The sequence below is a fragment of the Xanthobacter sp. YC-JY1 genome (assembly GCF_021730305.1).
Classification (GTDB): Bacteria; Pseudomonadota; Alphaproteobacteria; order Rhizobiales; family Xanthobacteraceae; genus Xanthobacter; species Xanthobacter flavus.
In genome coordinates, this window is the sequence record NZ_CP032674.1 from 57672 (window position 1) to 113836 (window position 56165).

The 56165-nt window shown below is 68.3% G+C and carries 54 protein-coding genes (2 of these 54 cut by a window edge); 41 read left to right on the forward strand and 13 right to left on the reverse strand.

Features of this window, described 5'->3' with window-relative positions; all coding sequences use genetic code 11:
• The 3 genes in view from D7006_RS00300 to D7006_RS00310 are tightly spaced (at most 60 nt apart) and all read right to left on the reverse strand, a layout consistent with a single transcriptional unit that may run on beyond the window.
• Nucleotides 1-574: the 5' portion of a tripartite tricarboxylate transporter permease gene (locus tag D7006_RS00300; protein WP_237355107.1), read on the reverse strand. Its footprint begins 917 nt before the window's first position; 574 of the gene's 1491 nt are visible here — the first part of the coding sequence; it begins with the start codon at nt 572-574; its stop codon lies beyond the left edge, outside the window.
• Nucleotides 571-1041, reverse strand: a complete 471-nt coding sequence (locus D7006_RS00305; RefSeq protein ID WP_237355108.1) for a tripartite tricarboxylate transporter TctB family protein — start codon at nt 1039-1041, stop codon at nt 571-573. The genes D7006_RS00300 and D7006_RS00305 overlap by 4 nt, the downstream gene beginning before the upstream one ends.
• 60 nt (nt 1042-1101) lie before the next feature.
• A complete protein-coding gene (locus tag D7006_RS00310; RefSeq protein ID WP_229646119.1) occupies nt 1102-2076 on the reverse strand; it encodes a tripartite tricarboxylate transporter substrate binding protein in 975 nt (324 codons plus the stop codon).
• A gap of 312 nt (nt 2077-2388) precedes the next feature.
• On the opposite strand from D7006_RS00310, the gene D7006_RS00315 reads away from it, so the two are divergent.
• The 3 genes from D7006_RS00315 to D7006_RS00325 are packed head-to-tail and all read left to right on the forward strand — an operon-like array spanning nt 2389 to nt 4994.
• Entirely contained in the window at nt 2389-3105 is a 717-nt protein-coding gene (locus tag D7006_RS00315) for a Tim44/TimA family putative adaptor protein (protein WP_371745012.1), read from the forward strand.
• A gap of 3 nt (nt 3106-3108) precedes the next feature.
• Complete coding sequence (locus tag D7006_RS00320; RefSeq protein WP_237355109.1) at nt 3109-4401, forward strand: murein transglycosylase A; 1293 nt, start codon at nt 3109-3111, stop codon at nt 4399-4401.
• Nucleotides 4398-4994, forward strand: a complete 597-nt coding sequence (locus D7006_RS00325) for a Smr/MutS family protein (RefSeq protein ID WP_237355115.1) — start codon at nt 4398-4400, stop codon at nt 4992-4994. The genes D7006_RS00320 and D7006_RS00325 overlap by 4 nt, the downstream gene beginning before the upstream one ends.
• 6 nt (nt 4995-5000) lie before the next feature.
• Here the strand turns inward: D7006_RS00325 and pdeM are convergent, their stop codons facing one another.
• From pdeM to D7006_RS00340, 3 genes are all read right to left on the reverse strand, one after another.
• Entirely contained in the window at nt 5001-5702 is a 702-nt protein-coding gene (gene pdeM / locus D7006_RS00330; RefSeq protein WP_237355116.1) for a ligase-associated DNA damage response endonuclease PdeM, read from the reverse strand.
• A gap of 67 nt (nt 5703-5769) precedes the next feature.
• Nucleotides 5770-6237: an NUDIX hydrolase gene (locus tag D7006_RS00335; RefSeq protein ID WP_237355117.1), complete on the reverse strand. Its 468-nt coding sequence runs from the start codon at nt 6235-6237 to the stop codon at nt 5770-5772.
• A complete protein-coding gene (locus D7006_RS00340) occupies nt 6234-8414 on the reverse strand; it encodes a primosomal protein N' (RefSeq protein ID WP_237355118.1) in 2181 nt (726 codons plus the stop codon). The genes D7006_RS00335 and D7006_RS00340 overlap by 4 nt, the downstream gene beginning before the upstream one ends.
• Nucleotides 8415-8499: 85 nt before the next feature.
• Here D7006_RS00340 and obgE point away from each other — a divergent pair, with 85 nt between their 5' ends.
• The 9 genes from obgE to D7006_RS00385 all read left to right on the forward strand — a co-directional run bounded on the left by obgE (nt 8500) and on the right by D7006_RS00385 (nt 16172).
• Entirely contained in the window at nt 8500-9537 is a 1038-nt protein-coding gene (obgE, locus tag D7006_RS00345; protein WP_169123281.1) for a GTPase ObgE, read from the forward strand.
• A gap of 178 nt (nt 9538-9715) precedes the next feature.
• Nucleotides 9716-10888, forward strand: coding sequence for a glutamate 5-kinase (proB, locus tag D7006_RS00350; protein WP_237355119.1), 1173 nt, complete (start codon nt 9716-9718; stop codon nt 10886-10888).
• A gap of 144 nt (nt 10889-11032) precedes the next feature.
• Nucleotides 11033-11980, forward strand: coding sequence for a hypothetical protein (locus tag D7006_RS00355; RefSeq protein ID WP_237355120.1), 948 nt, complete (start codon nt 11033-11035; stop codon nt 11978-11980).
• Nucleotides 11981-12161: 181 nt separating this feature from the next.
• Complete coding sequence (locus tag D7006_RS00360) at nt 12162-13403, forward strand: glutamate-5-semialdehyde dehydrogenase (protein ID WP_237357006.1); 1242 nt, start codon at nt 12162-12164, stop codon at nt 13401-13403.
• Nucleotides 13403-14080, forward strand: coding sequence for a nicotinate-nucleotide adenylyltransferase (locus D7006_RS00365; protein WP_237357007.1), 678 nt, complete (start codon nt 13403-13405; stop codon nt 14078-14080). The genes D7006_RS00360 and D7006_RS00365 overlap by 1 nt, the downstream gene beginning before the upstream one ends.
• A 109-nt stretch (nt 14081-14189) precedes the next feature.
• Entirely contained in the window at nt 14190-14555 is a 366-nt protein-coding gene (gene rsfS / locus D7006_RS00370) for a ribosome silencing factor (protein WP_309298257.1), read from the forward strand.
• Between the two features lie 34 nt (nt 14556-14589).
• A complete protein-coding gene (gene rlmH / locus D7006_RS00375) occupies nt 14590-15072 on the forward strand; it encodes a 23S rRNA (pseudouridine(1915)-N(3))-methyltransferase RlmH (protein WP_237355122.1) in 483 nt (160 codons plus the stop codon).
• A gap of 146 nt (nt 15073-15218) precedes the next feature.
• Nucleotides 15219-15344 (forward strand): type B 50S ribosomal protein L36, encoded by a 126-nt coding sequence (ykgO, locus tag D7006_RS00380; protein ID WP_024276737.1) that lies wholly within the window; start codon nt 15219-15221, stop codon nt 15342-15344.
• A gap of 138 nt (nt 15345-15482) precedes the next feature.
• Complete coding sequence (locus D7006_RS00385; RefSeq protein WP_237355124.1) at nt 15483-16172, forward strand: tetratricopeptide repeat protein; 690 nt, start codon at nt 15483-15485, stop codon at nt 16170-16172.
• 6 nt (nt 16173-16178) lie between these two features.
• On the opposite strand, the gene D7006_RS00390 is transcribed toward D7006_RS00385, so the two are convergent.
• Nucleotides 16179-16712 (reverse strand): DUF1036 domain-containing protein, encoded by a 534-nt coding sequence (locus D7006_RS00390; RefSeq protein WP_237357008.1) that lies wholly within the window; start codon nt 16710-16712, stop codon nt 16179-16181.
• A gap of 71 nt (nt 16713-16783) precedes the next feature.
• Nucleotides 16784-17716 carry a DMT family transporter gene (locus D7006_RS00395; protein WP_237355125.1) on the reverse strand — a complete coding sequence of 311 codons (933 nt, stop codon included), beginning with the start codon at nt 17714-17716 and terminating at the stop codon, nt 16784-16786.
• Between the two features lie 201 nt (nt 17717-17917).
• Between D7006_RS00395 and D7006_RS00400 the strand changes: the two genes are divergently transcribed.
• Nucleotides 17918-18181, forward strand: coding sequence for a DUF2312 domain-containing protein (locus tag D7006_RS00400; RefSeq protein WP_029876550.1), 264 nt, complete (start codon nt 17918-17920; stop codon nt 18179-18181).
• A 32-nt stretch (nt 18182-18213) separates the two neighbouring features.
• Here the strand turns inward: D7006_RS00400 and D7006_RS00405 are convergent, their stop codons facing one another.
• From D7006_RS00405 to D7006_RS00415, 3 genes are all read right to left on the reverse strand, one after another.
• On the reverse strand, nt 18214-19650 hold the full coding sequence (locus D7006_RS00405) for a DUF882 domain-containing protein (RefSeq protein ID WP_237355127.1): 1437 nt from the start codon (nt 19648-19650) through the stop codon (nt 18214-18216).
• Between the two features lie 454 nt (nt 19651-20104).
• Nucleotides 20105-22105: a murein L,D-transpeptidase gene (locus D7006_RS00410; protein WP_237355129.1), complete on the reverse strand. Its 2001-nt coding sequence runs from the start codon at nt 22103-22105 to the stop codon at nt 20105-20107.
• Nucleotides 22106-22201: 96 nt separating this feature from the next.
• Complete coding sequence (locus D7006_RS00415; RefSeq protein WP_237355130.1) at nt 22202-22927, reverse strand: response regulator; 726 nt, start codon at nt 22925-22927, stop codon at nt 22202-22204.
• Nucleotides 22928-23186: 259 nt separating this feature from the next.
• Between D7006_RS00415 and D7006_RS00420 the strand changes: the two genes are divergently transcribed.
• From D7006_RS00420 to D7006_RS00530, 23 genes are all read left to right on the forward strand, one after another.
• Entirely contained in the window at nt 23187-25049 is a 1863-nt protein-coding gene (locus D7006_RS00420; RefSeq protein ID WP_237357009.1) for a M3 family oligoendopeptidase, read from the forward strand.
• 93 nt (nt 25050-25142) lie between these two features.
• Nucleotides 25143-26531: a murein hydrolase activator EnvC gene (locus D7006_RS00425; RefSeq protein WP_237355131.1), complete on the forward strand. Its 1389-nt coding sequence runs from the start codon at nt 25143-25145 to the stop codon at nt 26529-26531.
• Nucleotides 26528-27877 (forward strand): S41 family peptidase, encoded by a 1350-nt coding sequence (locus D7006_RS00430; RefSeq protein WP_169123534.1) that lies wholly within the window; start codon nt 26528-26530, stop codon nt 27875-27877. Before D7006_RS00425 ends, D7006_RS00430 begins: the two co-directional genes overlap by 4 nt.
• A gap of 239 nt (nt 27878-28116) precedes the next feature.
• Nucleotides 28117-28926 (forward strand): transporter substrate-binding domain-containing protein, encoded by an 810-nt coding sequence (locus tag D7006_RS00435; protein WP_237355132.1) that lies wholly within the window; start codon nt 28117-28119, stop codon nt 28924-28926.
• A gap of 74 nt (nt 28927-29000) precedes the next feature.
• On the forward strand, nt 29001-29675 hold the full coding sequence (locus D7006_RS00440) for an amino acid ABC transporter permease (protein ID WP_169123269.1): 675 nt from the start codon (nt 29001-29003) through the stop codon (nt 29673-29675).
• Nucleotides 29672-30331 (forward strand): amino acid ABC transporter permease, encoded by a 660-nt coding sequence (locus D7006_RS00445; RefSeq protein WP_169123268.1) that lies wholly within the window; start codon nt 29672-29674, stop codon nt 30329-30331. The genes D7006_RS00440 and D7006_RS00445 overlap by 4 nt, the downstream gene beginning before the upstream one ends.
• Nucleotides 30309-31034: an amino acid ABC transporter ATP-binding protein gene (locus D7006_RS00450; protein WP_237355133.1), complete on the forward strand. Its 726-nt coding sequence runs from the start codon at nt 30309-30311 to the stop codon at nt 31032-31034. The genes D7006_RS00445 and D7006_RS00450 overlap by 23 nt, the downstream gene beginning before the upstream one ends.
• A gap of 260 nt (nt 31035-31294) precedes the next feature.
• Complete coding sequence (locus D7006_RS00455; protein ID WP_229646860.1) at nt 31295-31825, forward strand: F0F1 ATP synthase subunit delta; 531 nt, start codon at nt 31295-31297, stop codon at nt 31823-31825.
• A complete protein-coding gene (atpA, locus tag D7006_RS00460) occupies nt 31825-33357 on the forward strand; it encodes a F0F1 ATP synthase subunit alpha (protein WP_169123266.1) in 1533 nt (510 codons plus the stop codon). The genes D7006_RS00455 and atpA overlap by 1 nt, the downstream gene beginning before the upstream one ends.
• 36 nt (nt 33358-33393) lie before the next feature.
• The gene (locus D7006_RS00465; protein ID WP_169123265.1) at nt 33394-34269 is read left to right on the forward strand and encodes a F0F1 ATP synthase subunit gamma; all 876 of its coding nucleotides are present in this window, start codon (nt 33394-33396) and stop codon (nt 34267-34269) included.
• A 33-nt stretch (nt 34270-34302) separates the two neighbouring features.
• Nucleotides 34303-35739 (forward strand): F0F1 ATP synthase subunit beta, encoded by a 1437-nt coding sequence (gene atpD / locus D7006_RS00470; RefSeq protein ID WP_169123264.1) that lies wholly within the window; start codon nt 34303-34305, stop codon nt 35737-35739.
• A 27-nt stretch (nt 35740-35766) separates the two neighbouring features.
• Nucleotides 35767-36000 carry a hypothetical protein gene (locus D7006_RS00475; protein ID WP_168457145.1) on the forward strand — a complete coding sequence of 78 codons (234 nt, stop codon included), beginning with the start codon at nt 35767-35769 and terminating at the stop codon, nt 35998-36000.
• Nucleotides 36001-36132: 132 nt separating this feature from the next.
• Complete coding sequence (locus D7006_RS00480) at nt 36133-36555, forward strand: F0F1 ATP synthase subunit epsilon (protein ID WP_229646137.1); 423 nt, start codon at nt 36133-36135, stop codon at nt 36553-36555.
• Between the two features lie 147 nt (nt 36556-36702).
• Complete coding sequence (locus D7006_RS00485; RefSeq protein WP_237355134.1) at nt 36703-37314, forward strand: nucleoside deaminase; 612 nt, start codon at nt 36703-36705, stop codon at nt 37312-37314.
• Nucleotides 37315-37393: 79 nt separating this feature from the next.
• Nucleotides 37394-38170 carry a Crp/Fnr family transcriptional regulator gene (locus tag D7006_RS00490; protein ID WP_237355135.1) on the forward strand — a complete coding sequence of 259 codons (777 nt, stop codon included), beginning with the start codon at nt 37394-37396 and terminating at the stop codon, nt 38168-38170.
• Between the two features lie 169 nt (nt 38171-38339).
• Entirely contained in the window at nt 38340-39773 is a 1434-nt protein-coding gene (locus D7006_RS00495; protein ID WP_229646140.1) for an ABC transporter substrate-binding protein, read from the forward strand.
• Nucleotides 39774-39778: 5 nt separating this feature from the next.
• Complete coding sequence (locus tag D7006_RS00500) at nt 39779-40744, forward strand: ABC transporter permease (RefSeq protein ID WP_237355136.1); 966 nt, start codon at nt 39779-39781, stop codon at nt 40742-40744.
• 7 nt (nt 40745-40751) lie between these two features.
• Nucleotides 40752-41627: an ABC transporter ATP-binding protein gene (locus D7006_RS00505; protein WP_237355137.1), complete on the forward strand. Its 876-nt coding sequence runs from the start codon at nt 40752-40754 to the stop codon at nt 41625-41627.
• A 215-nt stretch (nt 41628-41842) separates the two neighbouring features.
• Nucleotides 41843-42178, forward strand: a complete 336-nt coding sequence (fdxA, locus tag D7006_RS00510; RefSeq protein WP_024276762.1) for a ferredoxin FdxA — start codon at nt 41843-41845, stop codon at nt 42176-42178.
• 10 nt (nt 42179-42188) lie between these two features.
• Complete coding sequence (locus D7006_RS00515; protein WP_024276763.1) at nt 42189-42962, forward strand: ferredoxin--NADP reductase; 774 nt, start codon at nt 42189-42191, stop codon at nt 42960-42962.
• An 85-nt stretch (nt 42963-43047) separates the two neighbouring features.
• Nucleotides 43048-43605 carry an SH3 domain-containing protein gene (locus tag D7006_RS00520; protein ID WP_237355138.1) on the forward strand — a complete coding sequence of 186 codons (558 nt, stop codon included), beginning with the start codon at nt 43048-43050 and terminating at the stop codon, nt 43603-43605.
• 87 nt (nt 43606-43692) lie between these two features.
• Entirely contained in the window at nt 43693-44760 is a 1068-nt protein-coding gene (locus D7006_RS00525; RefSeq protein ID WP_229646143.1) for a YeiH family protein, read from the forward strand.
• Nucleotides 44761-44842: 82 nt separating this feature from the next.
• Nucleotides 44843-45787: a LysR substrate-binding domain-containing protein gene (locus D7006_RS00530; protein WP_169123256.1), complete on the forward strand. Its 945-nt coding sequence runs from the start codon at nt 44843-44845 to the stop codon at nt 45785-45787.
• On the opposite strand, the gene D7006_RS00535 is transcribed toward D7006_RS00530, so the two are convergent.
• Both D7006_RS00535 and D7006_RS00540 read right to left on the reverse strand, forming a co-directional pair.
• Nucleotides 45756-47633, reverse strand: a complete 1878-nt coding sequence (locus D7006_RS00535) for an ABC-F family ATP-binding cassette domain-containing protein (RefSeq protein ID WP_237355140.1) — start codon at nt 47631-47633, stop codon at nt 45756-45758. The two genes, D7006_RS00530 and D7006_RS00535, sit on opposite strands and share 32 nt — an antisense overlap.
• Before the next feature lie 54 nt (nt 47634-47687).
• Entirely contained in the window at nt 47688-49007 is a 1320-nt protein-coding gene (locus D7006_RS00540) for a ubiquinone biosynthesis hydroxylase (protein WP_237355142.1), read from the reverse strand.
• 206 nt (nt 49008-49213) lie between these two features.
• Here D7006_RS00540 and tesB point away from each other — a divergent pair, with 206 nt between their 5' ends.
• The 5 genes from tesB to lspA form a co-directional block, all read left to right on the forward strand.
• Nucleotides 49214-50089, forward strand: a complete 876-nt coding sequence (tesB, locus tag D7006_RS00545; protein WP_237355143.1) for an acyl-CoA thioesterase II — start codon at nt 49214-49216, stop codon at nt 50087-50089.
• A 328-nt stretch (nt 50090-50417) separates the two neighbouring features.
• Nucleotides 50418-50756 carry a P-II family nitrogen regulator gene (locus D7006_RS00550; protein ID WP_024276769.1) on the forward strand — a complete coding sequence of 113 codons (339 nt, stop codon included), beginning with the start codon at nt 50418-50420 and terminating at the stop codon, nt 50754-50756.
• A gap of 29 nt (nt 50757-50785) precedes the next feature.
• The gene (locus D7006_RS00555; RefSeq protein ID WP_237355144.1) at nt 50786-52282 is read left to right on the forward strand and encodes an ammonium transporter; all 1497 of its coding nucleotides are present in this window, start codon (nt 50786-50788) and stop codon (nt 52280-52282) included.
• 330 nt (nt 52283-52612) lie between these two features.
• Nucleotides 52613-55642: an isoleucine--tRNA ligase gene (gene ileS / locus D7006_RS00560; RefSeq protein ID WP_237355145.1), complete on the forward strand. Its 3030-nt coding sequence runs from the start codon at nt 52613-52615 to the stop codon at nt 55640-55642.
• Between the two features lie 105 nt (nt 55643-55747).
• Nucleotides 55748-56165, forward strand: the 5' portion of a protein-coding gene (gene lspA / locus D7006_RS00565) for a signal peptidase II (RefSeq protein ID WP_169123250.1). The gene runs 113 nt beyond the window's last position; only the first 418 of its 531 coding nucleotides appear in the window; it begins with the start codon at nt 55748-55750; the stop codon falls past the right edge of the window.

The following is a 56165-nucleotide window of genomic DNA, read 5'->3' on the forward strand; positions in this document are numbered from 1 at the left end:
AGGTGAAGCGCGGCACGCCGGCCGGGTTGTCGATGCCGATCTGCGCCACGAACAGCCCGAGAAACAGCGACACCAGCCCCTTCACCGGCGAGCCCGAGCCGATGAAGATGGCGCAGGCGAGCCCCATCAGCGCCAGCCAGAAATACTCGAACGAGGAGAAGCCGAGCGCGATCTCCGCGAGCAGGGGCGCGGAGACGATGAGGACGGCTGTTCCAAACAGCCCGCCCAGCGCCGAGAACAGAACGTTGGCCCCGAGCGCCACCTCTGCCTCGCCCTTGCGGGTCATGGCGTAGCACTCGTCCGAATAGGCGGCGGAGGCCGGTGTGCCGGGCATGCGCATCAGCGTTGCCGGAATGTCGCCGGCGAAGATCGCCATGGCCGAGCACGAGATCATGGCCCCCACGGCGGGGATGGGGTCCATGAAGAAGGTGATCGGGACCAGGAGGGCGATGGCCATCGTCGCCGTCAGGCCCGGTATGGCGCCGACCACGAGGCCGAAGGCCGATGCGACGAGGATGGTGAGGATCACGTCCCAGCGCAGGACAAGCTCAAGGCCGGCGAGCACGGCGTTCATGGCAGGAAGCCTTCCACGAGGCCGCGCGGCAGCGGCACGCGCAGGAGCATGTTGAACGAGAGATAGGTGAAGAGCGCCGTCGCCAGCGCGATCCCGATCGCCTGCACCACCGGCACCCGCACGAGCAGGAAAAGACCGGTCAGGACCACCGTCGCCGTGGCAACGAAGCCGATGAGCGGTGTCAGCGCGATATAGGCGAGGACGAGAGCAATGGTGGCCGCCGCCCTGAAGCCCGCGCCGGGCGTGCGCACCCAGGTCGCCTGTGCGAGCGGAAAGGGCCCCGCGCGCACCGAGCCCACCGCCAGGATGAAGCCGCAGGCGGCGAGGCCTGCGGCCGTCAGAACGGGAAAGACATCCGCGCCGTAGGCTTGCCCCGGAATGGGTGGCAGGCCGGAAGCGGCCGAGAACAAGACGGCAGCCCCCGCGAGCAGCAGCAGGCCGAGGATCAGGTCACTGAAGCGCATCATGCGGCTCCGGCGTCGCGGGGAGGAAGCGGCGGCGAGGGCCGCCGCGTTCAGGCGCCGTCGCTATTTGGCGAGGCCGACTTCCTTCATGACGGCGCCGAGCGAGGCATCCGCCTTGGCCATGAACTCGGCGAAGCCGGGGCCGTCCGCATAGCGCCCGCCGAACCCGCGGTTGGTGAGGAAGTCCTGATATTCCTTGCTGTCGTAGACCTTCTTGAGGGCCGCCTGCAGCTTGTCCGAGGCCGCCTTGTCGAGGCCCTTGGGGGCGGCGAAGCCGCGCCACGCGCCGATGGTCCAGCTGCTGCCTGTGGCTTCCTTCAGGGTGGGAATATCGGGCATCAGCTTGGAGCGCTCGCTCGCCATGATGGCGAGGCTCTTCACGCGCTTGGCGTCGATGAGCGAGCGCGCCTCGGGGATGGAGCAGGTGACGACCTGCACGCCGCCCGCCACGAGGTCTTGCAGGCCGGGCGCCGCACCGTTGGACGGCACCCACGGCACGCTCTTCGGATCGAGCTTCAGGGAGGACAGCATGCCGGCGAGGGCAAGATGCCAGATGCCGCCCTGGCCGGTTCCGGAAGCCTTGAACTTGCCGGGGTTGGCCTTGATGTCGGCGATGAGGTCGTCGAGCGTCTTGTAGGCGGCGTCGGCGCGGACCTGCACGCCGGCAGGATCCTCGTTCATAAGGGCGAGGGGGGTGTAGGAGGCGCCGGTGAGCTGGGTCAGGCCCTGCCAGTGCATCATCCCGATCTCCACGGTGATGATGCCGATGGTGTAGCCGTCCGGCGTCGCGTCGGCGATGGCCTGATGGCCCACCACGCCCTGCCCGCCGGTGCGGTTCACCACCGCGATGGGCTGGCCGAGGTCCTTCTCGAGAAGCGAGGCGACGATGCGCGCGACCGCATCGGTTCCGCCGCCGGCGTTCCACGGCACGATGAGCGTGATGGGGCGGTCGGGATAGGCCGCCGTCGCGGCGTTCGGTGAAAGGGCGGCAAAAGAGGATACGGCGAGGGCGAGCCCCGCCATCAGAAACCGGCGCATGGTGTCTCTCTCCCTGACATTCGGCTTCTTTGGCCGAAATCTAATCGTTTTGAATGACCGTAGGTCAGTGCCTCCTATAGGTCAAGGCGATGACAGCCGCCGCGATCTTCCGGCGGGAGGTGGCGCCGGCGCCCCCGGTGGCTTAAGCTTCCTTGGAAAATGTGAGCTTCTGAGGCGCAGGGGCTGGCGATACGGCAGCTTCGACGTACATAAGCTGATGGGCAGGAAGCGCGCGCAGCGGGGTGCGCGCAACCGGTCGAGGCAACCCGGCGGGCCGAAGATCGGCGCGCCCGAGAGGCATGGCGAAGCGCAGTGCTGGACATCTACACGATCATCTTCCTGGCCCTTGCGGTCTTCATCTTCGTGCGGCTGCGCAGCGTGCTGGGGCAGAGGACGGGGCGCGAGCGGCCGCCTTATGACCCCTATTCCCGCGATACCGCCCGGCCGCCGCAGCCAGCCCCCGAGGGTAAGGTGGTGCCCCTGCCGGAGCGCAACGGCCCGCCGCCCGTGGCCGCAGGACCTGTCGAGGTTGAAGTGCCCGCTTTCCGCTGGGAGGGCGTTGCGGCCGAAGGGTCCGCGACCGCCGCCGCACTCGACGAGATCGCCCGCATCGAGCCGGACTTCGATGCCAAGCACTTCCTGACCGGCGCTCGCGCGGCCTATGAGATGATCGTCACCGCCTTCGCGGCCGGCGACCGCCGCCAGCTCAAGGACCTCCTCGCCAAGGACGTCTTTGACGGCTTCGTCTCCGCCATCGCCGACCGCGAGAGCCGCAAGGAGACGATGGAATCGCGCTTCGTCTCCATCGAATCGGCGGACCTGCAGGACGTCACCGTGCGCGGGACCAATGCGCAGCTGACCGTCCGTTTCGTGTCGAAGCTCATTTCCGTCACCCGCGGCCCCGACGGGGCGGTGGTGGATGGCAGCCCGGACACGGTAGCCGACGTGACCGACGTGTGGACCTTCGCCCGCGATCTCGGCACGCGCGACCCCAACTGGAAGCTGGTGGCGACGGAAGCCGCCCAGTAGCCCATGGCACAGGCGCGCGCCGTCACAACCGGCGTGCGGCGCGCCGCTCCCGGCGCTGCCGCACGAGGCGCGATCCTCGCGGGGGCTGTGGTGGCGCTGCTTTCGGCGATGTCCGCCGACGCTGCCGACCGCGTTCCGCCCGCATCTTCATCGGCCATGTCGCTCCAGCCCATCGTTCCCGCTGTGCCCGGCGCCCGGCTTGAGCCCGTCGCCTTCACCGACCTGGCCGGCTGGACCTCTGACGACCTTGCCGCCGCCCTCGCGACGTTCCGGGTCAGCTGCGCGGCTTTGAAGACGCCGCCGGCGGAGGTCGGGCCGGCCTCCGCGCCAACGCTCCGGCAGGGCCTGCGTCACGCCTGCTCCGCCGCCGCGCGGCTCGGTCCGGACGCACCCTCTCCTCGTCTCGCCCGCCTGTTCTTCGAGGCGAATTTCCGCGCGTGGCGCGTGATTCCGGAGGGCAGCGCGGGCGGCTACTACACCGGCTATTACGAGCCGGAGGTGGAAGGCGCGCTCCAGCCCGGCAACGGCTTCGACGTTCCCGTCTATGGGCGCCCTGACGATCTCGTCATGACCGGCCCCGGTGCCACGCCCAATTCCGGCTCCGCCTTCCGGCGGGAGGGCGGAGCCCTCGTGCCGTATCACGATCGCGCCGCCATCGAGGATGGCGCCTTGGCAGGGCGCGGGCTGGAGATCGTGTGGCTCAGAGACCCCGTTGACCTGTTCTTCATGCAGATCCAGGGCTCCGCACGCGTGCGCCTTCCGGATGGACGCATTCTTCGGCTCGGCTATGACGGCTTCAACGGCCAGTCTTATCTGCCGGTGGGGCGGCTCCTGATCCAGCGGGGGCTGGTGCCGCGGGAAGAGATGTCCATGGCGCGCATCCGCGCCTTCATGGAGGCGGATCCTGCGGCGGGCCGCGCATTGCGCCGGGAGAACCCTTCCTTCGTCTTCTTCAAGGCCCTGCCGCTGGGCGTCGACGCCGGGGCCATGGGCGCGCAGGGCGTGCCGCTCACGGCGGGGCGCTCGCTCGCGGTCGACCGCAAGCTCCACACCTACGGCACGCCCATCTTCGTGGAGGCGGACCTGCCGCTCTCCGCCCCCGGCACCGCCGAGCCTTTCCGCCGGCTGATGATCGCGCAGGACACCGGCTCGGCCATCGTCGGTCCGGCGCGGGCGGACCTGTTCTTCGGTGCCGGCGATGCGGCGGGCGCCGTGGCGGGCCGTATCCGGCATCCCGGCACGTTCACCATGCTGGTGCCGCGCTTCGCCAGGGTGGGCTCCGGAGGCGCACCATGAGTCGCCGAGGCCGCCGGCGGATCCTCGATGCGGAGGAGCGCGCGCTGTGGGACCATGTGGTGCGCTCGGTGAAGCGGCTGCGGCCTGAAAAGCCCGTTGGCGCCCCGGCCATTGTGGCCGCCCCCGAACCGCCAGCCGTCGTCGAGCCACCGCCCGAGCCGAAGGCGAAGGCGAAAGCCAAGGCCGGCACCCCGCCCAAGGCGGCCGTCGCCCCCGCTTCCCCGCCGCCCCCGCCCCTTGCCGCGCTGGAGCCCAAGACCCGCCGCCGCCTCACCCGCGGGGCCGAGGTGGATGCCCGGCTGGACCTGCACGGCCTCACCCAGGCGGCCGCCCATCGCCGGCTGCGCCTGTTCCTGATGGAGGCACAGGCCAGCGGGCACGCGCTGGTGCTGGTCATCACCGGCAAGGGCGATCCCGAACGCCTGATGAGTTCCGGGCCGGCCTTCGGCGAGGGCCGGGGCGTGCTCAAGCGCGCGGTGCCGCTGTGGCTCGCCGAGCCTGATCTGCGGGCGGTGGTTGTGGGATTCGAATCCGCCGGGCGCCGCCATGGCGGGGAGGGTGCGCTCTATGTCCGTATCCGCCGCCGGCGCTGAGCCCCTTCAGAGGCAAGCGGACGCGGGCATTCCGTAGGTGCGGCCGGCCCCGAGCAGGTGGGCGGTGAAGCGTCGCGTCGGGAACAGGCGGCCAATGGCGGGATCGGCGACACTCAGCCCGCCGGCATAGGCGCCGAAGGCCGGAAGGATCATGCGGCTGCCATCGGTGACGAAACACCGCCGCCGCACGCCACGCCCACGCATCACCACCCGCGCAGCGGGGTGGAGATGACCGCACACCTCGCCCGGCGCCGGCCCCTCTTCCGGCTCATGGCGGAAGAGAAGCGGGCCGAGGGCGAGCATGGCGGTGCCCTCGCCGCCGAGATCGTGGGGCAGGGGATCGTGGTTGCCGGCGATCCAGACGAAGGTGCGCCCCGACTGGATGCGACGGATCTCGTCGCGGAGCGGGTCGGCCATGCGCTCGCCGGCCCAGCGATCGTGCAGGCTGTCGCCGAGCGCGATCACCATGCGCGGCTGGTGCAAGGCGACGACGGCGGAGAGGCGCTTCAGCGTATCGAGCGTGTCGTAAGGCGGCAGCATCTGGCCGCGGCGGGCGAAGGCGGAGCCTTTTTCGAGGTGAAGGTCCGCCACCACCATCAGCCGCTCGTCCGGCCAGAGCAGGGCACCGGACGGGTCAAGCTCCAGCTCTGCGCCGCGGAGATTGATCCGCGCGAGGGAGAGGTCCGCTGATTCGGCGAGGGCGAGCATGGCGGCGGATTTTGCCCAATGGCGTGACGCGAGCAAGCGCGACGTTGGCGCCGGCATTGAGGCACCATCAGCGCCAGATGCCGGCCTCAGCCAGCATGGCCGCGACATCCTCCGGCCAGACCTGCTCGGCGAGGGAGGCCAGCGCGTCTCTTTTCCACCAGGCGTGGTGCACCAGCGCCTTGCGCTCATCCTCCGACCAGCCAGTGGACGAGACGACGAGGCCTGGCGCACGCACGAGGAAATAGACCTCCCGCGAGCGGACCCTCTGCCCGTCCGGCATCGTGAACGAGACCTCGCGGCGGGCGACGGCAGGGCCGGGATGGGCAATCCGAAGGCCGGTTTCCTCCAGAAGCTCGCGGCAGGCGGCCGCCTCATAGGTCTCGCCCGGCTCAAGTCCGCCGCCGGGCGGCGCCCAGAAGACGTTCCCGGCAAGCACGCCTTCGGCATAGGCGAAGCGGAACAGCAGCAGCCGGTCCTGCGCGTCGAGCACGAGGAGCCGGGCGGCGGGGCGGTCGATGGCATCGCCTGTCGTCACAGGAAGCTCTGCGGGTCCACGTCGATGGCCACCTTGATGTTGCCCGTCACCTTTGGCGCGACGGCCCGCCATTCCCTGAGATAGGCGGGCAGGTCGAAGTTGCGCGGCGAGCGCACCAGCAGGCGCCAGCGGTGCCGCCCGCGCAGGATGGCGAGCGGGGCTTCCGCCGGGCCGAGGATGCGCACGTCCGGCACGATGGGCGCGGAGGTGGCGAGGCGCCGGGCATGGCCTTCTGCCACGTGAGCCTCGCTGGCGGACACGATGAGCGCCGCCATGCGGCCGAAGGGGGGCAGGTGCGCTTCCTCGCGGGAGGCGATCTCTACGTCGTAGAAGGCGTCACGATCCCCCGTCACCAGCGCGCGCATCACCGGATGCTCGGGCATGTGGGTCTGGATGAAGCCGCGCCCCTCCGCCTTGCCGCGCCCGGCGCGCCCGGCCACCTGATGCACCAGTTGGAAGGTTCGCTCGGCGGCGCGCGGGTCGCCATGGCCGAGACCCACGTCCGCATCCACCACGCCCACTAGAGCGAGGCCGGGGAAATTGTGGCCCTTGGCGACGAGTTGGGTGCCCACCACCACATCCACGTCGCCTTTCGCCACCGCATCGAGCTCGGCGCGCATCCGCTCCACCCCGCCGAGCAGGTCCGAGGAGAGGACGAGGGCGCGGGCATTGGGGAAGAGGGTCTGCACCTCTTCCTGAAGCCGCTCCACGCCCGGCCCGACCGGAACGAGGCTGTCCGGCGCGTCGCAGGCGGGGCATTTCTCCGGCACCGGCGCCTGATAGCCGCAATGGTGGCAGGTGAGACGGCGGCGGAAGCGGTGCTCCACCAGCCAGGCGGTACAGGAGGGGCAGCGCATCCGGTGGCCGCAGGAACGGCACAGGGTGAGCGGCGCATAGCCCCGGCGGTTGAGGAAGAGCAGGGCCTGCTCGCCCGCCTCCAGCGTGGTGTTGATCTCCGCTTCCAGCCGCGGCGCGATCCAGCGGCCGCGCGGCGGGCCTTCCTTGCGCAGATCGATGGGGGAGAGGCCGGGCACCTTGGCGCCGCCGAACCGCACGGGGAGGGCCAGCCGCCGATAGCGCCCGCGCCGTGCATTCACCTCGGTCTCGATGGAGGGCGTCGCCGAGGCCAGCACGATGGGCGCGGAGGCGAGGCGCGCCCGCACCACCGCCATGTCCCGCGCGTGGTAGCAGACGCCGTCCTCCTGCTTGTAGGCGGGGTCGTGCTCTTCATCGACGATGATGAGGCCGAGGTCGCGGAACGGCAGGAACAGGGCGGAGCGCGCCCCCGCCACTACCTTCACCGCACCGGACGCCACCTCGTTCAGCACCTTCGCGCGGCGCCGGGTGGAGACGCCGGAGTGCCATTCCGCCGGCTTCACGCCGAAGCGCTCGGTGAAGCGGTCGAGGAAAGCCTGGGTGAGGGCGATTTCCGGCAGCAGGATCAGCGCCTGCTTGCCGGCGCGGATCGCCTCCGCCACCGCCTCGAAATAGGTTTCCGTCTTGCCGGAGCCGGTGACGCCATCGAGCAGGTGGACTGCGAACGCCTTCGCCTTCACCGCCGCGACCATGGCCGCCGCCGCCTCCGACTGCGGCTGCGAGAGCTCGGGCACCGCATGGTCGGGATCGGGCGGGTAGGCGGCGGGCTCGGGCGGCAGCACGACGGCTTCCAGCGTGCCGTCATCCACCAGCCCGTCCACCACGGAGGGGGAGACGCCGGCTTCCCGCGCCGCCTCGGTCTTGCCGCGCACGAAGCCGTCCGCGAGCGTGTCCAGAAGCCGCGCGCGGGCCGCCGTCATGCGCGCCGGCGCCGTGCCGGTGAGCCGCACGCCCACCCGCTCGCGCGCCGCGCCCGGGCTCTCGCCATGCCGCAAGGCCATGCGCAGCACCATGCCGCGCGGCGCCAACGTGTAGTCGGCCATCCAGTCGATGAGCCTGATGAGGTCGGGCGGCAGCGGAACATAATCCAGCTTGGCTTTCACCGCCTTGAGCTTGCCGGCCTCCACCGCCTTGCCGCCGGCCGCCTGCGCGCGCGGCCAGACAACGCCGATGACGCTCTTGGTGCCGAGCGGCACATGCACGAGGTCGCCGGGCGACACCTCCATCCCCTCTGGCAGGAGGTAGGAATAGGCGGCGTCGAGGCCGAGGGGGAGCAGGACGTCGACGGTGCGCGGGCTCATGTTCGTCTTTTGGTCCGGCGCGCGAGAAAGGTCAAAGGGGGTTTCTCCCCTTGCGTTCCATGTTGCGCGCGTCTACCTCGAACCCATGAAATTCCTCGATCAGGCCAAGGTCTATGTGCGCTCCGGAGACGGCGGGGCAGGGTGCGTCTCGTTCCGGCGCGAGAAGTTCATCGAGTTCGGCGGTCCCGACGGCGGCGACGGCGGGCGCGGTGGTGACGTGTGGATCGAGTGCGTCGACGGCCTCAACACGCTGATCGACTATCGCTACCAGCAGCACTTCAAGGCCAAGAAGGGCGACCACGGCCGGGGCGCCAACCGTACCGGCGCCAAGGGCGCGGACGCTGTACTGAAGGTGCCGGCCGGTACCCAGATCCTCGACGAGGACGAGGAGACCATCCTCGCCGACCTCACCGAAGTGGGCCAGCGCATCAGGCTGCTCGAAGGCGGCAATGGCGGCTTCGGCAACGCCCAGTTCAAGACCTCCACCAACCAGGCGCCCCGTCGCGCCAATCCCGGCCTCGAGGGTCAGGAGCGGTGGATCTGGCTGCGGCTGAAGCTGATCGCCGACGCTGGCCTCGTCGGCCTGCCCAATGCCGGCAAGTCCACTTTCCTTGCGGCCACCACGGCGGCGAAGCCCAAGATCGCCGATTATCCCTTTACCACGTTGCACCCCGGTCTCGGTGTGGTGCGGGTGGACGGGCGCGAGTTCGTCCTCGCCGACATTCCCGGCCTGATCGAGGGCGCCCATGAGGGTGTCGGCATCGGCGACCGCTTCCTCGGCCATGTGGAGCGCTGCCGCGCGCTGCTGCATCTGGTGGACGGCACCTCCGAGCATGCCGGCAAGGCCTACAAGACCGTGCGCGCCGAGCTTGCCGCCTATGGCAACGGGCTCGACGAGAAGCCCGAGATCGTCGCCCTCTCCAAGGTGGATGCCCTCTCGCCCGAACTGCTCAAGCAGCAGAAGGAGCGCCTGCAGCGCGCGGCCAAGAAGAAGCCGCTGCTCCTCTCCGCCTCGTCCGGCCAGGGCGTGCAGGAGGCGCTGAGGGCGCTTCTTTCGGTCGTGGAAGAGGCCCGCGGCGTCGAGAAGGAAGAGGCCGCGCCGCGCGACGGATGGCGGCCGTAGGGCGCTGCGCCGGTTCGCCATTCGGGTCGCTCATAGGCCGCTGGGCTTGAACTTCGGGCGGCCTATGGCCTATGCCGTGGCCAAGGCGCATGACGTGCCGCTCCTCTTCAAGGGGGATGACTCCCGCACCGACGTGCGCCGCCCGTACGCCTGAAGTGCCCTGCCGGTTCACAACTCCATGGCCTCCCCCGAGACTGCTTCCTTCGAGTCGTCCTCCGATGCGCAGGCGAAGACGCCCGCCTTCGCCGATTTCCGCCGCATCGTCATCAAGGTGGGCTCGGCCCTTCTGGTGGATCGGGCGCAGGGCCGGGTGCGCCTCGCCTGGCTGACCTCGCTGGTGGAGGACATCGCGGCCCTGCACGCCAAGGGCTGCGAGGTGATGGTGGTCTCCTCCGGCGCCATCGCGCTGGGGCGCACCGTGCTCGGCCTGCCGGCCGGGCCGCTGAAGCTGGAGGACAGCCAGGCCGCTGCCGCCGTGGGGCAGATCGCGCTCTCCAAGACCTGGGCGGACATCCTCGGCCACTACAACATCACCGCCGGGCAGGTGCTGCTGACGCTGGGGGATACCGAGGAGCGCCGCCGCTATCTCAACGCGCGCTCCACCCTCGGCCGGCTGATGGAGCTACGCTCCGTGCCGATCATCAACGAGAACGACACCGTCGCCACCACCGAGATCCGCTACGGCGACAATGATCGCCTCGCCGCCCGCGTCGCCACCATGGCGAGCGCCGACCTGCTGGTGCTGCTCTCCGACATTGACGGGCTCTATACCGCCCCGCCGGCGCAGGATCCCAACGCGACGCTTATCCCCGTGGTGCCGCGCATCGGCGCCGAGATCGAGGCCATTGCGGGCGATGCCGGCTCCGAGCTGTCCCGCGGCGGCATGCGTACCAAGATCGAGGCCGGCAAGATCGCCACCTCCGCCGGCACCCACATGGTGATCGCCTCCGGCCATGTGAAGAATCCGCTGAAGCGCATCATGGAGGGCGGCCGCTGCACGTGGTTCCTCACCTCCGCCAATCCCGTGCGCGCCCGCAAGAGCTGGATCGCCGGGGCGCTGGAGCCGCGCGGGACGCTGCATCTCGATGACGGTGCGGTGGCGGCGCTGCGCCGTGGGGCGAGCCTGCTGCCGGCCGGTGTGAAGCGCATCGACGGCCAGTTCGACCGCGGCGACGCCGTGGTGCTGCGCGGTCCCGACGGCGCCGAAGTGGGGCGCGGCCTCGTCGCATATGATTCCAACCACGCTGCCCGGATCATGGGACACTCCACCTCGGAGATCGAGGCGCTGCTGGGGGTGAAGGGCCGCTCCGAGATGGTGCATCGGGACGATCTGGCGCTCGGGGTGGAGTGAACGTCCCCAGCACAACGCGGTACCGCCGGGTAAGGCGCTGAAACCGCTCGACAGGTTGTGTGCGGCGGGATAGCGGTTGTGATCGCGGGGGCGAGGGGCGCGCCGTCGCCCGTCGTCCGCGTCGCCTCCCATAGGCGCCTCGTGATGGCCCAGCGCGTGAAGTTTCCCGTCTTCGAGGCGCTCAAATTCACCTATCGGTGGACGCTGACGGTTCTGCGCAAGCATTGGATCGTGGCGCTGATCTATGCGGTTGGAACGCTGGCCTGGAATTACGTTGGCGTCATCATGCTGGGGGATGTTGTCGAGTCCGGACAACCGCCCACTGCGATGGCGTTCGTGAAGATCTACGGGCTGAACGCAATAGAGGGCTTCGCCTTCATTTATCTGGCGTTGCTGACCCATAACGAAGTGCTGCGGGGATCAGGCGGCTTCAATGCCGCGACCATGGGCCCGCTCGGCATTCGCGGCCTCACCTACCTGTTCGATTCCCTTATCCTGTTTCTGGCAGCTGTCATTCTGGTGGTGCTCTCCGGCGCCGTCATCGCTTCCATCGTCGCCCTGTTGCGAAATGGCAGCGCGTCGACATTGGTTGGTGTCGTTGGCGTGGTTGCCATCTGGCTCGTCGGGATCGGTGTCGTCACCCGGCTGAGCCTCAGGCTGCCGTCCCGGTCGATCGGGCAGCCGATGCCATGGAACGACGTCTGGCGTCTGGGGCGCGGAAATACTCTGCGGCTCGTTGGCGGCACATTGCTCCTCTCGCTCGCCATGCTGGCGGCCGTCATTGTCGTGGTGCTGCCCGTGCAGTTGCTCTTCGGCTCGTTCTCGGCGACGGACATGCACGTCGTATCGCAGACGAAATCCACGCCCCTTGGGCCGTTTCACCTGGAAATGCGGTCGTTCGAGACGCCCGGCATGCCGTTCATCCCGGCCCTCATCAACGGCCTCCTCTCCGGGATCATGTCTGTCATTGGCGCGATCGCTCTCGCCGCCTACGTTTCGCTCGCCTTCGCCTATCTCCGCCAGGTTTCCGAGGACGCGCCGTCAGCTCCGCTCCTTGATCGGGACCCCAACGAGCCGCCCGAGGACTTCTGATCCCCGCGCCCACCTGTCGCACCCGGCGGGCAATGTGCTAGGGAGGAACCGCGCCCCCATATGAGGGCCAACGTCCTGTCCTGCTTTCGAGAGTCATCCCATGTCCACCGCCTCCGCCCTTCGCACCGATGCCGCCGCCACCGCGGGCCGGCCTGTGCCGCCGGCGGAGTTGGAGGGGGTGATGTTGGCCATGGGCAAGCGCGCCCGCGCCGCCGCCCGCAGCCTCGCCCTCGCCGCGCCCGAGGCGAAGACGCAGGCGCTCAAGGCCGCAGCCGCAGCGATCCGCGCGGCATCTGGTGAAATCCTCGCGGCCAATGCCATCGATGTGGCCAAGGCCAAGGCGGAGGGCATGACCGGCTCCTTCCTCGACCGGCTGACCCTCACCCCGGCGCGGGTGGAGGCCATGGCCGAGGGGGTGGAGCAGGTGGCGGAGCTGGCCGATCCCATCGGCCTCGTCACCGAGCGCTGGACCCGCCCCAACGGCCTCATCATCGAGCGCGTGCGCACGCCGCTCGGCGTGATCGGCGTCATCTACGAGAGCCGGCCGAATGTGACGGCCGATGCCGCCGCTTTGTGCCTGCGCGCCGGCAATGCCGTGATCCTGCGCGGCGGTTCGGACAGCCTGAATTCCTCCGGCGCCATCCATCGTGCCTTCGTCGCCGGGCTCGCCGCCGCCGGTCTGCCCGAGGATGCGGTCCAGTTCGTCAACGTGCCCGACCGCGCGGCGGTGGGCTACATGCTGGCGGGCCTCGGCAACACCGTGGACGTGATCGTGCCCCGTGGCGGCAAGAGCCTCGTGGCACGGGTGCAGAGCGACGCGCGGGTGCCGGTGTTCGCCCATCTCGACGGCATCAACCACGTCTATGTGGACAAGGCCGCCGACCTCGACATGGCGAAGACCGTGGTGCTGAACGCCAAGATGCGCCGCACCGGCGTCTGCGGCGCCGCCGAGACGGTGCTGATCGACCGGGCGGTGGCCGGAACCCACCTCAAGCCGCTGGTGGAGATGCTGATCGACGCCGGCTGCGAGATCCGCGGCGATGCCGAGGTGCAGGCGGTCGATGCGCGCGTGAAGCCGGCCCTTCCCGAGGATTGGGACACCGAATATCTCGACGCCATCATCGCCGCGAAGGTGGTGGACGGGGTGGGCGACGCCATCGCCCATATCGAGGCGCACGGCTCGCACCACACCGATTCCATCGTCACCGAGGATGCGGCGGCGGCCGACCGCTTCCTCGCCGAGGTGGACAGCGCCATCGTGCTGCACAATGCCTCCACCCAGTTCGCCGATGGTGGCGAGTTCGGCTTCGGCGCCGAGATCGGCATCGCCACCGGGCGGATGCATGCGCGCGGTCCGGTGGGGGCCGAGCAGCTCACCTCCTTCAAGTACCGCATCCACGGGTCGGGACAGACCCGTCCGTGATGTCGTCCGGCCCCCTTGTGGAGCCCGTGACGCCGCGTGCCGCGCGGCGCCTGCCCTTCGTCACGGAGGGCCTGCGCGTCGGGCTGTTCGGGGGCAGCTTCAACCCCGCCCATGCCGCCCACCGCGCGGCGAGCCTCCTCGCCCTGCGGCGGCTCGGCCTAGACCGGGTGTGGTGGCTGGTGACGCCGGGCAACCCCCTGAAGGACAATCGCGCTTTGCCCTCGCTGGAGGAGCGCATCGCCATCGCCCGCGCGGTGGCGCGCCATCCGCGCATCGATGTCACCGGTTTCGAGGCCGGCATCGGCACCCGCTACACTTACGAGACGCTGGCCTATCTCGTGCGGCGGCTGCCGGGCGTGCGCTTCGTCTGGATCATGGGGGCGGACAACCTCGCCCATTTCGACCGCTGGCAGCATTGGCGCGGCATCGCCGACCTCGTGCCCATCGCGGTGGTGGACCGCATGGGCCAGAGTCTGGCCGCGACCGCCTCTCCGGCCGCGCAGGCGCTGGCGCGATATCGTCTGGGCGAGCATGAGGCGCGGCTCCTGGCGAACTGCGCGCCGCCCGCCTGGGTGTTCCTCCACGGGCTGAAATCGCCCCTGTCTTCAACGGGAATCCGGGCGGCTCGTGCACTGCCGGAAGGGCACCGGATGGAGGCTGCCTGCCACACGTCTTGAAAATTCATTGATTTGCAGGCATTCTGACGGGGTGCGACGGTTTGGACCGTCGCCTTGAGCGAGAGGATTTGGACCCCTGTCCACGACGGCACTTATGGCGGCCGCTGAGATGACACCGCCCGCCACGGTTTCCGAGGCGCTTCCAGACGCTGCGGAAATTCTCGCCCTCGTCCAAGCCCGGTTGGAAGACGACAAGTCTGAGGACATCGTCTCCATCGACCTGCGCGGCAAGACCTCCATCGCCGACTACATGGTGATCGCCTCCGGCCGTTCGCAGCGGCATGTGGGCGCCATCGCCGAGCACCTCATCGAGGCGCTCAAGGCGGCGGGGATCAAGCACGTGCGCGTGGAAGGCCAGCCGGCCTGTGACTGGGTGCTCATCGACGCGAACGACGTGATCGTGCACGTCTTCCAGCCCGAGGTCCGCAACTTCTACAATATCGAGAAGATGTGGGCCGGGACGCCCCGTTCCTGATGGCGTTTCCGGTTCTGGCGGGTCTTTAGACGACGTGCGCCTCGTCCTCGCCTGTGTCGGCCGGCTGAAAGCGGGCGCCGAGCGTGAGCTCGTGACCCGCTACGTCGACCGCATCCGTCCCGCCGGCCGGCCCTTGGGCCTCGGCCCGTGCGACATGATCGAGATCGCCGAATCCGCCGCCCGCCGCGCCGAGGACCGCATGGCCGAGGAAGCGACGGCCCTCCTCTCGGCGCTTCCGGCGGGGGCAGGGCTGGTGGTGCTCGATCCGCGCGGGCGCAACCTTTCCAGCGAGGACTTCGCCCGCCGCATTGCTGCCGATCGGGATGGCGGGCTCTCCGCCCTCGCCTTCGTCATCGGCGGCGCGGACGGCCTCGGGGAAGAGGTGCGGACGCGGGCGACCCTGCTGATCGCCTACGGCACGGCCACGTTTCCGCATCAGCTGGTGCGCGTCATGCTGGCGGAGCAGATCTATCGGGCGGTCACTATCCTTGCCGGGCATCCCTACCATCGCGCGTGAGGGCGCGGCGCGGGAATTGGCTGCTTGCATTGACATCCGGGTCCCGGCCCCTTATCACGCCGGCTCCGATCCAATTCCCGGTGTCGATAGGCCGCGCGGCAAGCGCGCCGCGGTCGGCTCCGAAATTCGACACGAGCGAGTTTGTCATGAAGATCCGCAATTCCCTCAAGTCGCTGCTCGGCCGTCACCGCGAGAACCGTCTCGTGCGCCGCAAGGGCCGCGTCTACATCATCAACAAGACCCAGAAGCGCTACAAGGCGCGCCAGGGCTGAAGCCCGGCCTGAGCGCCGCCGGACCCGATCGGTCAGGGCGGCGGTCTTGAGCAGATGTGATCTCTTGCGCCGGCCCAGGGCCTCCCCGCGGCCGGCGCAACTGTTGACGGCGCGTGCAACGCGGCGGACACTTCGCCGATGATCTTCCGCGCGATGCCTCCCGCCCCCGCCAGCCGCACGCTCCGTGCCGCCCGTCTCGGCTTCGCCGCCGCTCTCTCCATCGCGATCTTCGGTGGCCTCGCGCAGGCGCAGCCATTGCGCGGCGACAAGGCCATGCCGCAGCCCGGCCCTCCGTCCGCCAGCCCGACCGATTCCGCCCCGGCGCGCCCGCGCCTGCCGAAGGACAAACGCACCCAGGTGGAAGGCCTGTTCGCCGCCCTGAAGGTCGCGCCCGACGATCGCAGCGCCAAGATGATCGCCGACCGGCTCGACCAGATTTTCGGCGATTCCGGCAGTCCCAGCGCTGACCTCCTCATGGCCCGGGCGGCGGCCGCCGCGGAGGCGAAGGAGACGGACCTCTCCCTGCAACTGCTGGACGAGGTGATCGAGATCGAGCCCGATTATATCGGCGCGCTCAGCCGACGGGCGACCATCCTCTACATGCGCGACGACTATGGGGCCGCCTTGGCGGACATCCGGGAAGTGCTGGCGCGCGAGCCGCGCCATTTCGCCATGCTCTACGGCCTCGCCCTCATCATGCGGGACCTTGGCGACGACAAGCGCGCTTTGCAGGCGGTGCGCCAGGCGCTCGCCGTCAATCCGCACCTCGATGGGGCGAGTGAGCTTGAGAGCCAGCTCACCATCAAGGTCGAGGGCCGGCCGATCTGATCCGCCTCAGGGCTTCGCCCGAGGCGGCGGCAGGGGGACGGGGGCCTGACCCTGCTTGGTCTGGCTCGATTCCGTGAGCTGAACCGTCCAGGATTTCTGCTCCTGCGTGTCCACCTCGAAGAAGCCGGTGCGGTCGAAGCCGCGGGCGAGGCAGTCCTCGGCGCCCTTGATGGTGAATTCCTTTTCCCGAGTGCACATGTAAGCCTTGCCGGCCCACTCGCCGCCTTGGTCGTAATCCACGGCATAGAGGTAGTAGAAGCGCGCCGAGAGGTCGCCGCGCAGCAGCGTCTCGCAGCTGTTGGCCGCGACGTTCCACCAGCCTTCGGTGGCCCAGGCGTCGCCATCCTTGTAGCCGAGGGCGATGCCCACCCGGCTCTGGGTGCGGTTGCACAGCCGGAACTCGGCGGCAGCGGGGGTGGGAATGAGGGTGGCGCCGATGCCGAGCGCGAGGGTGGCGCCGAGCAGGAGCGCGAGGCTCCTTGGCGAATGGCGCGCCCCCCGGTCCGGCGCGGTGAGGCCGGCCGCGCAGGGTTCGGGCATGCCGTCGAAGCGGAGGGGCGTGGCGGCGAAGGGCATGATGAGACGTTGTGTGCCTCGCGGGGGCCGGGGCGTCAATGCCTGCCCTCCCGGTAGCCGGTGCCGGACGTCTCCATCCCGACCTCTCCCGTGAGGGCCGGACGCGCGCGCGGACGGGCCGCCATGATCCCGGCAAGGATCAGCGCGCCACCCGCCGCCTGAAGCACGGTAATGGGCTCATCCAGAAGCAGGGCGCCCAGCGCTGCGGCGGAGGCCACCTCCAGAAAAAAGACCAGCGCGCCGAACGTCGGCGGCACGGAGGCAAGGCCCACCGCCATCAGCCCCTGTCCGCCCACCTGCGAGACGAGGGCCAGCGCCACCAGCGCCGCAAGACCGCCGGCGCTGGCGGGCCACAAGGTCGGCTCTGCGATGAGGGCCACCGCCAGCAGGATCAGCGCCGTGGTGGCGGTGGAGACGAGGGTGATCGCTGCCGCCCCGCGCGAGGCACGGGCCCGGCTGACGGTGAGGAAATAGCCCGCGAAGAACACCGCGGTCGCGAGCCCCGCGGCGTCCCCCGGCAGATGCTGCGGATCGAACTGCCAGGAGCGCCCCACCAGCGCCAGAGCCCCCGCGATGCAAAGCGCGAGGCCGATCAGCCCGTCACGGGACACCTTCTGGCGCAGCACCAGCACCGCGAAGGCCGTGATCCACAGGGGTGACGTGGTGGCGAGCACGGTGGCGTTGGCGACGGTCGTGCCGAGGATGGCGAGATGCCAGAAGAACAGGTCTCCGGCGAAGAAGGCACCGGCCAGCAGCGACAGCCGGTCGGGCCGGAAGGCGCGCTTGCCCTCGGCGAGAGCGGCCCACAGGGCCAGTGGCGGCACGGCCAGCGCTACCCGCCAGAAGGCGCTGGCGAAGGGCCCCACATCCGCGAGGCGGACGAACAGCACCGAAGCGCCCATGGCCAGCGCCCCGAGCGTCAGCATCAAGGTACCGAACGCCAGCGTGAGGGAGGGGTTTTTGCTCACGAAAACCTGTCCCGCCGCTTGTCTCGGGCCGGTTGTGGATCACCGGCAGGGTGGAAAGCGGGGACGCATCCTTGACGCGCGGCTTTCGGCCCGCCTCTATCAGCGTTCCCTCCGGAGCCATCGCGGCTCCACCCTTTGACCCGCGCGCCGGCCCGGCATGGCCTCGACGGACGTGCGGCGGAACCCAAGGAGACCGTCCAGGTGGCGGAAGACGTTTCAGATTCCCCCGCGGGCTTTGCCAAGGAACAGCTCAAGTCCTTCATCGAGCGCATCGAGCGCCTCGAGGAGGAGAAGAAGGCCATTGCCGACGACATCAAGGACGTGTTCGCCGAAGCCAAGGCCAACGGCTTCGACGTGAAGGCGCTGCGCACCATCCTGAAAATCCGCAAGGAAGACGTCGACGAGCGCAAGGAGCACGAGGCCATCGTCGATCTCTATATGCAGGCGCTGGGCATCTTCGTCTGAGACGGCAGCGGGCGGAGGCCGCCCCGCGCGGATCACATGCGCTGGCTGTTGTAGGCCACTTGGGGCGCACGGAACACGTAAGTCGGCAGGTCCGCCACGGCGGTGCCGGCGAAGCGGGCCTTGAGGCCGAATGAGCCGTCCCGCGAGAAGGCCGTCGCCACCACTTCACGCGGCGGCGCCATGAAGGTCGCCAGCTGCCGCATCTCCGGCACGCGCAGATAAAGCTCGTTGGAGAGGCTCGGCGACAGGAACAGCCGCCCGAAGGCGATCTCGGACAGCTTGGTGCGCTGACGTGCGCTCGCCGGAGCGCTTGTCGCGGCCACTGGCGCCGTTGCCACGGTAGCCGCATGTCCGTGCGCGCCGGCCATGAAGCCGCCCGTCAGCGGCATGCGCTGATCCATCATGGAGCCGGCGGAGGCGTAGCCGAGGACCGGTCCGGTCTCCCCGTCCGTGCCGCGGGTGATGACGGAGGGCAGCGGAACGGGCGCCGAAGTCAGGCTGGCGGTGCGGGTGTCGCGGTTGGCCTCCGCCGGGCGGGGCAGGGGCAGCGGCGCGAGGAAGCCGTTGCGCGTCGCCTGCGCGCTGACCATGGCGCCGGCGACGATTTCGGCCGGCCGGGTCGGTGGAATGGGCATGGTGGCGGACGCGGTCCGCACCGCGCGGGCGGGGGCGGAAGCCGGCGTCTCGCGGCTGGCGGTGTCCTCGGCCGACGCGACCGTGGAGGAGGCGGCGGTCGGGGTTTCGCCGCCCTCGTCGTCATCCGCATCCTTCTTGCCGAACAGGCTGGCGAAGAAGTTCTTGCCCTTGCCGGCGCTTGCGACGCCCACGCCGGGCTTGGAGCCGCGTGCCTGAAGCTCGGCCAGCGCCACGTCGTATTTCGCCAGCGGCCGGCCGTCGGTCGGGACATGCACGGTCTTGCCGTCCGGGAAGACGCGGGCGAGCTGATCGTGGGTCATGCGCGGCCAGTGGCGCACACTGCCGGTGTCCATGTGGACGAAAGGCGAGCCGGAGGTGGGATAGAAGCCCACGCCGCCGCGCTGGAGCCGCAGGCCGGCGACGCGCAGGTCGGTGAGGTTCACGCCCGGAATGTAGAAGTCCATCGCCTTGCCCAGCATGTGCTGGGAGAATTTCGCCACGCCGCTGGAGCGGGCGCGCAGCATGGAGTTGGTTTCCGGCGAGCGGTAGGACGAGACGATCTGGATCGGCGCGCTGGCGTCCACCTCCCGGTAGACTTCCCAGACGATGTCGAACAGCTGGGGATCCATCTGGGTCGACTTCTGGTTGCGCCAGTCGCGCAGGAAGTGATTCAGCTGGGCCAGCACCGCCTGGTCGTAGCGTCCGTCCTTCTTGAAGGTGAAGCTGCCGCTCTCGCCGGAATGGGTGTGGTGCAGGGTGATGGTGCGGGTGTCACCGTTGGCGACCGCATTCTGCAGCGAGGTGGTGCCGGCAAGGATGAGACTTCCCGCCATGGCCAAGGATGGCAGGATCGCCTGAAAGGCGAACCGACCGCGAGGGCCGCGGGGGCGGCGCGTAAGTCGGACGGTTTCAGGCGTGGTGGGGATGGCCAATGTCTCGAACCCGAGGCTCAGATTTCAAGGACTTCGCGATGTGTTGCCGCGAAGCGATGGAGACGGAGTCTTGTCGGGTTCGGTTAAGGGTGCGTTGACACCCAGCTCCCCCAGCTCACCGAAGCCGGCAGATTGCCTTGCCCCGGGTCACGGTCCCGTGAGTAGCGGCGGAGTATGGCGAAAACGTGCCAGACGTTGCGTGGGGCTGTGGCCTCCATGCATCAGGCAAGGGGCAGTAGTGCTGACGTTCCGGCGAAAATCGCGGCAGGTTGTCGCGGCTATTTTGGCGGGTACAAGCTAAGCTGCTGATAAAAAAGAAGGCCCGCCGGAGCGGGCCTTCTCTATGCTGTGCCGATCAGCGGGCGCGGGGCGCGGTCTTGGGTGGCGCGCCGTCGGCGATTCGCTGCTTTCCGTTGAGGCCGAGATGGGTCTTCGTGGCCGCGTTGATGCCGTACAAATCCTCGCGCATCACCAGCCGGCCGGCCTCATCCACGAAGGCGGTGAAATAGACGATGTGGACCGGGAAGCGCTGCTTCAGGTTGATGTAGCGCTCGGAGCCGCCGAACATCTTGGAGATGCGCTGCTCGCTCCAGGTGTCACCCGGCAGGCCCATGTTGAAGATGACCTCGCCGAACTTCAGCGGTTCGTACACGCGCACGCAGCCGTGGCTGTAGGCGCGGCGGTCGTTCTGGAACAGCGCCTTGGACGGCGTGTCGTGCAGATAGACCGAATGGTCGTTGGGGAACATGAACTTGATGCGCCCCAGGGCGTTGCGCTCACCCGGATCCTGCCGGAACGAGTAGCCGCCCGAGCCGTTCCGCACCACCTGGATGCCGCGACGGGCGAGGGCGCTGGGATCGCTGCGCAGCAGCGGCATCATCTCATTGCGGGCGATGCTCGGCGGGATGTTCCAGGCCGGATTCACCACGATATACTGCATGTCCCGGGTGAGCAGCGGAGTCGGCGTCTCCGGCTTGCCCACCACGACGCGGGTCTCATGGATCACCCGTCCGTCCTGGTTAATGCGCACCATGAACTCGGGGATGTTGACCATCACGTACTTTTCGCCGAGGTCGCGCGGCAGCCAGCGCCAGCGCTCCATGTTGGCGATGACATCGTTGCGCAGGCTGCCGCCGCCGCTGGTGGCCCCTACATTGAGCGCGGCGAGCGTGGCCGGGCCGATGATGCCGGTGGGCTTGATCTTCGAGGCTTCCTGGAAGGCCTTGACCGCCTCGACCAGCGCGGGGTCGTAGACGAGATCATCCCCGGGCTTGCCGATGACGCCGAGGCGGGCGCGCAAAGTGGGCATGCGCGGGTCGCTCGCGCCGGGCTTCACCTGCGGGCCGGGCGGGATCGCGGGGACAGTGGGCGCGCTGCCGTTCGCCCTGGCAAGCTGCGCCTTCAGCGCCTTGTAGCCGGGGTGGGGCGGGTTGAAGGCGGCGAGCGCGGCGTTGGCGTCGGGCGCGTAGGCGATCTTGGTGAGGGCCGCGGTCGGGTCCGGGATATCGCGCACCGGGGTGACCAGCGAAGAGATGCGGCCGGGATCGAAGCGGCCGGACTGCGCATGGCGCGCATAGGTCATGGCGGCGACGGCGATCTTCAGCTCCGTGCGGGCGAGATCGGCGGCCGAGGCGCCCTTCTTCGGCACGGGCACCTGATAGTCGGCGGGATCGAGACCGTCTTCGCCAGCGGCATCCAGGCGCGCAATCACGGCCTTGCCGCGCGCATCGAGCCCGGTATCGGTCACGAACACCGGCAAGGTCTGGCGCGCGCCATAGAAGGTCGCGAGCGCCTCCTGCTCCTTCTTGGAGGTAGTGATGGCCTCGGGCGTGGCGAGGAGCGCGGCGATGGCCTCGCTGACCGGCGCGAGCGGGTTGGCGGCGACCTGAGGCTGCGGCGCGGGCGCGGGTGTCGCGGCCTGGGCGGGAGCCGGCTGGGCGGGAATTACGGGGGGCGGGTTGGCCTGGGCTGCTGCAGGAGCTTGGACCGGGGCGGGTGCCGGGCTGTCGCCAGCCGAATCGACGCCGCCGCGAACCGGGCTCGCGACCGAGGTGGGAGCGGCGGCACGGGGCGCATAGGCCGGGGCCGCGGGCGCCGCGGCGGCCGGGGGCAGGGGCGTGGTAAGGGGGACGGCGGCATCGCCGGCGCCGTCGACACCGCCGGTCGCGCGGGCGCCGGAGGGCGCGGCATCACTCGTGCCGATATCACCTGTGCCCATGCCGGCATTTGCGGTGACGGGAATGTCGCCCGTTGCTCCGGCGGCCGGGGCGACGCCGAGGGAGAGGCCGACCAGGCCAGCGCTCATCAGCCGGCACAACGTGCCCGCGACGCTAACCTCACGCTGAGCGATACCCATTGTGCTCTCCTCGCCTCCACCCGCTGTGTTGGTGCCGTGCCGGGCGGCTTCGATCAACTCACAAGCTTGGGCGAATGCCGGGTTTGTGGTGTCTTGTCACTCGGCAGCAACAAATTGTGCCGCTGACGGTTCCATCTGATGGTTGGTCTCTACCTCTGTCTCGCCCAGCTCGGCGAGCTTGCGGTAGAGCGTCGAGCGGCCGATGCCGAGTCGGCGGGCCACCTCCGCCATCCGCCCACCATAGAGGTGGCAAGCGAAACGAATGGCTTCGGCCTCGATCTGGTCGAGCCTGCGGGCGTGGCCGGAGGCGTCCAGACGGGCGAATGCGGAGCCGATCATCTCCTCTTCGGCGCGCTCCTGGCGCGCCTGCACCGCTGCCGAGGGGAAGGCGATCACATTGTCCTGAGCGACGGGCGACGGGGCCCGCTGCGGGGCCGGGCGGCTGGACGCTGCGGCCCGCGCGAGCGCCACCGCATTGCCGAGCGCTACCTCCAGGCGGAGCGCGCCGGCCGGCTTCACCACGAAATCCCGCGCGCCGGCGCGGATCGCGCCGCCGGCGGCGTCGAGGCCCGCGGGGGTCACCTGAACCACGACCGGGGTGTCGTCTCCCGCCGCCGCAAGGGCCGCGAGAACACCCATACCGTCGAGACCGGGCAGCACGAGATCGAGCAGCACCGCGTCGAATCGCTCCGCCCCGAGAAGGGCGAGAGCCGCGTCGCCGTCATGGGCGATGGTGCAGCGGTAACCCATTCGGGTGAGCGCGTGGTCGAGGCGGCGCGCCTCGTCGGAATCGTCTTCGACGATGAGAAGGGAAGAAGACATGGAGGGGCGGGCGACTCGGTACGGGGAGATTCGTCCCCGACATTGGGCGGCGATGGTTAAGAACCCCTCACCCTGATGCCGCAAGGTCGCCATATGTCCGACCGCGCCTCTGCCGACCCGGCTTGCGGCGCAGGGCCATTGCGGCGATTTTGTCCGCCACGATCGAAAAGAGCGGGTGCGGCCGAACCGGACCGCGCCGCCCGTTTCCGGAGGTTCCATGCCGCACACTCTTCCGCACGTCATTGCCCGCGTTTCGGCGATGCCCGTTCGTTCGCACGATTTTGAAAGCGCCTTTGCCGCCGCCCGCCACGCCGCCCAGACCGCCGTCGCTTCCGCCGCAGCCATCGAGACGCTGCCCGAGTGGAACCTGACCGACCTCTATGCCGCCATGGACGCGCCGGAGCTGGCGGCGGACATCGCGAAGGCCGATGTGGAGTGCAAGGCGTTCGAGGACGCCTACAAGGGCAAGCTCGCCGACCTCCTCGCCGCCCCCAATGCCGGCGCGGCGCTGGCCGAGGCGGTGAAGCGCTACGAGGCGGTGGACGACCTCCTCGGCCGCATCGCCTCCTATGGCAGCCTCGTCTATGCCGGCGACACCTCGGACCCGGCCCGCGCCAAGTTCTATGGCGACATCCAGGAGAAGCTGACCGATTCGTCCACGCATCTCCTGTTCTTCACGCTGGAGTTGAACCGGCTCGACGACGCGGCGCTGGAGGCGGCCATGGCCGACCCGGCGCTCGGTCATTACCGGCCGTGGATCGAGGATCTCAGGAAGGACAAGCCCTATCAGCTCGACGACAAGATCGAGCAGCTGTTCCACGAGAAGTCGAGCCCATCGCGCAGCGCCTGGAGCCGGCTGTTCGACGAGACGATCTCCTCGCTGCGGTTCAACGTGGATGGGCAGGAGCTCGCCATCGAGCCCACGCTGAACCTGATGCAGGACACGAAGGAGGAGGTGCGCCGCACCGCGGGCCTCGCTTTGGCCGACACCTTCTCGAAGAATCTGCGCCTGTTCACCCTCGTCACCAACACGCTGGCGAAGGACAAGGAGATTTCCGACCGCTGGCGCGGCTTCCCCGATGTCGCCTCCTCCCGCCACCTCGCCAACCGGGTGGAAAAGGAAGTCGTGGACGCCATGGTCTCGTCCATCCGCGAGGCCTATCCGCGCCTGTCGCACCGCTATTACGCGCTCAAGGCCCGCTGGTTCGGCAAGGAGCGGCTGGAGTTCTGGGACCGCAATGCGCCCTTGCCCAAGGTGGAAAGCCGCGACATCGGCTGGGGCGAGGCCAAGGACACGGTTCTGACCGCGTACGGCGCCTTCTCGCCCAAGATGGCGGACATCGCCCGCACCTTCTTCGACAAGTCCTGGATCGATGCGCCCGTCCGCCCCGGCAAGTCGCCCGGCGCCTTCGCCCATCCCACCGTGCCGTCGGCTCACCCCTATGTGCTGCTCAACTACCAGGGCAAGCCGCGGGACGTGATGACGCTGGCCCATGAGCTGGGCCACGGCGTCCATCAGGTGCTCGCCGCCCGCCAGGGCGCGCTGATGGCGCCGACCCCGCTCACGCTGGCGGAGACCGCCTCCGTGTTCGGCGAGATGCTGACCTTCCGCAAGCTGCTTGATTCGGCGGAAAATCCCCGGGCCCGCAAGATCATGCTCGCCCAGAAGGTGGAGGACATGATCAACACGGTGGTCCGCCAGACCGCCTTCTACACCTTCGAGCGCCACGTCCATTCCGAGCGCCGGCAGGGCGAGCTGACCTCCGAGAAGATCGGCGAGATCTGGATGCAGGTGCAGAGCGAGAGCCTTGGCCCGGCCATCCACCTCGGTGCGGGTTACGAGACTTTCTGGACCTACATCCCGCACTTCATCCACTCGCCGTTCTATGTCTACGCGTATGCCTTCGGTGACTGCCTCGTGAACTCGCTCTATGCGGTCTACGAGAAGGCGTCCGACGGTTTCGCGGAGCGGTATCTGGAAATGCTCGCCGCGGGCGGCACCAAGCACCATGCGGAGCTGCTGGCCCCGTTCGGTCTGGATGCCCGCGATCCGGCCTTCTGGCAGACCGGCCTCAACCTCATCGACCGCATGATCTCCGAGCTGGAGAGCATGGAGGGCTGAGCGGGGGCGGGACCCTGCGCGCAGGCTGAGAAAGCGGCTTGCTCATGCCTTGGGCTTTACCGATCCTCAACCCTGTTCGTTGAGGATCGGTTCATGAAGCCGCGGTCGGTCCTGATCCTCCTGACGCTGGCCGCGACCCTCCTGGCCGCGGCGCCGTGGCTTCGTGTTCCCTTGGCCCTCGCCCAGCCTGGCGCGCCGCCGCCCGCGGTGCCTCTCCCGCCGCCCGTCCCCAACCGCTCCGGCATCGACACCGACGCGCTGAAGGCCGACGTGAAGGGCTCCGAGGAGGCGCAGCGCCAGCTCCGCGCGGATCTCGAAGCCGCCAAGGGCGATCGCGGCCGTCTCAACCAGATGCTGCTCGACACGGCCGCCCGCACCCGTGCGGTGGAGCAGCAGCTCATCGATGTGGAAGGCCGCATCGCCCAGCTGGATCGCTCCGCCGCGGACCTCGGCACGTCGCTCGGCAAGCGCCGCGGCGTGCTCGCCCAGGTGCTGGCCGCCCTGATGCGCATGGGGCGCGAGCCGCCGCCGGCCATCCTGATGCGCCCGGACGATGCGCTGGACGCGGTGCGCTCGGCCATCCTGCTCGGTGCCCTCCTGCCGGAACTGCGGGTGGAGGCGGAAACATTGGCCTCCGACCTGTCCGAGCTTTCGCGGGTGCGCACGGAACTCGCGTCCGCCCGCGACAGCCTCACCAGCCTGCGCACCGACCTCGACGAGGACAGCCGTCGCCTCGCGGTGCTGGTGGGCGAGCGGCAGAAGCGGCAAGCGGAGGAGCATCCGCTGGCTTCCGCCGACAAGGCGCAGGCCGAAAGCGTCGCCAAGGCCACCGGCGATGTGCACGATCTCGTGACGAGGCTGGAGAACGAGGTGGGGCCTTCCGCTAGGGCAGCAGACGCCGCGCAGGCGGTCACGCGCCCGCAGGAACCCGGCCGGCCCAACCTGACGGCCCTGAAGGACCCTGCGCGCCTGACGCCGGCCATCGCTTTCCCGCAGGCCAAAGGCTTGCTGCCGCTTCCGGTGGCTGGCGTGACGCTGCGGAATTTCGGTGCCGCCGACGGGGTCGGAGGTACCGAGAAGGGCATCACCATCGCCACCCGCGCGGGCGCACCGGTGAGCGCGCCGGCCGACGGCTGGGTGGTCTATGCCGGCCCCTTCCGCAGCTATGGCCAACTCTTGATTATCAACGCGGGCGGTGGCTACCATATTCTTGTGGCAGGCATGGAACGGATCACCGTGGAGCTCGGCCAGTTCGTCCTCGCGGGCGAGCCGGTAGGGGTCATGGGGGGCCTGTCCCGCACCGTGGCCAATACGGTGCAGCGCGGTCCGGGGGGCAGCGGCGCATCCGCCCAAAACGGCTCAACGTCGCCGGTGACGGCCACGGGACAGCCCCAATTGTATGTCGAGTTCCGAAAAGACGGGCTCTCGATCGACCCCACGCCATGGTGGGCGGCAACGGACAGTCAGAAGGTACGTGGATAATGCGTCGGACGTCTCTCTTTCTTTTTGGCGTGGCGGCTGGCGCCCTCGTGGCGGTTGCAGCGGTCCAGCCACGGCTGATCCTCGGGACCGCGGCCGAGGCCGCGTCGTCCGATACCTACAAGCAGCTCAACCTGTTCGGCGACGTGTTCGAGCGCGTGCGCTCCGACTATGTCGAGAAGCCCGATGACGCCAAGCTGATCGAGGCGGCCATCAACGGCATGCTCCAGTCGCTGGATCCGCACTCCTCCTACATGGACGCGAAGAATCACCGCGACATGCAGGTGCAGACCCGCGGCGAGTTCGGCGGCCTCGGCATCGAAGTCATCATGGAAGACGGTCTGGTGAAGGTCGTCACCCCCATGGAGGACACCCCCGCGGCCAAGGCCGGCGTGCTCTCCGGCGACCTCATCGCCAAGCTCGACGGCGATCAGGTGCAGGGCATGACCCTGAACGAGGCGGTGGACAAGATGCGCGGGGCGGTCAACACGCCCATCACGCTCACCATCCTGCGCAAGGGCGTCGAGAAGCCCATCGAAGTGAAGCTGGTGCGCGACACCATCAAGCTGCAGACGGTGCGTTCGCGCATCGAGGCGGACGACATCGCCTATATCCGCATCAACTCCTTCACCAACGAGCAGACTTTCGAGACCCTGAAGAAGGCCATCGACGACCTGACCGCGAAGATCGGCCCGGACAAGATCAAGGGCTACATCATCGACCTGCGCAACAACCCCGGCGGCCTGCTCGACCAGGCGGTGGCGGTGTCCGACGCCTTCCTCGAGCGTGGCGAGATCGTCTCCACCCGCGGCCGCAACCCGGAAGAGACGCAGCGCTTCAACGCCCGCGGCGGCGACCTCACCAAGGGCAAGCCGGTGATCGTGATGGTGAACGGCGGCTCGGCCTCGGCTTCCGAGATCGTCGCCGGCGCGCTGCAGGATCACAAGCGGGCGACGATCCTCGGCTCGCGCACCTTCGGCAAGGCCTCGGTGCAGACCATCATCCCGCTCGGCCAGCAGGGCGCCCTGCGGCTCACCACGGCGCGCTACTACACGCCATCGGGCCGCTCCATCCAGGCCAAGGGCATCGAGCCCGACATCGTCCTGGTGCAGGACCTGCCGGATGAGATGAAGCAGAAGCTCGGCGTTTCCACGGACTCCACCCGTGGCGAAGCCTCGCTGAAGGGCCACCTCAAGAACGGCGACGACGAGCAGACCGGCTCGCCCTCCTACGTGCCGCCGGATCCGAAGGACGACACCCAGCTGAAGCTCGCCGTCGAGCTGATGAAGGGCACCGTGAAGAACGCCGCCTTCCCGGCGACGCCGAACAAGTCCTCGCAGGCCAATTGATGACCTGACGGAAGCCGAGCGGCGCGCCGTTCGGCATCTGCTTAGACATTAGGCAAATGCCCCGTCCGAATGCTCGGACGGGGCATTTTGCGTTCTGGGACTGCGCCGGGCAGCCCCTGCCATCAAGGGTTGGTCCGGTCCGGCCGCCTCGCGGCGGTATTGCATGCTCGCTGGCATACCGCTTGCTCCTTAGGGGTCGATGGCGCGATGCGCGCCGCCCACGGAGTTTCGGTCCCGCCATGCAGGCAACCCGCAGATCTTTCCTCTCCCGGACCCTGGCCGGCGCCGTTGTCGGCGGTGCGCTGGCCATCGGCCTCACGGCCGCCCCCGCCGCCGCGGAAGCCCTCGACGACATCCTCAAGGCCGGTGTCATCAAGATCGCTGTGCCGCAGGACTTCCCCCCGTTCGGCTCGGTGGGCACCGACCTCAAGCCCGTGGGCTACGACATCGACGTCGCCAACCTCATCGCCAAGGGCCTCGGCGTGAAGGCCGAGCTGGTGCCGGTGTCGAGCGCCAACCGCATTCCCTACCTGCAGACCAAGAAGGTCGATCTCGTCATCTCCAGCCTGGGCAAGAACCCCGACCGCGAGAAGGTGATCGATTTCTCCGTGGCCTACGCCCCCTTCTTCAACGGCATCTTCGGCCCCGCCGACGTGAAGGTGGAGAAGGTGGAGGACATCGCCGGCATGACGGTCGGCGTCACCCGCGGCTCGGTGGAAGATCTGGAGCTGACCAAGGTCGCCCCGCCCACCGCCGACATCAAGCGCTACGAGGACAACAACTCCACCATCTCGGCCTTCCTCTCCGGCCAGGTGAAGGTGGTGGCGACCGGCAATGTGGTGGCCGCCGCCATCCTCGCCCGCAACCCGCCGAAGAAGCCCACCGTGAAGGTGCTGATCAAGAATTCGCCCTGCTATGTCGGCCTGAACAAGGACGAGCCGAAGCTGCTCGAGAAGGTCAACGCCATCCTCACCGCGGCCAAGGCCGACGGCGCGCTGGAAAAGATCTCCGAGAAGTGGCTCGGCGCACCGCTGCCGAAGGACCTCTGAGGATGTCGCTCCCTGCCCGGTGACGGGGCAGGGAGCGATCCACGGGCACTGCGCCATCGGGGGACCAGCCGGACATGGCCTACAGTTTCGATTTCTCATCCCTGGCCGACTACGGGCCGGTGCTGGCGAAGGGTGTCGCCATCACCGTGGAGCTGATCGTGGTCGGCGGCGCCCTCGGCGTCGGGCTCGGCATCGCCTGCGCCTGGGCGAAGGCGCTGGGGCCGCGCTGGCTCCGGCCCATCGTCTCCGCCTATGTGGAGCTGATCCGCAACACGCCGTTCCTGATCCAGCTGTTCTTCATCTTCTTCGGCCTGCCGGCGATCGGCGTCGGGCTTACCGAGATGCAGGCGGCCATCCTCGCCATGGTCATCAATCTCGGCGCCTATGCCTGCGAGATCATCCGCGCCGGCATCGAGGCGACGCCGCGCGGCCAGTTCGAGGCGGGGGCGAGCCTCGCCATGAGCCCCATCCAGACCTTCCGCCACGTGGTGCTGGTGCCGGCCCTCCAGAAGATCTGGCCGGCTCTGACCTCTCAGATCGTCATCGTCATGTTCGGCTCGGCGGTGTGCTCGCAGATCTCGGTGGAGGAACTGACCTTCGCCGCCAACTTCATCCAGTCCCGCACCTTCCGCGCCTTCGAATCCTACATCGTCGCCACCGTCCTCTACCTCCTGCTGGCGGTGCTTCTGCGCCAGGTCATGCGGGGGCTCGGGCTGTTTCTCTTTCCGCGCCGGAGGAAGACGACATGACCCAATTCACCACCTGGGACATCGTCTCCAACCTGCTGCTGGCCGCCCGCTGGACCGTGCTGCTCTCCATCCTCGCCTTCATCGGCGGCGGCGTGGTGGGGCTCGTGGTGCTCTACTGCCGCATCGCCCGCAAGGTGTGGCTGCAGCGCGCCGCCAATCTCTACATCGAGCTGTTCCAGGGCACCCCGCTCCTGATGCAGCTCTTCCTCATCTTCTTCGGCCTGCCGCTCATGGGCCTCGACGTCTCCCCCTGGGCGGCGGCCTTCGTCTCGCTCACGCTGTGGACCTCCGCCTTCCTCGCCGAGATCTGGCGCGGCTGCGTGGAGTCGATCCCGAAGGGGCAATGGGAGGCCTCCTCGTCGCTGGCCATGAGCTTCTTCGAGCAGCTGCGCTACGTGGTGCTGCCCCAGGCCCTGCGCATCGCCGTGCCGCCCACGGTTGGCTTCTCTGTGCAGGTGGTGAAGGGCACGGCGCTGACCTCCATCATCGGCTTCGTCGAGCTCTCCAAGGCCTCGACCATCATCACCAACGCCACGTTCGAGCCGTTCACCGTCTACGGCTTTGCCGCCCTCATCTATTTCGTGCTGTGCTGGCCTCTGTCGAAGAGCAGCCAGCTTCTCGAAAGGAAGCTGAATGTCGCTCATCACCATCACTGAGGTCCGCAAGAGCTTCGGCCAGAACGAGGTGCTCAAGGGCATCAACCTCGACGTTGCGGCCGGTGAGGTCATCGCCATCATCGGCAAGTCGGGCTCGGGCAAGTCGACCCTTCTGCGCTGCATCAACGGCCTGGAGACCATCAATCACGGCTCCATCACCGTCGCCGGCGCCCAGCTGGCGCCGGACGAGGTGCATCTGCGCGCGCTGCGGCTGAAGGTCGGGATGATCTTCCAGGGCTTCAACCTGTTCCCGCACCTCACCGCCGGACGCAATGTGATGCTCTCGCCCATGGTGGTGAAGAAGGTGTCGCAGAAGGAGGCCGAGGCCGAGGCGCGGGTGCGCCTGGAGCAGGTGGGCCTCGCCCACAAGTTCGACGCCTATCCGGACGAGCTGTCCGGCGGCCAGCAGCAGCGCGTCGCCATCGCCCGGGCGCTGGCCATGAAGCCGCTGGCGCTGCTGTGCGACGAGATCACCTCGGCCCTCGATCCCGAGCTCGTCAACGAGGTGCTGGCGGTGGTGAAGAAGCTGGCCGAGGAGGGCATGACCCTGCTCATGGTCACGCACGAGATGCGGTTCGCGCGGGAGGTCTGCGACCGGGTGGTGTTCATGCACCAGGGACGTGTGCACGAGATTGGCCCGCCGGAAGAAGTATTTGCGAATCCTCAGACGGCGGAGCTCAGGCAGTTTCTCGGCCAAAGCTGAGGCCGCCGTGGGCCTTGCGTTAGGGTCAAGCCTCTCGCGGTGCGGCAATGCGGCCTATGCGCCATCCTCCCGTCATGTTGCCGCCTTGATCTGCCTGTGTTAGGCACTCCGGGATTTCGAGGGACGGGTTAAGCCCCCTCGCGGGATCGCACAATTTTATTCCCAACAGATCAAGGGCTTGGGGAGAGGTCACGCAAGGTGCGCGGCCGGCCCTGGAAGTCCGAGAGAGGTGCGGGGTGGCGGATACGATCGTGTCAGGCATGGCGGGGCGCTATGCGACCGCGCTGTTCGAACTGGCGAGCGAGGCCGGCGCCATCGATTCCGTTAAGGCGGATCTCGATCGCCTGTCGGCTATGATTGCTGAAAGCGCGGATCTGGCGCGGCTGGTGAAGAGCCCGGTCTTTTCGGCCGAGGCGCAGCTGAAGGCCATCGCCGCGGTTCTTGGTCAGGCGGGCATTTCCGGTCTTGCCGGAAACTTCGTGAAGCTGGTGGCGCAGAACCGCCGCCTCTTCGCTCTGCCCAAGATGATTTCAGATTATGCCGCCCTCGTGGCCGCCCAGCGCGGCGAGACGACGGCGCAGGTGACGGTGGCCGCTCCCCTGAGCGACACCCACTTCGCCGCGCTCAAGGACGCGCTGGCGCAGCAGACCGGCAAGGACGTGAACCTCGACGTCACCGTCGATCCGTCCATCCTCGGTGGTCTCATCGTGAAGCTCGGCTCCCGCATGGTCGACGCTTCGCTCAAGACCAAACTCAATTCTATCCGGCATGCGATGAAAGAGGTCCGCTGATGGACATTCGAGCCGCTGAAATCTCCGCCATCCTGAAAGAGCAGATCCAGGGTTTCGGCCAGGAGGCCGAGGTCTCCGAGGTCGGTCAGGTTCTCTCCGTCGGTGACGGTATCGCCCGCGTCTACGGCCTCGACAACGTCCAGGCCGGCGAGATGGTCGAGTTCGAGAACGGCACGCGCGGCATGGCGCTGAACCTCGAAATCGATAACGTCGGTATCGTGATCTTCGGCTCCGACCGCGAGATCAAGGAAGGCCAGACCGTCAAGCGCACCGGCGCCATCGTGGACGCCCCTGTCGGCAAGGGCCTCCTCGGCCGCGTCGTCGACGCCCTGGGCAACCCGATCGACGGCAAGGGCCCCATCGTCTACACCGAGCGTCGCCGCGTCGACGTGAAGGCCCCGGGCATCATCCCGCGCAAGTCGGTGCATGAGCCCATGCAGACCGGCCTCAAGGCCATCGACGCGCTGATCCCGATCGGCCGCGGCCAGCGCGAGCTGATCATCGGCGACCGCCAGACCGGCAAGACCGCCGTGGCGCTCGACGCCATCCTGAACCAGAAGCCCCTGAACGCCGGCGACGCTCCCGAGAGCCAGAAGCTCTATTGCGTCTACGTCGCGGTGGGCCAGAAGCGCTCCACCGTCGCGCAGTTCGTGAAGGTGCTCGAGGAGCAGGGCGCGCTGGAATATTCCGTCGTCGTCGCCGCCACCGCCTCGGACGCCGCGCCGATGCAGTTCCTGGCGCCGTTCACCGGCACCGCCATGGGCGAGTATTTCCGTGACAACGGCATGCACGCGCTCATCATCCATGACGACCTGTCCAAGCAGGCCGTGGCCTACCGCCAGATGTCGCTGCTGCTGCGCCGCCCGCCGGGCCGCGAAGCCTATCCGGGCGACGTGTTCTACCTCCACTCCCGCCTGCTGGAGCGCGCGGCCAAGCTGAACGACGCCCACGGCGCCGGCTCGCTCACCGCTCTCCCGGTCATCGAGACCCAGGCGAACGACGTGTCGGCCTACATCCCGACCAACGTCATCTCGATCACCGACGGCCAGATCTTCCTTGAGTCCGACCTGTTCTACCAGGGCATCCGCCCGGCGGTGAACGTCGGCCTCTCGGTGTCGCGCGTGGGCTCCTCGGCCCAGATCAAGGCGATGAAGCAGGTCGCCGGCAAGATCAAGGGGGAGCTCGCCCAGTATCGTGAGCTCGCGGCCTTCGCCCAGTTCGGCTCCGACCTCGACGCCTCCACCCAGAAACTGCTCAACCGCGGCGCCCGTCTGACCGAGCTGCTGAAGCAGAGCCAGTTCGCGCCGTTGAAGGTCGAGGAGCAGGTGGCGGTGATCTATGCCGGCACCAACGGCTATCTCGACCCGCTGCCGGTCTCCAAGGTCCGCGAGTTCGAGCAGGGCCTCCTTCTGGCGCTGCGCTCGCAGCATCCGGAGATCCTGGAAGCCATCCGCACGTCCAAGGAACTGTCCAAGGACACTGCCGAGAAGCTGACGAAGGCCCTCGACGCCTTTGCCAAGAGCTTTGCCTGAACGGCGCCTGTTCCTCGAACCTGACGGACGGGCACGATGGCGAGCCTGAAAGACCTAAGGAACCGCATCGCCTCGGTGAAGGCGACGCAGAAGATCACCAAGGCGATGCAGATGGTCGCCGCGGCGAAGCTGCGTCGCGCCCAGATGGCGGCGGAAGCAGCCCGTCCCTATGCCGAGCGCATGGAGACGGTGCTGGGCAATCTCGCCGCCGGGATCATCGGCGGCGGGCAGGCGCCCGTCCTCATCGCCGGCACCGGCTCCGACCAGAAGCAACTGCTCCTGGTCGCGACCGGCGAGCGCGGCCTGTGCGGCGCCTTCAACACCTCCATCGTCCGCCTCGCTCGCGAGCGGGCGCAGCAGCTGATCGGCGAAGGCAAGGACGTCAAGTTCTTCTGCATCGGCCGCAAGGGCTATGACCAGCTGCGCCGGATCTATCCCGACCGGATCATCGAGCTGGTGGACCTGCGCTCGGTGCGCACGCTGAGCTTCAAGGATGCCGACGCCATCGCGTCGAAGATCCTGGCCCTGCTCGACCAGGGTGCGTTCGACGTGTGCACGCTCTTCTACGCCCAGTTCAAGAGCGTGATCTCGCAGGTGCCGACCGCCCAGCAGATCATTCCCGCCACTTTCGAGGCGCGGGACGCGGATGCCGCTGGTCCGGTGTATGAGTACGAGCCGGCCGAGGAAGACATCCTCGCCGACCTTCTGCCCCGCAACATCGCGGTGCAGATTTTCCGCGCCCTCCTGGAGAACCAGGCGTCGTTCTACGGCTCGCAGATGAGCGCCATGGACAACGCGACGCGGAACGCGGGCGACATGATCAAGAAGCAGACGCTGATCTACAACCGGACGCGTCAGGCCATGATCACGAAGGAACTCATCGAAATCATCTCCGGCGCCGAAGCGCTCTGACCACGGCCTGGACGAGGACAAAGGACGACGAACATGGCGAACCCCACCGGACGCATTACCCAGGTCATCGGCGCCGTTGTCGACGTGCAGTTCGACGGCCACCTGCCGGAAATCCTGAACGCGCTCGAGACCACCAACCACGGCAACCGCCTGGTGCTCGAAGTCGCCCAGCATCTCGGCGAGAACACCGTCCGCACCATCGCGATGGATGCGACCGAAGGCCTGGTGCGCGGCCAGGGCGTCACCGATACCGGCGCGCCCATCCAGGTGCCCGTGGGTGATGCCACCCTCGGCCGCATCATGAACGTGATCGGCGAGCCGGTGGACGAGCTCGGCCCGGTGGTCGGCGACGGCCTGCGCGCCATCCACCAGCCTGCTCCGTCCTATGCGGACCAGTCCACCGAGGCGGAAATCCTCGTAACCGGCATCAAGGTGGTGGACCTGCTCGCGCCCTACTCCAAGGGCGGCAAGATCGGCCTGTTCGGCGGCGCCGGCGTGGGCAAGACCGTGCTCATCATGGAGCTCATCAACAACATCGCGAAGGCGCACGGCGGCTACTCCGTGTTCGCCGGCGTCGGTGAGCGCACCCGTGAGGGCAACGATCTCTATCACGAGATGATCGAGTCCAAGGTGAACGTGGACCCGCACGAGCATGGTGGCTCCGCCGCCGGCTCCAAGTGCGCCCTCGTGTACGGCCAGATGAACGAGCCTCCGGGCGCCCGCGCCCGCGTCGCGCTCACCGGCCTCACCGTCGCCGAGCACTTCCGCGACCAGGGCCAGGACGTGCTGTTCTTCGTGGACAACATCTTCCGCTTCACCCAGGCCGGCTCGGAAGTGTCGGCTCTGCTCGGCCGCATTCCCTCGGCGGTGGGCTACCAGCCGACGCTGGCCACCGACATGGGCGCCCTGCAGGAGCGCATCACCACCACCACCAAGGGCTCGATTACCTCGGTGCAGGCCATCTACGTGCCCGCCGACGACCTGACCGACCCGGCGCCTGCCGCCTCCTTCGCCCATCTCGACGCGACGACCGTGCTCTCGCGCTCCATCGCCGAGAAGGGCATCTATCCGGCGGTGGACCCGCTGGACTCCACCTCGCGCATTCTCTCCCCGCTGGTCATCGGCGAGGAGCACTACAACGTGGCGCGCCAGGTGCAGCAGACCCTCCAGCGCTACAAGGCGCTGCAGGACATCATCGCGATCCTGGGCATGGACGAGCTCTCCGAAGAGGACAAGCTCACCGTGGCCCGCGCCCGCAAGATCGAGCGCTTCCTCTCCCAGCCCTTCCACGTCGCCGAAGTGTTCACCGGCTCCCCGGGCAAGCTCGTGGACCTGAAGGACACCATCTCCGGTTTCAAGGGCCTCGTGGAAGGCAAGTACGACTACCTGCCCGAGCAGGCCTTCTACATGGTCGGCTCCATCGACGAAGCCATCGAGAAGGGCAAGAAGCTGGCCGCCGAGGCGGCCTGATCCGACGCAAGCGGGGGAGCGATCGCGATGAACATCAAGATCGTCTGCCTCGTGCTCGGGTTGCTGGCCGGTGGCATCACCGGCTGGCTCACCCGGCCCCAGGTGGCGGAACTGCGCCTCCCGGGCATCGACATCCGCGTTCAAGGAGAGGGGCCGCGCGGCGGCCTCACCTCCGAGCAGACCCGCCACATCCTGCTTGCAGCCGTGGTGGGCGCGATCATCGGCCTGGGCGTCGGCTTCGTCGCCGACCGCCGCCGCTGATCGGGCACAAGATTTCATGGAGCCGTCCGGCTCCCACCCATGGCGGAGCCGCTCCGCCGGCTTGATCCTCCCGAGGGCGGCCGGCAAGGCTCCCGCGGGATCCCCGGCGGGGACGACCCGGAGATTGAACAGATGGCGACCTTACCTTTTGAGCTGGTCTCCCCCGAGCGCCTCGTCTTTTCCGGCGCCGTGACCGAGGTGATCGTGCCGGGCGCGGAAGGCGAGTTCGGCGTGCTGGCGGGCCATGCGCCCTTCATCGGCATGCTCAAGCCCGGCATCCTCACCATCAAGGCCGATGGTGGCGCCCGCCGCTATTTCGTCCGCGGCGGCTTCGCCGAGGTGAACCCGGCCGGCCTCACCATTCTCGCCGAAGAGGCGAAGCCGCTGGAGGAGCTCGATCTCGCCGCGCTCGCCCAGCAGATCCAGGACGCCCGCGAGGACGTGAACGACGCCACCGGCGACGACGCCAAGCAGCGCGCCGCCCGGCACCTCGCCGACCTGCAGCAGGTCTATGAGGCGCTGGAGCGCGACCGGACCGGCGCCACCACGCACTGAGCGTCCACAAGCGCAACCCTTCAGGAAGGCCCGGGCCGCAAGCCCGGGCCTTTTCTTTGGCCGGGCCTCTTCTGCATTCGGTCTCTCCCCCGAGCGCGATTGCCCTCGCCCGTGCCGCGTGCTCAGCTTGCCGCAGGGGGCGACGCCATGACCGCTGAAGACGCGATGCGGACCGGACGACAGCGGGTGGCTGCGTACGCCCCGAGCCGGCGAGGCGTCCTGGCGGGCCTCGCTGTGGCGGCGGGTAGCGTCCTGTCGCTCTTCCCATCCGAGACCCGCGCCGATGCGGTGCCGGGGCCGCAGCGCCCGGAGGACGAAGGGCTGATGCGCGAGGCCATCGCGCTCGCCGCCCAGTCCGATTTTCCGTTTGGCGCGGTGATCGCGCGGGGCGGGGAGGTGCTTTCGCGGGGGCCGAATCTCGGCCGGCAGCTGAACGATCCCACCGCCCATGCCGAGATGGTCGCCATCCGCCGCTTCCTCGCCACCCGGCCCGCGGACGAGCTGAAGGGCGCGACCATCTACGCCTCCGCCGAGCCGTGTCCCATGTGCATGGGCGCGATTCTCTGGTGCGGGCTCTCGCGCGTGGTCTTCGGCGCTTCGCTGGAGCAGGTGGCGGCCAAATATGGCCGGCAGCCGCAGATCGGAATGCCCGCGCTGGATGTCGCGCGGACCATGGCCGAGGCCGCGCCCTTCCTGAAAGTGTCGATTACGGGCGGGGTTCTCGCGCCGGAAGCCCTCGCCCTGTTCGATCGGAAATGAACTAAAAAGATCGATTTAATATTTATAATGCTGGTATGCTTCTTGCGGCTTGGAAGCCGTCCAAACGGAGATATCCAGCATGCAGACTGCCCCCCTGCACGCCAAAACAGTGCCCGCAGCATCGCCCCTCCTCGCCGGGTCCAACCCCGCGCAGGCGCTGCTCCTCACCGAAAATGCCGCGCTGACCAACGGGCCTCCGCTGCTGTTCCAGCGCCTCACGGCGAAGGAGCGGGAGGAGGTGCTGAGGGAGGGGCAGAAGCGCGTCGTCTACCGCGGGAAGATGCTGTTCTCCCAAGGCACGCCGCACGATGGCATCTTCCTGATCGAGAGCGGCCGCATCCGCGTTTTCTACATCGCGCCGTCGGGCCGGGAGATCACGCTCGCCTACTGGAACGCGGGTAATTTCGTGGGCGGGCCGGAGCTGTTCGGGCAGGGCCAGCACGTCTGGTCCGGCGTCGCGGCCACCAACAGCGTGGTGGTCCACCTGACCGGAAAGACCCTGCGGCGACTGATCGCCCAGGTGCCGGCCTTCGCCATCGGCCTCATCGAAGGGCTCACCTTCAAGGGCAAATGCTACTCGGCCCTTGCCCAGATGCTGGGCACCCGTTCCGTCACCGAACGCCTCGCCCACCTCCTGATCCATCTCGCCGACACCTATGGCGTGAAGGAAGAGGGTGCCATCGCCATCGGCTCGGCCTTCACCCACGCCGACCTCGCCCACATGGTGGGCGCCACCCGCCAGTGGGTGACGATCAGCCTCAAGCGCCTGCAGGAGCAGGGCGTTCTGAAGGCGGAGAAGGCCAAGATCGTGGTCTACGACCTCGAAGCGCTCCACGTGATGCGCGGCGACCGGTGAGGCAGATGGCCGTCCGGCGAGCCGCCGATGTGCGAATTGATGAAAAAGAAGGCGGGTCCGCAAAGGAGGCAACTAATCGACACCTCGGCCGCATCTTCCTTTGAACGGATCGAACCTGACGCCTGAAGATCACCGTCGAGAGCCGTCTTAGCCCCGAGAGGTGAATCTGATGAACCCGTTTCGCCCCAGCATTCTTCGCGCCTTTGCCCTTGCCCTCGCGACCAGCTGCGCCGCCGTTCTCCCCGTTGCCGCCGAGACCATCAACATCGGCATCGGGACGCAGGACACCACCACCAACACGGTGACCACGGGCGTCGTCATCAAGGAGCTGAAGCTCCTCGACAAGTATCTGCCGAAGGACGGCAAATATGCCGGCGCCACCTACAACATCGAGTGGCAGAACTTCACCTCCGGCCCGCCCGTCACCAACGGCATGATGGCCGACAAGCTGCAGTTCGGCGGCATGGGTGATTATCCGCTGGTGGTGAACGGCTACACCTTTCAGTCCAACCCCCAGTCCAAGTCCCAGTTGATCGCGGTCGGTGCCTACAACATCTATGGCTCCGGCAACGGCGTGGTGGTCCACAAGGACTCGCCCTATTACGAACTGAGCGACCTGAAGGGGAAGGTGCTCAGCGTGCCGTTCGGCTCCGCCGCCCACGGCATGATCCTCAAGGCCATGCAGGACAAGAACTGGCCGGCCGACTACTTCAAGCTGGTCAGCCAGTCGCCGGAAGTGGGCTCCACCAACCTCCAGGAAAAGAAGATCGACGCCCACGCCGATTTCGTGCCCTTCGCCGAGCTGCTGCCCTTCCGCGGCTTCGCCCGCAAGATCTTCGACGGCGTGGAGACCAACGCCCCCACGTGGCACGGCGTGGTGGTGCGCACGGACTTCGCCGAGAAGTATCCGGAGGTCGTGGTCGGCTACATCAAGGCGGTGATCGAAGCCAATGACTGGGTCCGCAAGAACCCGAAGGAAGCGGCCGAGAAGATCGCCAAGTGGACGGGCATCGACAAGGAAGTCGTCTACATCTTCCTTGGCCCGGGCGGCATCATGACCATGGACCCCACCATCAAGCCGCAGCTGGTGGAAGACGCCGCGCAGGACGCCGCGGTGCTCCAGAAGCTCGGTCGCATGAAGGAGTTCGACGTCAAGGCCTGGGTGAACGACACCTATGTGCGCCAGGCCTACAAGGAGCTCGGGCTTGATTACGAGGCGCAGCTGAAAAGCCTCGCGAACTACGAGATCGCCGGCGACGACAGCTTTTGCAAGGTCAAGATTTCCGAGCCGCGCAAGGCGGGCGAGATCTGGGTGGAGGGCGAGGGCATCAAGCCCTATTCCAGCGCCGCCTGCACCCTCGGGGCGCTCGCCGAGCTGAATGCCGCCGGCAAGAAGATCAACATGACCTATCTGTTCGACACCGCCCGCGGCATCAAGCTGTTCGCGACGGATGCCTTCTATGCCGTCTCCACCAAGGACGGAAAGACCGAGATCCAGCCCTTCATGCTGAAGGCCGATGCCGAGGCGGCTGCGGCCAAGGCCGGCGGCAAGGTGCTGCCCTTCACCGACGCGCTGAAGGCGGCGTCCGGGGCCCGCGGGTGAGCGCCATGAACAGCATTGCCATGAAGCCCGCGGCGAAGTCCGCGCCCATCGCCGCCCCGTTCCACCTCGCCGGCGACGGCGGGGTGCATCGGCCGGTCGCGCCCGGTCACATCGTGCTGCGGCCGGAGCGGGACGCGCTGGCGGCAGTGGCGGCGCCGGACCGGTCCTTCACCGGGCGCGCGCGGCGCTGGTTGAAGCTCAATGCCCACACCATCCGCGCCATGCTGCTCGGGGCGCTGGCCATCGGCCTGTTCATCCTCGCCTGGCATGTGGTGACGGTGAACCGCATGACCTTCTATGTGCGGTTCCTCAACGTGCCCTCGCCCGAGCAGGTGCTGGAGAGCGCCCGCACCGCGTTCTCCACGGGTGCCTTCCTCAACCACATCTACATTTCCTGTCGGCGCATCTTCATCGGCTTCGCGCTGGCCGCCGTCGTGGCCGTGCCGCTGGGCCTGCTGATGGGGCGCTTCCAGCTGCTGAAGGAATTCGTCTTCCCCGTCTCGGAAGTCCTGCGGCCCATCCCGGCCATCGCCTGGGTGCCCATGTCCATCATGCTGTGGCCGACCAACGAGGAAAGCATCGTCTTCATCACCTTCCTCGGCTCGTTCTTCCCCATCCTCCTCAACACGCTGCACGGCATGGCCAACGTGGACGAGGTGCTGGTGCGCGCCGCCCGCTGCCTTGGTGCCACGGAGCGGGCGACGTTCCGCGAAGTCTATTTCCCGGCCGTGCTGCCGCAGGTCTTCACCGGCCTCACCGTGGGTATGGGCGTCGCCTGGGTGTCGCTGATCGCGGCGGAGATGATCTCCGGCCAGTTCGGCATCGGCTATTTCACCTGGGAGGCCTATTCCCTGGTGCAATATCCGGACATCGCACTGGGCATGATCACCATCGGCGTGCTCGGGCTCGCCTCCTCGTTTCTCATCCGCATCGCGGGCCGGGCCGTGACGCCCTGGTCGCGCGCCAAGTGAGGCCATCATGGCGATCCCCGCGACCGCGCCGGCGAGGACCGGCCTCATCGAGGTTTCCGACTTCAACCTCGCCTACGACACCCTCGACGGCGCCGTCATCGCGGTGAGCGATGCGGACCTCGTGGTGAATCCCGGCGAGTTCGTCTCCATCATCGGCCCTTCGGGCTGCGGCAAGTCCACCCTGCTCAATGCCGTCGCGGGCTTCCTGAAGCCCACCTCCGGCATCGTGACGGTGGACAAGGAGCCGGTGAAAGGCCCCTCCGCCGACCGGGGCATGGTCTTCCAGCAATATTCGCTCTTTCCCTGGAAGACGGTGCGGGAGAACGTGGAATTCGGCCTGAAGATGCGCGGCATGGGCAAGTCGGAGCGGGCGGTCGCCGCGCGCACGCTGCTGGGCCTCGCCGGGCTTTCCGCCTTCGAGGATCATTATCCCGATCGCCTCTCCGGCGGCATGAAGCAGCGCGTGGGCATCGTCCGCGCGCTCGCCACCGGGCCCAAGGTGCTGCTGCTGGACGAGCCGTTCGGCGCGCTCGATGCGCAGACGCGGGTCATCATGCAGCAGATCCTCACCAACCTCTGGCAGCGACTGGGCATCTCCGTGCTGTTCGTCACCCACGACATCGACGAGGCGATTTTCCTCTCCGACCGCATCTACGTGATGACCGCCCGCCCCGGCACCATTAAGGCCGAGGTGACGGTGCCCCTGCCGCGTCCGCGCGACGCCGCCCTCCAGCTCTCGCCGGAATTCGTGCAGCTTCGGGCCGACCTCGGTGCCCTCATCCGCGAGGAGAGCCTGAAGGCCATGGGCGGCGAGCTGAACGAGGACGCGCTGAAGGGCCTTGCGGTGAACCTCAACGGCGCGAACCTCGCCGAGGTGGTGTGACGTGTCGGTGTGAGGTGCAGGTCTGACTTGCCCGTGTGATTTGCCGTTGTCGCCCTCCGGTCCAGCCGGAGGGCGATGGCATTTGAGGGCCGTCTTTCCACCCTGGCCCGACCCTCCCGAAAATCTGCAATTAATTGACCCTCCAAGGCCTTAGTCCTCAGGAGCGCGGCACCCTCCGGCTAAAATAAAGATCGAACAACAACCGGACCTGCCCCATGGCCTACGTCGTCACCGACAAGTGCATCCGCTGCAAATTCATGGATTGCGTCGCCGTCTGCCCGGTGGACTGCTTCTATGAGGGCGAGAACATGCTCGTCATCAAGCCCGACGAGTGCATCGACTGCGGCGTCTGCGAGCCTGAATGCCCGGCCGCCGCCATCTCCGCAGACAGCGATCCGGCGGCCGCGCCCTGGATCGCGCTCAATGCCGAATATGCCGCCCTCTGGCCGAACATCGCCGAGAAGAAGGAGCCGCCGGCGGATGCCGCGCAGTGGATGAACGTGGACGGCAAGTTCGAGAGCGCCTTCTCCCCGGCGCCGGCTGAGGCATGAGGAGGCGACCATGAGCAACCTGAACACCGAGACCGTGCTCGAGGTCCGCCACTGGACCGACCGCCTCTTCTCCTTCACCGCCACCCGCGACAGCGCCTTCCGCTTCAAGAGCGGCCAGTTCACTATGATCGGCCTCGACGTGAACGAGAAGCCGCTGCTGCGCGCCTATTCGCTCGCCTGCGCGCCTCACGAGGAGCAGCTGGAATTCTTCTCCATCAAGGTGCCGGACGGTCCGCTCACCTCCCGCCTCCAGATGCTGAAGCCCGGCGATCCCATCCTCGTCGGCCGCCGGCCCACGGGCACGCTGCTGCTGGACAATCTCAAGCCGGGCAAGCGCCTCTATCTTCTGGCGACGGGCACGGGTCTCGCGCCCTTCGTCTCCATCGCCAAGGATCCGGAGGCCTATGAGCGGTTCGAGCACATCATCCTGGTCCATGGCTGCCGCGAGGTGGCCGAGCTCGCTTATGGCGAGCAGGTGGTGGCGGACCTCAAGGCGCACGATTTCCTCGGCGAATACGCGCAGGCGCAGTTGCTGCATTATCCGACCGTGACCCGCGAGCCGTTCCGCAATCGCGGCCGTGTCACCGACCTCATGGAGAGCGGCCAGCTCTTCGCCGATCTCGGCCTGCCGGACCTCGATGCCGAGCACGACCGGGTGATGCTGTGCGGCTCGCCGCAGATGATCGCCGATACCAAGGCGCTGCTGGAAACCCGCGACTTCGTGGAGGGCGCCGGCAACCGGCCGGAGACCTATGTGGTGGAGAAAGCATTCGCCGAGCGGTGAGCGTTGCACATTGCAAAATCGTGCAACGGGCCGGTAACGATCCGAAGCTAGGCTGTCGCGCCAGATCCCGATGATGGAGATGCTGGTGTCGATACGTGTCGAACTTGGATCGCGCCTGCGCGCAGTGGCCGGAGCGGCCGTCGTTCTGGCTAGCTTCCTCACCGCCGGAGCCGCCGCGGCGGCGACCCCGGCGGTGGCCGTGACGAATGTGAATCTGCGGGCGGGTCCCAGCACCAGCTTTCCGACCGTGGTCACCGTGCCCGCCGGCGCGACCCTCGCGACCTACGGGTGCCTTGCGGACTATTCGTGGTGCGATGTCGCGCTGGGCAGCGTGCGCGGCTGGATGGCGGCGCAGTATATCAAGGTCGTGCCGTCCGCCGGCGCCTCGCCGGTGGTGATGACCGCTGCGGTCGCGGCGGGCCTCGGCATCGCCGCGGTGGCGTTCAACCAGTCCTACTGGAACACCCATTATGTGGGTCGTCCGTGGTATGGCCAGTGGAACCGCTATTACGGCCCCTATGCGCGCGGCCCTGTGGGCCATGTGGGCGCCACCCGCTGCTACAACGGTGCCTGCCGCCACGTGGGCGCGACGCGCGGCCCGGCCGGCAACACGGTGGTGCGGCGGGGCGTGGTGATCAGATAATCGAATTCATCGATTAATTGTAGAAAAACAACTCGTTTGATCGATCCATGGCCGGGGGCCATCCTCGTCTCAAGAGGACCCCCCGCCATGACCGACAAGCACCTGACCGATCCCGCTCTCATTCCCCCCGCGCCCGCCGTGTCCGCCGCTGGCGGCCCGCTGGTGACGGCCTTCGGCGGCATCCTGCCGGGCCTTGCCTATACGGTGGTGATCGCGGCGGCGGCCTATGCCATCCGCCAGGTGCCGGGCATGGGACTCGTCAGCCCGCTCATCCTCGCCATCGTCATCGGCATGGCGCTGCACAACATCTTCGGCACGGCGGCCATCATCAAGCCCGGCGTTAAGTTCGCGCTCCGGCGCATCCTGCGCTTCGCCATCGTGCTCTTGGGCCTGCAACTCACCTTCGAACAGGTGCGCTCGGTGGGCGTGGTGGGCTTCTCCATCGTCGCCTTCACCCTGTTCGCCACCTTCTTCGTCACCCGCTGGCTCGGCCGCGCCATGGGCGTGGACCGGCAGCTCTCGGAGCTGATCGCCGCCGGCACCGCCATCTGCGGCGCCTCGGCGGTCATCGCCACCAATACGGTGACGCGCGGCTCGGACGAGGACGTGGCCTATGCGGTGGCCTGCGTCACCATCTTCGGCTCGCTCTCCATGCTGCTGATGCCGGCGCTGATCCCGTTCACCGGCTTCGACGCCCATGCCTTCGGCCTATGGACCGGCGCCTCCATCCATGAGGTGGCGCAGGTGGTGGCGGCGGCCTTCCAGGGCGGCCAGCAGGCCGGCGAGTTCGGCACCGTGGCGAAGCTCTCGCGGGTGATGCTGCTCGCCCCCCTCGTCATCGGCCTCGGCGCGGCGGCGGTGATGCGGGCGCGCGGCGACAAGTCGGCCGGCCATGCCAGCCCGCCCATGCCGTGGTTCGTGTTCGGCTTCATCGCCATGGTGATGGTCGCGTCCAGCGGCTACGTGCCGCCCGAAGTGAAGATGCCCGTCGCCACCACCACCACCTTCCTCCTCGCCGTCGCGCTGGGCGCCATGGGGCTGGAGACGGACATGCGCAAGCTGCGGCTGAAGGGCATCAAGCCCCTCCTGCTCGGTGCCGCGGCCTGGCTCTTCATCTCAGGCTTGAGCTTCATCCTCATCAAGACCCTGATGTGATACCAACAGGCCCGTGGGCGTCGCTCACGGGCCTGTCTTCATGCCCGCACGACGCCTGAGCGGAGCGGGACGGTCGGGCGGGATGACGCTGGAGCAACTGAAAGTCTTCGTCGCCGTCGCCCGCGCGCTCCACATGACCCGCGCCGCCGAAACGCTGAACATGACCCAGTCGGCGGTCAGCGCTTCCGTCGCGGCCCTGGAGGCCTCCTGCGGGGTCGCCCTGTTCCACCGCGTCGGACGCCGCATCGAGCTGACCGAGGCCGGCCGCGTCTTCGTCCCCGAGGCGGAAGCCGTGCTCGCCCGGGCCGGAGCCGCCGAGACGATCCTTGCTGATCTGTCCGGCCTCAGGCGCGGCCGGCTGTCCATCCACGCCAGCCAGACCATTGCCAATTACTGGCTCGGCCCGCTGCTCCATCGCTTTCACAAGCTCTATCCCGACATCGCGCTGGAAGTGGTGATCGGCAACACCGCGCAGGTCGCCTCCGCTGTACGGGCCGGGGAGGCCGATCTCGGCTTCGTGGAAGGCGAGGTGGAGGAGGCGCTGCTGGCCCGGGTCGCGGTGCCCGGCGACCGGCTGGTGCTGGTGGTGGCGGCCCATGATCCCCGCGCCGAGCTCAAGGCGCTGACCCCGGCCGATCTCATCGACATGCCCTTCGTTCTGCGCGAGCCGGGCTCGGGCACGCGGCAGGTGTTCGAGGACGCCCTGCGCGCCTCGGGCCTTGATCCGTCCCAGCTGAAGGTGGTTCTGGAGTTGCCGTCCAACGAGGCGGTGGTGAGCGCGGTGGCCGCAGGGGCGGGCGCGACGGTGATCTCCGATCTCGTCACCGCCTCGGGCCTCGCCATGGGCACGCTGAAACAGCTGCCGCTCACCTTGCCGGCCCGGCGCTTCTACGCCCTGCGCCATGCCGACCGCTACAATTCGCGGGCGGCGCAGGCCCTGCTGGCGCTGGTGCGCGAGCCGGAGGCGGCCCCGGGGATCGCCCCGGCCGCGCCGGTCAGCCGCCCGCGGCCTCGAGCTCGGCGCTGACCTCCAGCCATTCCTCTTCCGCCTGCGCCAGCTTCTCGGCCGCCTCGGCCCGTTCCTTGGCGAAGCGGGCGGCGTCCAGGGGCTTGGCGGCATGGAGGCCGGCGTCGGAGAGCTTGGCGTCCAGCCCCTCGATCTGCTTCGTCAGCTTGTCCACCGCGCCTTCCAGCTCGCGGATGCGCTTCTTGAGCGGGCCGGTGGCGATGCGGCGCGGGGCAGGGGTGGCTTCCGCCTTGGTCTCGGAGCGGTCCTTGCGCCCCTTGTCGGTCATGCGATCGCCGTCGGAGCGGGAGAGGACCTCAGCTTTGTACTGGTCGAGATCGCCGTCATAGGCCTTCACCGTGCCGCCCGAGACGCGCCACAGCCGCTCGGCGCAGGCCTCCAGCAGATGCCGGTCGTGGGACACGAGGATGACGGCGCCGGGGAAGTCGTTGATGGCCTCGATGAGCGCCGCGCGGGCCTCGATGTCGAGATGGTTGGTGGGCTCGTCGAGGATGAGCAGATGCGGCCCGTGGAAGGTGGCGAGCCCCAGCAGCAGGCGCGCCTTCTCGCCGCCCGAGAGGGACGAGACCTTGGTGTCGGCCGCGCCGCCGGAAAAGCCCATCTCCGCCGCCCGCGCCCGCACCCGCGCCTCGGGCGCGTCGGGCATGAGGCGCCGCACATGCTGGGCGGGGCTATCGCCGGGAATGAGCTCGTCGATCTGGTGCTGCGCGAGATAGGCGACTTCCAGCTTGTCGGCCCGCACCACCCGCCCGCTTTCTTCCTTCAGCCGGTCGGCGAGGAGCTTGGCGAAGGTGGACTTGCCGTTGCCGTTGGGGCCGAGGAGGGCGATGCGGTCGTCCTCGTCGATGCGCAAATTGAGGTTCTGGAGGATCGGCCGGCCCGGCACATAGCCCACCGCCACCTTCTCCAGCACCACGATGGGCGGGGAGAGCAGCTTCTCGGGATGGCGGATGGAGATGGCCGCCGCCTCCTCGCTCACCTGCGCGGCCAGGGGCTCCATGCGGGCGAGGGCCTTCAGACGCGACTGGGCCTGCTTCGCCTTCGTCGCCTTGGCGCGGAAGCGGGCGACGAAGGATTCCATGTGGGCGCGCTGCATCTCCTGCTTCTTGCGCGCCTTCTGGTCCAGCAGCAGCCGTTCGCGCCGCTGTCGGTCAAACGAGGTGAAGCCGCCCTTGTAGAGGGTCAGCTTCTGCCCGGTGAGGTGGAGGATGTGGTCGACGCTCTCGTCCAGCAGGTCGCGGTCATGGGAGATGAGGATCACCGTGCGCGGATAGTGCGCGAGGTAGTCCTGCAGCCACAGGGTGCCTTCCAGATCGAGATAGTTGGTGGGCTCGTCGAGCAGCAGCAGGTCCGGCTCGGTGAAGAGCAGGGCGGCGAGGGCCACGCGCATCCGCCAGCCGCCGGAAAATTCCGAGCAGGGCCGCTGCTGGGCGCTCTCGTCGAAGCCGAGGCCGGCGAGAATGGTGGCTGCCCGCGCCGGCGCCGCATGGGCGCCGATGTCGAGCAGCCGCATCTCGATATCGCCCATCCTGTTCGGGTCTTGCGTGGTTTCGCGCTCCTTGAGCAGCGCGGCGCGCTCCGTGTCGGCGGCGAGCACGCGGTCGATCAGGCTGTCCGGCCCGGCCGGCGCCTCCTGGGCCACGCGGCCGATGCGGGTGCGGTTGGGCAGGCGGACGGCGCCGGATTCCAGCTCCAGCTCGCCAATGAGCGCCTTGAACAGGGTGGTCTTGCCCGAGCCATTGCGGCCGACCACGCCGACGCGCGCATTCTCGGGGAGGGCGACGGAGGCGTGGTCGATGAGCAGGCGCCCGGCAAGGCGCAGGGAAATATCGTCCAGAACGATCATGCCGGGCTTTTCGCAGGCGGGGCCGGGCAGGGCAAGATGCGGAAGCGTCCCGCTTCAGAGCGTTTCGCCGCGCAGCAGCTTGGGCACGTCGCCGGTGAGGCCCGCCGCATCCTTGATGAACAGGCCCTTGAGGCGCGGCAGGCGGTCCACCAGCCCGAGGCCCACGTCGCGGATGGCGCGCAGGGCGTCGGAATGGTTGGAGAACAGCCGGTTGAGGCCATCCGTCGCGACGCCCATGGCCAACGTGTCGAACCGCCGCCAGCGCTGGTAGCGCTCCAGCACGGTGGGGGAGGCGAAGTCGAGGCCGACGCGCGCGGCGTCCGTCACCACCTCGGCGAGGGCCGCCACATCGCGCAGGCCCATGTTGAGGCCCTGGCCGGCGATGGGATGGATGACGTGGGCGGCATCGCCCACCAGCGCGAGCCGATCACCGATGAAGGCGCGCGCCATGGCGAAGCCGAGGGGGTAGGCGCGGGGCTTCGTCACCGGCTTCACCCAGCCGAGGCGATGGCCGAAGCGCTGCTCCAGCTCCTCCTGGAAGATGGCGGAGGGCAAAGCGAGCAGCCGCTCGGCATCGGCGGTGCGCTCGGTCCACACCACCGAGCAGCGATTGCCCGGCAAAGGCAGGATGGCGAACGGGCCGGCGGGCAGGAAATGCTCCTCGGCGCGGCCTTCGTGCGGGCGCTCGTGCTCCACCACGAAGGTGATGCCGCTCTGCCCATATCCCCAGGACACCGTGGAAATGCCCGCCATCTCGCGGATGCGCGAGCGGGCGCCGTCGCACGCCACCAGCAGGCCGGCGCGCAGCGGCACGCCCGAGGCGGAGGCGAGTTCGACGCCGCCGCCCTCGCTGCGGAACGACGTCACCGCCTCTTCGCGCAGGTCGATGCCGGCGGAACGGGCGGCCGCCACCAGCGCCTGCTGCAGATCGAGGTTCGGCACCATGAAGGCGAAGGGCTCGCCCGGTTCCAAGGCTCCGTCTTCCAGTGCGCCGTCGAAGGTGAGGAAGGTGGGGCGCGCCACGTCCTTGGTGCGGCTGTCCGTCACCACCATGGTGCGCATGGGCTCCGCTTTGGCGGCGATCTCGTGCCACACACCGAGGCTGGTGAGCATGCGCCGGGCGCAGGCGGCGATGGCGGAGCAGCGCCCGTCATCGAGCCCGGCGCGCGAGAGGGTCGGGTCGTAAAGGGCGATGTCGGCATCGGGGCCGAGGCCCTGGCGCAGGGCAAGGGCGAGGCTTAGGCCCGCGAGGCCCCCGCCGACGATGGCCACATCCGCCCGTTCCGCCGGTGCCCGTTCCGCTTGCGCGCGATCGGCGGCGGCCGGGTTTGCGGACCAGCCGGTCTCCGGAAGCGGTGCGTTCGGGGAGCCCATGACCTTCACTCCTGATGATCGTTCTTCGTTCTACGCTGCCGGGTGGCGATTGGCTCGCCTATAGGGCAGCCGGCTGACGTTTTGGGGTTGACGGTCGAGGCGTGGGCGTGGCGTCCTGCCCTCGACTGAACCGTGCGACCCGCATCCCGTTCCACCTTCTTTGATGCTGCCGCCCGCAGGGTGCGCAGCCATCGGCGAGCCCCTGAATGACCGCCCAGAATCCCGACGTGGACAAGCTCCTCGGCATCCTTGACCTCGAACCGCTCGAGATCAACCTGTTCCGGGGTCGCAGCGTATCCCCCACAGGGGGCCGGGTGTTCGGCGGGCAGGTGATCGCCCAGGCGCTGGTCGCCGCCCGCCGCACGGTGGAGGACGCGCGCGTCACCCACTCGCTGCACGGCTACTTTCTGCTCGGCGGCGATCCCACCGTCCCCATCATCTACGACGTGGACCGCATCCGCGACGGCCGTTCCTTCACCACCCGCCGCGTGGTGGCGATCCAGCATGGCGAAGCCATCTTCAGCATGTCGGTGTCGTTCCAGAAGCCGGAGGAAGGCTTCACGCACCAGAGCCAGATGCCCGAGGTGCCCCAGCCCGAGGATCTACCCGGCGACGAGGTGTGGCGGGATCGCCTGCTGGCCCGCTTCCCCGGCGCCGCTGGCCGCGACTGGATGGCGCACCGGCCGCTGGAGGTGAAGCCCACCAGCTTGGACATGGCCTATCTCGGGTCGCCGGGGGCCAGGCCCAGCATCTGGATCCGCGCCCGCGGCCCGCTGCCGGACGATCTGCCCATTCATCAGGCGGTGCTCGCCTACGCATCCGACCTGTCGCTGCTGCAGGCGGCGCTTCTGCCCCATGGCAAGTCCGTGTTCGACACGGACGTGCAGGTGGCGAGCCTTGATCACGCGCTGTGGTTCCACCGCCCGTTCCGCGCTGACGATTGGCTGCTCTACACCCAGGAGAGCCCTGCGGCCTCGGCCGGACGGGGATTCTGCCGCGGCGAGCTGTTCACCCGCGACGGGATTCTGGTTGCTTCGGCGGCACAGGAAGGCCTCATGCGACCGGTGACGCCGCGGGCCTAGGCACGCCCCGCGTTCGGCGCTGCAATGGCTCATCACGCAAGTGCGAACGAGATTTGTCGTTCCCTTGTGCGTCGAGATTAAAAAATAGGCACAAAAAGCGGCGAGCAGGCGGCAGAGCCCCTGCGGCGCGCGCCGTGGCGGAAAAATATGCACGGGACTCCCGGCATCCGCCGCCTTCCCTCTCTCTTGGCACGGTACTTGATTCCTCTGTCCGCAGGCTTGCCAGCCGCGGCGCGGATCTCCCCGACCCGCTCGGCGAAGCCGCCGCGAGAAACACCGTTCTGGCTTCATGCGAAGCGCAGCGGAACCAGGGGACAGGGACCGATCCATGAAGATCGTCATGGCCATCATCAAGCCATTCAAGCTGGAGGAGGTGCGCGACGCCCTCACCGGTATCGGTGTGCACGGCCTCACCGTGACCGAGGTCAAGGGCTACGGGCGTCAGAAGGGCCACACCGAGATCTACCGCGGCGCTGAATATGCCGTGAGCTTCCTGCCGAAGCTGAAGATCGAGGTCGCGGTTTCCGCCGACCAGGTCTCCAAGGTCGTGGAGGCGATCACCGCGTCCGCCAAGACCGGTCAGATCGGCGACGGCAAGATCTTCGTCATTCCGATCGAGCACGCCGTGCGCATCCGCACCGGCGAGACCGACGCCGACGCCCTTTGAGCCTCATCTCTTTCACGGAGCATTCATCCATGACGTCCAAGACGTGGTCCCGCGTGGGGGTTCCCGCGCTTCTTCTGGCGCTGGCGGTAGCCGCGCCGGTACTGGCCCAGACGGCGCCGCCGGCGGCTGACGCCGCCACCGCCGTTCCCGCCGCGGCAGCCGCTCCCACCGTGAACAAGGGCGACGTCGCCTGGATGCTCACGTCGGCGCTGCTCGTGCTCATGATGTCGGTGCCCGGCCTGTTCCTGTTCTACGGCGGCCTCGTGCGTGCCAAGAACATGCTCTCCGTGCTGATGCAGGTCGCCTACAGCGTGTGCATCGTCGGCCTCATCTGGGTGCTCTACGGCTACTCGCTCGCCTTCACCGGCGGCTCGCCCTTCATCGGCGGCTTCTCCAAGGCGTTCCTCTCGGGCGTCACCGGCGAATCCCTCGCCGCCACCTTCTCGGTGGGCGTGGCCATTCCGGAGTGGGTGTACATCGCCTTCCAGATGACCTTCGCCATGATCACCCCGGCCCTCATCTTCGGCGCCTTCGCCGAGCGCATGAAGTTCTCCGCCGTGGTGCTGTTCGTGCCCCTGTGGGTCACCTTCGTGTACTTCCCCGTCGCCCACATGGTCTGGTACTGGGCCGGCCCGGACGCGATCGACGCTGCCGCCAAGGCTGTCGCCGCCGCTGCTGACGGCACCGCCAAGGCCGCTGCGCAGCAGGCGCTCGACGCCGTGCTGGCCGATGCCGGCTACATCTTCTCCCTCGGCGCCATCGACTTCGCGGGCGGCACCGTGGTGCACATCAACGCCGGTATCGCCGGCCTCGTGGCCTGCATCATGGTCGGCAAGCGCCTCGGCTACGGCAAGGAAGCGCTTTCCCCCCACTCCCTGACGCTCACCATGGTCGGCGCCTCCCTCCTGTGGGTCGGCTGGTTCGGCTTCAACGCTGGCTCCAATCTCGAGGCCAATGCCACCACCGCTCTCGCGATGATGAACACCTTCATCGCCACCTGCGCGGCCGGCATGTCCTGGATGTTCGTGGAATGGCTGGTGAAGGGTAAGCCCTCCATGCTCGGCCTCGCCTCGGGCATCGTCGCCGGCCTCGTCGCCGTGACGCCGCCGTCGGGCTTCGCCGGCATCATGGGCTCGCTGGTCCTCGGCCTGGTCGTGTCGCCGATCTGCTTCATCTTCTGCACCGCGGTGAAGAACGCGCTGGGCTATGACGACGCCCTCGACGTGTTCGGCGTGCACGGCATCGGTGGCATCGTCGGCGCCATCGCCACCGGCATCCTGGTGAGCCCCTCGCTGGGCGGCACGGGCATCTACGACTACACCACCGGTGCGGTCGCGGCCTACGACATGACCGCCCAGGTCATCGCCCAGCTCAAGGCCGTCGGCGTGACCGTTGTGTGGTCGGGCGTCGGCACCGCCGTCATCCTGTTCGTGATCTCGGTCATCGTCGGCCTGCGTCCCTCCACGGACGTGGAGCGCGAGGGTCTCGACATCAACGAGCACGGCGAGCGCGCGTATCACTCGTGATCCTGGCGGGGCGGCCTCGTCGCCGCCCCGTGGTTCTTTAAAAGAGGGGAACCAAGAAGAGCCCCGGCACCGTTGGTGCCGGGGTTTTTCTTTGCCCGCCGCAGCTCGTGGGCGCTGGCGCTGCGCCGATCTGCGGGCTTTTCCCGGCCCCCCGCGCCTGATAGAAGCCGCACCATGAGCGGATTTTCTCATTATCGCGGGGCCATGCCTCGCCGCAGCCGTCCCCTCGCGGCGCGAATTATCGGCCCGGCCCCCCGCCGGCGCGGCTGAGCGCGCGGGGGCTGCCGGGATTTTTCCGCCCCGATCCTGCCTTCATCCCCCGAGCGTTCCATGACCGAGAAGTCCGAGACCAAGCCGTCCGCCGAGGCGTCCGCCCCCGATTATTCCAAGACCCTGTTCCTGCCGGAAACCGCCTTCCCCATGCGCGGCGGCCTGCCCCAGAAGGAGCCGGAACTGCTGGCCCGCTGGGCGCGCATCGGCCTCTACGAGCGGCTGCGTGAGGCCGGGCGCGGTCGCGACCGCTTCGTGCTGCATGACGGCCCGCCTTATGCCAACGGCAACATCCATATCGGCCACGCGCTCAACAAGATCCTGAAGGACGTGGTGACGCGCTCCCAGCAGATGCTGGGCTACGACTCGAACTACGTGCCCGGCTGGGACTGCCACGGCCTGCCCATCGAGTGGAAGATCGAGGAAGAGAACTACCGCAAGAAGGGCAAGCAGAAGCCCGACTTCTCCGATGCCGCCGCCATGGTCGCCTTCCGCCAGGAATGCCGCGCCTATGCCGAGCATTGGCTGAACGAGCAGCGCAAGGAATTCAAGCGCCTCGGCGTCGAGGGCGACTGGGATCATCCCTATACCACCATGGCGTTCATGGCCGAGGCGCAGATCGCTCGCGAGATCATGAAGTTCGCCGAGAACGGCCTGCTCTATCGCGGCTCGAAGCCGGTCATGTGGTCGGTGGTGGAGAAGACCGCTTTGGCCGAGGCGGAGGTCGAGTATCAGGATTTCACCTCGGATACGGTCTGGGTGAAGTTCCCGGTGGTGTCGGAGGGCGACCTCAAGGGCGCGACCGTCGTCATCTGGACCACCACCCCCTGGACCATGCCCGGAAACCGGGCCGTCACCTATGCTCCGAAGATCGCCTATGGCCTCTACGAGGTTACGGACGCCCCCGCAGACAACTGGGCCAAGGCCGGCGATCGCCTGATCCTCGCCGACAAGCTCGCTGACGACGTGTTCAAGGCCGCCCGCGTCACCGCCTATGAGCGGCGCGGCGATGTTCCCGCCGATGTGGTGGGCAGCCTGATCCTCGCCCACCCGCTGGCGGACCTCGGGCTCGGCGGCTACACCTTCAAGGTGCCGTTGCTGGAAGCCGAGCATGTCACGGACGACGCCGGCACGGGTTTCGTCCACACCGCCCCCGGCCATGGCCGCGAGGACTTCGAGGCGTGGGTGAACCATCGCCGCTGGCTGGAGGAGCGCGGCATCAATCCGGCGATCCCCTACACGGTGGACGAGGACAGCTTCTACACGTCCCAGGCGCCCGGATTCGAGGGCAGGCGCGTCATCACCGAGAAGGGTGAGAAGGGCGATGCCAATGGAGCCGTCATCGACGCCCTCATCAAGGCCGGCAACCTGCTCGCGCGCGGCCGGGTGAAGCACCAGTATCCGCATTCCTGGCGCTCCAAGAAGCCGGTGATCTTCCGCAACACGCCGCAATGGTTCATCGCCATGGACCAGGACATCCGCGCGGCGGACGGCAAGGCGGCGCCCCGCCCGGCGACGCTGGCCGGCAACGCGCCGGACACCCTGCGCGCCCGCGCGCTCGCCGGCATCAAGACGGTGGAATGGGTGCCGGCGGCGGGCGAAAACCGCATCACCGGCATGATCGAGAACCGGCCGGACTGGGTGGTCTCGCGCCAGCGCGCCTGGGGCGTGCCCATCGCCGTGTTCGTGAAGGACAAGGGCGACGGCACCGTCGAAATCCTCAAGGACGCCGCCGTCAACGCCCGCATCGCCGAGGCCTTCGCCGCCGAAGGCGCCGACGCCTGGTTCAAGGAGGGCGCCAGCGCCCGCTTCCTCGGGGAGCGCGCCTCCGAGGGCTGGCAGAAGGTGGATGACGTCCTCGACGTGTGGTTCGATTCCGGCTCCACCCACACCTTCACGCTGGAGGTGCGCCCCGACCTCAAGGCGGAGCGTCCGCCCGAGGGGCGCGACAAGGTGATGTATCTGGAGGGTTCGGACCAGCACCGCGGCTGGTTCCATTCCTCGCTGCTGGAGAGCTGCGGCACCCGCGGCCGCCCGCCCTATGACGTGGTGCTGACCCACGGTTTCGTCCTCGACGAGGACGGCCGCAAGATGTCCAAGTCGCTGGGCAACGTCACCTCGCCGCAGGACGTCATCAAGCAGTCCGGCGCCGACATCCTGCGCCTGTGGGTGTGCGCCTCCGACTATGCGGACGACCTGCGCATCGGGCCGGAAATCCTCAAGACCACGGCCGACACCTACCGCAAGCTGCGCAACACCATCCGCTGGCTGCTCGGCTCGCTGCACCATTACCGGCCGGAGGAGAAGGTCGCGGTGGCCGACATGCCGTCGCTGGAGCGCTTCATCCTGCATCGGCTCGCCGAGCTGGACGGAGAGATCCGCGCCGCCTATCGCGCCTTCGACTACAAGAAGGTGCACGCGGCCCTCGCCCAGTTCATGAACATCGAGCTGTCGGCCTTCTATTTCGACATCCGCAAGGATGCGCTCTATTGCGATCCCATCTCCTCGCTGACGCGGCGTGCCTGCCTGACGGTGCTGGACGAGGTGTTCAACCGCCTTGTCACCTGGCTCGCGCCCATCCTCGCCTTCACCTGCGAGGAGGCCTACATCGCCCGCACGGGGGATGAGGAGGGCTCGGTGCATCTCCTCGCTTTCCCGGACACCCCCGCCGCGTGGCGCGACGAGGCTCTGGCGGAGCAGTGGCGCAAGGTGCGCCTCATCCGCCGTGTGGTGCTCGGCGCGCTGGAGGTGGAGCGCGCCGCCAAGCGCATGGGCTCCTCCCTTGAGGCCGCCCCCGAGGTCTATGTGAGCGACGATGCGCTGGCCGAGGCCCTCTCCGGCCTCGACCTCGCCGAGATCGCCATCACCTCGGACGCGAAACTGATCCGCGGCGAGGGGCCGGCCGATGCCTTCCGGCTGGCGGACGTCCCCGGCGTCGCCGTGGTGCCGGTCCGTGCGGAAGGCACCAAGTGCGCCCGCTCGTGGAAGGTCTCGCCGCAGGTGGGCACCGACCCGGAATTCCCGGACGTGACGCCGCGCGATGCCGCCGCGCTGCGGGAGTTCTACGCCGCGCGCGCCGCGGCCGAGTGAAGCGAACCCCGCCCGCCCTCGCGTTGCCGGGGCGGGCGGCCTCGTCTATGAACGACGGATCGCGTCCGGCCATCGGTCAGAGAAGCCATTCCTGAGAGAGGCCCCTTGCAGCGCCGTCCCATCGTCTTCGGTCTTCTCGTCGCTCTCGCTGTGCTGGTGGCCGATCAGGCCTCCAAGGGCATCGTGCTCGCGTGGTCGGCGTCCTGGGACGCGCAGATCAAGCCGGTGGCGCCCTTCATCGACTTCGCCGCGCTGTGGAATTACGGCATCAGCTACGGCCTGTTTCCGCAGGGCGAGACCGGGCGCTGGGTGCTGGTGGCCATCAAGGTGGCTGCGGCGATCCTGTTCGCGGTTTGGCTGGCCCGCGCCCGCAGCCGGTTCGAGGCGTTCGCGCTGGGCCTGCTCATCGGCGGCGCCATCGGCAATGCGGTGGACCGGGTGGTCTATGGGGCGGTGTTCGATTTCGTGTCGCTCCACGCCTTCGGATACCGCTGGTACGTGTTCAACCTCGCCGATGTGGCGG

Excerpts from the sequence above, each read along its gene's own strand:
- D7006_RS00305 (WP_237355108.1), bottom strand. The coding sequence starts at position 1,041 with ATGATGCGCTTCAGTGACCTGATCCTCGGCCTGCTGCTGCTCGCGGGG.
- D7006_RS00310 (WP_229646119.1), bottom strand. The coding sequence starts at position 2,076 with ATGCGCCGGTTTCTGATGGCGGGGCTCGCCCTCGCCGTATCCTCTTTT.
- D7006_RS00320 (WP_237355109.1), top strand. The coding sequence starts at position 3,109 with ATGGCACAGGCGCGCGCCGTCACAACCGGCGTGCGGCGCGCCGCTCCC.
- D7006_RS00325 (WP_237355115.1), top strand. The coding sequence starts at position 4,398 with ATGAGTCGCCGAGGCCGCCGGCGGATCCTCGATGCGGAGGAGCGCGCG.
- pdeM (WP_237355116.1), bottom strand. The coding sequence starts at position 5,702 with ATGCTCGCCCTCGCCGAATCAGCGGACCTCTCCCTCGCGCGGATCAAT.
- D7006_RS00340 (WP_237355118.1), bottom strand. The coding sequence starts at position 8,414 with ATGAGCCCGCGCACCGTCGACGTCCTGCTCCCCCTCGGCCTCGACGCC.
- obgE (WP_169123281.1), top strand. The coding sequence starts at position 8,500 with ATGAAATTCCTCGATCAGGCCAAGGTCTATGTGCGCTCCGGAGACGGC.
- proB (WP_237355119.1), top strand. The coding sequence starts at position 9,716 with ATGGCCTCCCCCGAGACTGCTTCCTTCGAGTCGTCCTCCGATGCGCAG.
- D7006_RS00355 (WP_237355120.1), top strand. The coding sequence starts at position 11,033 with ATGGCCCAGCGCGTGAAGTTTCCCGTCTTCGAGGCGCTCAAATTCACC.
- D7006_RS00360 (WP_237357006.1), top strand. The coding sequence starts at position 12,162 with ATGTTGGCCATGGGCAAGCGCGCCCGCGCCGCCGCCCGCAGCCTCGCC.
- D7006_RS00365 (WP_237357007.1), top strand. The coding sequence starts at position 13,403 with ATGTCGTCCGGCCCCCTTGTGGAGCCCGTGACGCCGCGTGCCGCGCGG.
- rsfS (WP_309298257.1), top strand. The coding sequence starts at position 14,190 with ATGACACCGCCCGCCACGGTTTCCGAGGCGCTTCCAGACGCTGCGGAA.
- ykgO (WP_024276737.1), top strand. The coding sequence starts at position 15,219 with ATGAAGATCCGCAATTCCCTCAAGTCGCTGCTCGGCCGTCACCGCGAG.
- D7006_RS00385 (WP_237355124.1), top strand. The coding sequence starts at position 15,483 with ATGATCTTCCGCGCGATGCCTCCCGCCCCCGCCAGCCGCACGCTCCGT.
- D7006_RS00390 (WP_237357008.1), bottom strand. The coding sequence starts at position 16,712 with ATGCCCGAACCCTGCGCGGCCGGCCTCACCGCGCCGGACCGGGGGGCG.
- D7006_RS00405 (WP_237355127.1), bottom strand. The coding sequence starts at position 19,650 with ATGGCGGGAAGTCTCATCCTTGCCGGCACCACCTCGCTGCAGAATGCG.
- D7006_RS00410 (WP_237355129.1), bottom strand. The coding sequence starts at position 22,105 with ATGGGTATCGCTCAGCGTGAGGTTAGCGTCGCGGGCACGTTGTGCCGG.
- D7006_RS00415 (WP_237355130.1), bottom strand. The coding sequence starts at position 22,927 with ATGTCTTCTTCCCTTCTCATCGTCGAAGACGATTCCGACGAGGCGCGC.
- D7006_RS00420 (WP_237357009.1), top strand. The coding sequence starts at position 23,187 with ATGCCCGTTCGTTCGCACGATTTTGAAAGCGCCTTTGCCGCCGCCCGC.
- D7006_RS00425 (WP_237355131.1), top strand. The coding sequence starts at position 25,143 with ATGAAGCCGCGGTCGGTCCTGATCCTCCTGACGCTGGCCGCGACCCTC.
- D7006_RS00435 (WP_237355132.1), top strand. The coding sequence starts at position 28,117 with ATGCAGGCAACCCGCAGATCTTTCCTCTCCCGGACCCTGGCCGGCGCC.
- D7006_RS00440 (WP_169123269.1), top strand. The coding sequence starts at position 29,001 with ATGGCCTACAGTTTCGATTTCTCATCCCTGGCCGACTACGGGCCGGTG.
- D7006_RS00445 (WP_169123268.1), top strand. The coding sequence starts at position 29,672 with ATGACCCAATTCACCACCTGGGACATCGTCTCCAACCTGCTGCTGGCC.
- D7006_RS00450 (WP_237355133.1), top strand. The coding sequence starts at position 30,309 with ATGTCGCTCATCACCATCACTGAGGTCCGCAAGAGCTTCGGCCAGAAC.
- D7006_RS00455 (WP_229646860.1), top strand. The coding sequence starts at position 31,295 with ATGGCGGGGCGCTATGCGACCGCGCTGTTCGAACTGGCGAGCGAGGCC.
- atpA (WP_169123266.1), top strand. The coding sequence starts at position 31,825 with ATGGACATTCGAGCCGCTGAAATCTCCGCCATCCTGAAAGAGCAGATC.
- D7006_RS00465 (WP_169123265.1), top strand. The coding sequence starts at position 33,394 with ATGGCGAGCCTGAAAGACCTAAGGAACCGCATCGCCTCGGTGAAGGCG.
- atpD (WP_169123264.1), top strand. The coding sequence starts at position 34,303 with ATGGCGAACCCCACCGGACGCATTACCCAGGTCATCGGCGCCGTTGTC.
- D7006_RS00475 (WP_168457145.1), top strand. The coding sequence starts at position 35,767 with ATGAACATCAAGATCGTCTGCCTCGTGCTCGGGTTGCTGGCCGGTGGC.
- D7006_RS00480 (WP_229646137.1), top strand. The coding sequence starts at position 36,133 with ATGGCGACCTTACCTTTTGAGCTGGTCTCCCCCGAGCGCCTCGTCTTT.
- D7006_RS00485 (WP_237355134.1), top strand. The coding sequence starts at position 36,703 with ATGACCGCTGAAGACGCGATGCGGACCGGACGACAGCGGGTGGCTGCG.
- D7006_RS00490 (WP_237355135.1), top strand. The coding sequence starts at position 37,394 with ATGCAGACTGCCCCCCTGCACGCCAAAACAGTGCCCGCAGCATCGCCC.
- D7006_RS00495 (WP_229646140.1), top strand. The coding sequence starts at position 38,340 with ATGAACCCGTTTCGCCCCAGCATTCTTCGCGCCTTTGCCCTTGCCCTC.
- D7006_RS00500 (WP_237355136.1), top strand. The coding sequence starts at position 39,779 with ATGAACAGCATTGCCATGAAGCCCGCGGCGAAGTCCGCGCCCATCGCC.
- D7006_RS00505 (WP_237355137.1), top strand. The coding sequence starts at position 40,752 with ATGGCGATCCCCGCGACCGCGCCGGCGAGGACCGGCCTCATCGAGGTT.
- fdxA (WP_024276762.1), top strand. The coding sequence starts at position 41,843 with ATGGCCTACGTCGTCACCGACAAGTGCATCCGCTGCAAATTCATGGAT.
- D7006_RS00515 (WP_024276763.1), top strand. The coding sequence starts at position 42,189 with ATGAGCAACCTGAACACCGAGACCGTGCTCGAGGTCCGCCACTGGACC.
- D7006_RS00525 (WP_229646143.1), top strand. The coding sequence starts at position 43,693 with ATGACCGACAAGCACCTGACCGATCCCGCTCTCATTCCCCCCGCGCCC.
- D7006_RS00530 (WP_169123256.1), top strand. The coding sequence starts at position 44,843 with ATGACGCTGGAGCAACTGAAAGTCTTCGTCGCCGTCGCCCGCGCGCTC.
- D7006_RS00535 (WP_237355140.1), bottom strand. The coding sequence starts at position 47,633 with ATGATCGTTCTGGACGATATTTCCCTGCGCCTTGCCGGGCGCCTGCTC.
- D7006_RS00540 (WP_237355142.1), bottom strand. The coding sequence starts at position 49,007 with ATGGGCTCCCCGAACGCACCGCTTCCGGAGACCGGCTGGTCCGCAAAC.
- tesB (WP_237355143.1), top strand. The coding sequence starts at position 49,214 with ATGACCGCCCAGAATCCCGACGTGGACAAGCTCCTCGGCATCCTTGAC.
- D7006_RS00550 (WP_024276769.1), top strand. The coding sequence starts at position 50,418 with ATGAAGATCGTCATGGCCATCATCAAGCCATTCAAGCTGGAGGAGGTG.
- D7006_RS00555 (WP_237355144.1), top strand. The coding sequence starts at position 50,786 with ATGACGTCCAAGACGTGGTCCCGCGTGGGGGTTCCCGCGCTTCTTCTG.
- ileS (WP_237355145.1), top strand. The coding sequence starts at position 52,613 with ATGACCGAGAAGTCCGAGACCAAGCCGTCCGCCGAGGCGTCCGCCCCC.